At 63.2% G+C, this 56,956-nt stretch carries 53 protein-coding genes and 1 other RNA gene (2 of these 54 running past the window's edge); 10 read left to right on the forward strand and 44 right to left on the reverse strand.

The genetic code is table 11. The annotated features are described in order from the left end of the window. The 5 genes in view from NKH67_RS05050 to NKH67_RS05070 are tightly spaced (at most 56 nt apart) and all read right to left on the reverse strand, a layout consistent with a single transcriptional unit that may run on beyond the window. Positions 1-754 carry the 5' portion of a MurR/RpiR family transcriptional regulator gene (locus NKH67_RS05050; protein ID WP_023676730.1) on the reverse strand. Its footprint begins 122 nt before the window's first position, so only the first 754 of its 876 coding nucleotides appear in the window; its start codon is at positions 752-754; the stop codon falls past the left edge of the window. After that, a complete protein-coding gene (locus NKH67_RS05055; RefSeq protein WP_352456543.1) occupies positions 751-1,728 on the reverse strand; it encodes an ABC transporter permease in 978 nt (325 codons plus the stop codon). The genes NKH67_RS05050 and NKH67_RS05055 overlap by 4 nt, the downstream gene beginning before the upstream one ends. Positions 1,729-1,744: 16 nt before the next feature. Then, positions 1,745-3,271, reverse strand: coding sequence for a sugar ABC transporter ATP-binding protein (locus NKH67_RS05060; RefSeq protein ID WP_352501041.1), 1,527 nt, complete (start codon positions 3,269-3,271; stop codon positions 1,745-1,747). Between the two features lie 56 nt (positions 3,272-3,327). Beyond that, entirely contained in the window at positions 3,328-4,386 is a 1,059-nt protein-coding gene (locus NKH67_RS05065; protein WP_352501042.1) for a sugar ABC transporter substrate-binding protein, read from the reverse strand. 42 nt (positions 4,387-4,428) lie between these two features. Continuing rightward, entirely contained in the window at positions 4,429-5,418 is a 990-nt protein-coding gene (locus NKH67_RS05070; RefSeq protein WP_352501043.1) for a TIM barrel protein, read from the reverse strand. Between the two features lie 243 nt (positions 5,419-5,661). Between NKH67_RS05070 and NKH67_RS05075 the strand changes: the two genes are divergently transcribed. Next, positions 5,662-7,140: an esterase-like activity of phytase family protein gene (locus NKH67_RS05075; protein ID WP_352471582.1), complete on the forward strand. Its 1,479-nt coding sequence runs from the start codon at positions 5,662-5,664 to the stop codon at positions 7,138-7,140. A gap of 146 nt (positions 7,141-7,286) precedes the next feature. Here NKH67_RS05075 and NKH67_RS05080 read toward each other — a convergent pair whose 3' ends face one another. Further along, on the reverse strand, positions 7,287-8,072 hold the full coding sequence (locus NKH67_RS05080; RefSeq protein WP_352501044.1) for a L,D-transpeptidase: 786 nt from the start codon (positions 8,070-8,072) through the stop codon (positions 7,287-7,289). Positions 8,073-8,263: 191 nt separating this feature from the next. Between NKH67_RS05080 and NKH67_RS05085 the strand changes: the two genes are divergently transcribed. Then, complete coding sequence (locus NKH67_RS05085; protein ID WP_352501045.1) at positions 8,264-9,736, forward strand: MATE family efflux transporter; 1,473 nt, start codon at positions 8,264-8,266, stop codon at positions 9,734-9,736. A gap of 9 nt (positions 9,737-9,745) precedes the next feature. Here the strand turns inward: NKH67_RS05085 and NKH67_RS05090 are convergent, their stop codons facing one another. Further along, on the reverse strand, positions 9,746-10,702 hold the full coding sequence (locus NKH67_RS05090) for an MFS transporter (RefSeq protein ID WP_353030357.1): 957 nt from the start codon (positions 10,700-10,702) through the stop codon (positions 9,746-9,748). A 38-nt stretch (positions 10,703-10,740) separates the two neighbouring features. Further along, complete coding sequence (locus NKH67_RS05095; protein WP_353030359.1) at positions 10,741-10,953, reverse strand: hypothetical protein; 213 nt, start codon at positions 10,951-10,953, stop codon at positions 10,741-10,743. A gap of 156 nt (positions 10,954-11,109) precedes the next feature. Between NKH67_RS05095 and NKH67_RS05100 the strand changes: the two genes are divergently transcribed. After that, positions 11,110-11,685: a TMEM175 family protein gene (locus NKH67_RS05100; protein WP_023676740.1), complete on the forward strand. Its 576-nt coding sequence runs from the start codon at positions 11,110-11,112 to the stop codon at positions 11,683-11,685. Positions 11,686-11,692: 7 nt separating this feature from the next. Here the strand turns inward: NKH67_RS05100 and NKH67_RS05105 are convergent, their stop codons facing one another. Continuing rightward, positions 11,693-11,974 (reverse strand): hypothetical protein, encoded by a 282-nt coding sequence (locus NKH67_RS05105; RefSeq protein ID WP_023676741.1) that lies wholly within the window; start codon positions 11,972-11,974, stop codon positions 11,693-11,695. 130 nt (positions 11,975-12,104) lie between these two features. Here NKH67_RS05105 and NKH67_RS05110 point away from each other — a divergent pair, with 130 nt between their 5' ends. Beyond that, positions 12,105-12,977 carry an SDR family NAD(P)-dependent oxidoreductase gene (locus NKH67_RS05110; RefSeq protein WP_352471578.1) on the forward strand — a complete coding sequence of 291 codons (873 nt, stop codon included), beginning with the start codon at positions 12,105-12,107 and terminating at the stop codon, positions 12,975-12,977. 69 nt (positions 12,978-13,046) lie between these two features. On the opposite strand, the gene NKH67_RS05115 is transcribed toward NKH67_RS05110, so the two are convergent. The 3 genes from NKH67_RS05115 to NKH67_RS05125 form a co-directional block, all read right to left on the reverse strand. Further along, entirely contained in the window at positions 13,047-13,478 is a 432-nt protein-coding gene (locus tag NKH67_RS05115) for a low affinity iron permease family protein (protein ID WP_352501047.1), read from the reverse strand. A 170-nt stretch (positions 13,479-13,648) separates the two neighbouring features. Next, positions 13,649-14,290, reverse strand: a complete 642-nt coding sequence (locus NKH67_RS05120; protein WP_352501048.1) for a DapH/DapD/GlmU-related protein — start codon at positions 14,288-14,290, stop codon at positions 13,649-13,651. Positions 14,291-14,386: 96 nt separating this feature from the next. Beyond that, positions 14,387-14,875, reverse strand: coding sequence for a CreA family protein (locus NKH67_RS05125; protein ID WP_254818969.1), 489 nt, complete (start codon positions 14,873-14,875; stop codon positions 14,387-14,389). Positions 14,876-15,080: 205 nt separating this feature from the next. Between NKH67_RS05125 and NKH67_RS05130 the strand changes: the two genes are divergently transcribed. Continuing rightward, positions 15,081-15,659 (forward strand): SCO family protein, encoded by a 579-nt coding sequence (locus NKH67_RS05130; protein WP_352450110.1) that lies wholly within the window; start codon positions 15,081-15,083, stop codon positions 15,657-15,659. 11 nt (positions 15,660-15,670) lie between these two features. After that, entirely contained in the window at positions 15,671-16,543 is an 873-nt protein-coding gene (locus NKH67_RS05135; RefSeq protein ID WP_352501049.1) for a 50S ribosomal protein L11 methyltransferase, read from the forward strand. 39 nt (positions 16,544-16,582) lie between these two features. Here the strand turns inward: NKH67_RS05135 and NKH67_RS05140 are convergent, their stop codons facing one another. Further along, on the reverse strand, positions 16,583-16,762 hold the full coding sequence (locus NKH67_RS05140) for a hypothetical protein (RefSeq protein ID WP_352450114.1): 180 nt from the start codon (positions 16,760-16,762) through the stop codon (positions 16,583-16,585). Between the two features lie 200 nt (positions 16,763-16,962). Here NKH67_RS05140 and NKH67_RS05145 point away from each other — a divergent pair, with 200 nt between their 5' ends. Further along, positions 16,963-18,807, forward strand: coding sequence for an aminopeptidase P family protein (locus NKH67_RS05145; protein WP_352501050.1), 1,845 nt, complete (start codon positions 16,963-16,965; stop codon positions 18,805-18,807). Here the strand turns inward: NKH67_RS05145 and NKH67_RS05150 are convergent. The 24 genes from NKH67_RS05150 to mraZ form a co-directional block, all read right to left on the reverse strand. Next, positions 18,797-19,687: a LysR family transcriptional regulator gene (locus NKH67_RS05150; RefSeq protein ID WP_352501051.1), complete on the reverse strand. Its 891-nt coding sequence runs from the start codon at positions 19,685-19,687 to the stop codon at positions 18,797-18,799. The genes NKH67_RS05145 and NKH67_RS05150 overlap by 11 nt on opposite strands. A gap of 316 nt (positions 19,688-20,003) precedes the next feature. Next, entirely contained in the window at positions 20,004-20,300 is a 297-nt protein-coding gene (locus tag NKH67_RS05155; RefSeq protein ID WP_352501052.1) for an AzlD family protein, read from the reverse strand. After that, a complete protein-coding gene (locus NKH67_RS05160) occupies positions 20,297-21,025 on the reverse strand; it encodes an AzlC family ABC transporter permease (protein ID WP_352501053.1) in 729 nt (242 codons plus the stop codon). The genes NKH67_RS05155 and NKH67_RS05160 overlap by 4 nt, the downstream gene beginning before the upstream one ends. A gap of 122 nt (positions 21,026-21,147) precedes the next feature. After that, positions 21,148-21,840, reverse strand: a complete 693-nt coding sequence (locus NKH67_RS05165; RefSeq protein ID WP_352501054.1) for a DUF2461 domain-containing protein — start codon at positions 21,838-21,840, stop codon at positions 21,148-21,150. Next, a complete protein-coding gene (gene ligA / locus NKH67_RS05170; RefSeq protein ID WP_352501055.1) occupies positions 21,840-24,047 on the reverse strand; it encodes an NAD-dependent DNA ligase LigA in 2,208 nt (735 codons plus the stop codon). The genes NKH67_RS05165 and ligA overlap by 1 nt, the downstream gene beginning before the upstream one ends. A gap of 242 nt (positions 24,048-24,289) precedes the next feature. Continuing rightward, complete coding sequence (gene recN / locus NKH67_RS05175) at positions 24,290-25,963, reverse strand: DNA repair protein RecN (protein WP_352501056.1); 1,674 nt, start codon at positions 25,961-25,963, stop codon at positions 24,290-24,292. A 13-nt stretch (positions 25,964-25,976) separates the two neighbouring features. After that, on the reverse strand, positions 25,977-26,846 hold the full coding sequence (locus NKH67_RS05180) for an outer membrane protein assembly factor BamD (protein ID WP_352501057.1): 870 nt from the start codon (positions 26,844-26,846) through the stop codon (positions 25,977-25,979). A 204-nt stretch (positions 26,847-27,050) separates the two neighbouring features. After that, positions 27,051-27,998 (reverse strand): UDP-3-O-acyl-N-acetylglucosamine deacetylase, encoded by a 948-nt coding sequence (lpxC, locus tag NKH67_RS05185; protein ID WP_352501058.1) that lies wholly within the window; start codon positions 27,996-27,998, stop codon positions 27,051-27,053. A 275-nt stretch (positions 27,999-28,273) separates the two neighbouring features. Then, positions 28,274-29,944, reverse strand: coding sequence for a cell division protein FtsZ (gene ftsZ / locus NKH67_RS05190; protein WP_254818983.1), 1,671 nt, complete (start codon positions 29,942-29,944; stop codon positions 28,274-28,276). 68 nt (positions 29,945-30,012) lie between these two features. After that, positions 30,013-31,320, reverse strand: a complete 1,308-nt coding sequence (gene ftsA / locus NKH67_RS05195; protein ID WP_352471565.1) for a cell division protein FtsA — start codon at positions 31,318-31,320, stop codon at positions 30,013-30,015. Continuing rightward, on the reverse strand, positions 31,317-32,258 hold the full coding sequence (locus NKH67_RS05200) for a cell division protein FtsQ/DivIB (protein ID WP_352501059.1): 942 nt from the start codon (positions 32,256-32,258) through the stop codon (positions 31,317-31,319). The genes ftsA and NKH67_RS05200 overlap by 4 nt, the downstream gene beginning before the upstream one ends. After that, entirely contained in the window at positions 32,246-33,172 is a 927-nt protein-coding gene (locus NKH67_RS05205; RefSeq protein ID WP_352471563.1) for a D-alanine--D-alanine ligase, read from the reverse strand. Before NKH67_RS05205 ends, NKH67_RS05200 begins: the two co-directional genes overlap by 13 nt. A 314-nt stretch (positions 33,173-33,486) precedes the next feature. Further along, positions 33,487-34,452 carry a UDP-N-acetylmuramate dehydrogenase gene (gene murB, locus NKH67_RS05210; protein WP_352471562.1) on the reverse strand — a complete coding sequence of 322 codons (966 nt, stop codon included), beginning with the start codon at positions 34,450-34,452 and terminating at the stop codon, positions 33,487-33,489. Beyond that, the gene (murC, locus tag NKH67_RS05215; protein WP_352501060.1) at positions 34,449-35,855 is read right to left on the reverse strand and encodes a UDP-N-acetylmuramate--L-alanine ligase; all 1,407 of its coding nucleotides are present in this window, start codon (positions 35,853-35,855) and stop codon (positions 34,449-34,451) included. Before murC ends, murB begins: the two co-directional genes overlap by 4 nt. Next, positions 35,852-36,979, reverse strand: a complete 1,128-nt coding sequence (murG, locus tag NKH67_RS05220) for an undecaprenyldiphospho-muramoylpentapeptide beta-N-acetylglucosaminyltransferase (RefSeq protein ID WP_352501061.1) — start codon at positions 36,977-36,979, stop codon at positions 35,852-35,854. The genes murC and murG overlap by 4 nt, the downstream gene beginning before the upstream one ends. A 1-nt stretch (position 36,980) precedes the next feature. Further along, entirely contained in the window at positions 36,981-38,132 is a 1,152-nt protein-coding gene (gene ftsW, locus NKH67_RS05225; RefSeq protein WP_352456168.1) for a putative lipid II flippase FtsW, read from the reverse strand. Then, positions 38,132-39,532: a UDP-N-acetylmuramoyl-L-alanine--D-glutamate ligase gene (gene murD / locus NKH67_RS05230; RefSeq protein WP_023676766.1), complete on the reverse strand. Its 1,401-nt coding sequence runs from the start codon at positions 39,530-39,532 to the stop codon at positions 38,132-38,134. Before murD ends, ftsW begins: the two co-directional genes overlap by 1 nt. Positions 39,533-39,540: 8 nt before the next feature. Then, entirely contained in the window at positions 39,541-40,623 is a 1,083-nt protein-coding gene (gene mraY, locus NKH67_RS05235) for a phospho-N-acetylmuramoyl-pentapeptide-transferase (RefSeq protein ID WP_023676767.1), read from the reverse strand. Between the two features lie 24 nt (positions 40,624-40,647). Continuing rightward, on the reverse strand, positions 40,648-42,081 hold the full coding sequence (locus tag NKH67_RS05240) for a UDP-N-acetylmuramoylalanyl-D-glutamyl-2,6-diaminopimelate--D-alanyl-D-alanine ligase (RefSeq protein ID WP_352501062.1): 1,434 nt from the start codon (positions 42,079-42,081) through the stop codon (positions 40,648-40,650). After that, positions 42,078-43,532: a UDP-N-acetylmuramoyl-L-alanyl-D-glutamate--2,6-diaminopimelate ligase gene (locus NKH67_RS05245; protein ID WP_352614293.1), complete on the reverse strand. Its 1,455-nt coding sequence runs from the start codon at positions 43,530-43,532 to the stop codon at positions 42,078-42,080. The genes NKH67_RS05240 and NKH67_RS05245 overlap by 4 nt, the downstream gene beginning before the upstream one ends. Positions 43,533-43,586: 54 nt before the next feature. Next, entirely contained in the window at positions 43,587-45,314 is a 1,728-nt protein-coding gene (locus NKH67_RS05250; RefSeq protein ID WP_352471555.1) for a peptidoglycan D,D-transpeptidase FtsI family protein, read from the reverse strand. Between the two features lie 14 nt (positions 45,315-45,328). Beyond that, entirely contained in the window at positions 45,329-45,706 is a 378-nt protein-coding gene (gene ftsL, locus NKH67_RS05255; RefSeq protein ID WP_352501064.1) for a cell division protein FtsL, read from the reverse strand. A gap of 4 nt (positions 45,707-45,710) precedes the next feature. After that, positions 45,711-46,742 (reverse strand): 16S rRNA (cytosine(1402)-N(4))-methyltransferase RsmH, encoded by a 1,032-nt coding sequence (gene rsmH / locus NKH67_RS05260; RefSeq protein ID WP_352501065.1) that lies wholly within the window; start codon positions 46,740-46,742, stop codon positions 45,711-45,713. Continuing rightward, the gene (mraZ, locus tag NKH67_RS05265; RefSeq protein WP_352456172.1) at positions 46,739-47,197 is read right to left on the reverse strand and encodes a division/cell wall cluster transcriptional repressor MraZ; all 459 of its coding nucleotides are present in this window, start codon (positions 47,195-47,197) and stop codon (positions 46,739-46,741) included. The genes rsmH and mraZ overlap by 4 nt, the downstream gene beginning before the upstream one ends. Before the next feature lie 405 nt (positions 47,198-47,602). Here mraZ and NKH67_RS05270 point away from each other — a divergent pair, with 405 nt between their 5' ends. After that, a complete protein-coding gene (locus NKH67_RS05270) occupies positions 47,603-48,718 on the forward strand; it encodes a cystathionine gamma-lyase (protein WP_352501066.1) in 1,116 nt (371 codons plus the stop codon). 8 nt (positions 48,719-48,726) lie between these two features. On the opposite strand, the gene NKH67_RS05275 is transcribed toward NKH67_RS05270, so the two are convergent. The 7 genes from NKH67_RS05275 to NKH67_RS05305 all read right to left on the reverse strand — a co-directional run bounded on the left by NKH67_RS05275 (position 48,727) and on the right by NKH67_RS05305 (position 52,747). Continuing rightward, positions 48,727-49,020, reverse strand: a complete 294-nt coding sequence (locus NKH67_RS05275; RefSeq protein WP_352501067.1) for a type II toxin-antitoxin system RelE/ParE family toxin — start codon at positions 49,018-49,020, stop codon at positions 48,727-48,729. Beyond that, entirely contained in the window at positions 49,017-49,301 is a 285-nt protein-coding gene (locus tag NKH67_RS05280; protein WP_352501068.1) for a type II toxin-antitoxin system ParD family antitoxin, read from the reverse strand. The genes NKH67_RS05275 and NKH67_RS05280 overlap by 4 nt, the downstream gene beginning before the upstream one ends. Positions 49,302-49,454: 153 nt before the next feature. Next, positions 49,455-49,853, reverse strand: an RNA gene (gene rnpB, locus NKH67_RS05285) — RNase P RNA component class A. A 59-nt stretch (positions 49,854-49,912) separates the two neighbouring features. Next, a complete protein-coding gene (locus NKH67_RS05290) occupies positions 49,913-50,674 on the reverse strand; it encodes a lytic transglycosylase domain-containing protein (RefSeq protein ID WP_352501069.1) in 762 nt (253 codons plus the stop codon). Positions 50,675-50,859: 185 nt separating this feature from the next. Then, positions 50,860-51,627 carry an N-acetylmuramoyl-L-alanine amidase gene (locus NKH67_RS05295; RefSeq protein ID WP_352471548.1) on the reverse strand — a complete coding sequence of 256 codons (768 nt, stop codon included), beginning with the start codon at positions 51,625-51,627 and terminating at the stop codon, positions 50,860-50,862. After that, positions 51,624-52,343 carry a TerB family tellurite resistance protein gene (locus NKH67_RS05300; RefSeq protein ID WP_352471547.1) on the reverse strand — a complete coding sequence of 240 codons (720 nt, stop codon included), beginning with the start codon at positions 52,341-52,343 and terminating at the stop codon, positions 51,624-51,626. Before NKH67_RS05300 ends, NKH67_RS05295 begins: the two co-directional genes overlap by 4 nt. A gap of 197 nt (positions 52,344-52,540) precedes the next feature. Continuing rightward, positions 52,541-52,747 (reverse strand): hypothetical protein, encoded by a 207-nt coding sequence (locus tag NKH67_RS05305; RefSeq protein ID WP_023676780.1) that lies wholly within the window; start codon positions 52,745-52,747, stop codon positions 52,541-52,543. 182 nt (positions 52,748-52,929) lie between these two features. Here NKH67_RS05305 and NKH67_RS05310 point away from each other — a divergent pair, with 182 nt between their 5' ends. Further along, positions 52,930-56,829: a hydantoinase B/oxoprolinase family protein gene (locus tag NKH67_RS05310; RefSeq protein WP_352501070.1), complete on the forward strand. Its 3,900-nt coding sequence runs from the start codon at positions 52,930-52,932 to the stop codon at positions 56,827-56,829. Positions 56,830-56,911: 82 nt separating this feature from the next. Next, positions 56,912-56,956, forward strand: the 5' end (the start) of a protein-coding gene (locus tag NKH67_RS05315) for a BtaA family protein (protein WP_352501071.1). Its footprint extends 1,203 nt past the window's final position; the window shows 45 of its 1,248 coding nt (coding positions 1-45); its start codon is at positions 56,912-56,914; its stop codon lies beyond the right edge, outside the window.

A 56,956-nucleotide genomic window follows, 5' to 3' on the forward strand; every position in this document is an offset into this window, starting at 1 on the left:
GGGCAATGCGGGCCGCTGCGTTCTCACCCATCAACGGCGAGCCTTGCGCGGTCGAGCAAAGCACGATGTCGGCGACGGCTGCCAATGGCGAGTTGTCATAGTTGGTGATGGCCAGCGTACGCGCGCCGCTTTTGCGCGCAAGTTGGATGGCGTCGATGACGGCGCTCGTGTTGCCGGAATGCGAGAAGCCGACAGCAATGTCGTCGGCGCCGAGCAGCGAGGCCGACATCAGCATCATGTGCGAATCGTCGTAGACAGAGGTGCGGATGCCGATGCGCAGGAATTTGTGCGAGACGTCGCGTGCGATCTGCGCCGAACCGCCGACGCCGTAGAAATCGCGGTTCCTGGCGCGGTAAAGCAGATCGGCGGCACGGTCGAAATCGTCCATGTCGAGGATGGCGAGCGTCTCCTCCAGCGCCTGGATAGAGGTGCGGAACACCTTCTGCACGATCTCGGCCGAACTGTCGTCCACCGACAGCTCCTGATGCATCTCGGCGGTCGGCAGGCGGCTGTATTCATAGACCGCCGTGCGAAAGTCGCGATAGCCGGAAAAACCCAGTTTCTTGGCGATCTTGACCACCATCGCCTCTGAAACACCGGCCTCCTCGGCGATCTGCTTGAGCGGTATGGTCTCGTCGAAGCCGCGCCGTCCGAAGACGGTTTCAACCACCTTCGCCTCGAGCGGCGTCAGATGCGGCATCATCATGCGAATGCGCGGTCCTACTGCTTTCAGGTCCAGCCCGGTCAAGGTCATCCACGTCCCCTCGTCACGCGATCGATAAGCATCGCGGCGAGGATTATAAGGCCAGTTGCCAGGAGCTGATAGAAGGACTGCACGTTCATCAGCGTCAGGCCGTTGCGCATGCTGCCAAGGATGACGGCACCCAGGATGGTGCCGACGACGCTGCCCTTGCCGCCCATCAGCGAGGCGCCGCCGATCGCCGCCGCTGCTATGGCGTCGAGCTCCCAGAGATTGCCCAGAATGGGTTCGGCCGCACCCAGCCGGCCGATCAGGATCTGCGCTGCAAGCGCTGCCAGCAGGCCCGAGATCATATAGGCGGCGATCTTAGTGCGGGCGATCGGCACGCCGGCTATGTAGGCCGCCTCCTCATTGCCGCCGACGGCGAGCAGATATTCGCCAAACGGCGTCTTCTTGAGGATGATCCAGGCAATCAGCGCGACCACGGCCACGATGATGACCGCCAACGGCAATCCGAACAGCGAGCCGTTGAAGATAGCACGGAAGCCGGCAGGCAGGCCAAGCACCGGATTGCCGCCGGTATAGATCAGCGCCAGCGCCCGGTAGGTGCTGAGCGTTCCCAGCGTGACGATGAAGGGCTGCAGCCCGACATAGGCAACCAGCACGCCGTTGAGCAGTCCGCAGGCGAGGCCGATGGCGAAGCCGGCGGCGATGGCCAGCGGAAACGGCACACCGGCAACCAGCATCGAGGCCGAGATGACCGCCGAAAGGGCTGCCGTCGGCCCGACGGACAGGTCGATGCCGCCCGAGATGATGACCAGCGTCATGCCCAACGCCAGGCAGGCATTGATGCTCGATTGCTGCAGGATGTTGATCAGGTTGCGCTCGGCAAAGAAGCCGGGGACCAGCGCCCCGAAGACGGCGAGGATCACCACCAGGCCGATCAGCGTGCCGGCGTCGCGCACGGAAAACCGGTGCAGGAAATCTGCCCTTGGGCGCGCTGCTGTGTGTTGGGTTATATCGGTCATCCGCTGGTCCTGTCTGTTATGCACCGGCCCGATGGCCTTGCGCCTTGCCGGCCTCAATCTCCGTTTGGGGTATGGCGTACGCGGCGATCGCCTGTTCGCTGAGACTTGCGCGGCCCAGTTCGGCGGCGACCGTGCCGTCGCGCATGACCAGCACGCGGTCGGCGAGCCGGATCACCTCGGGGAGTTCGGACGACACGACGATTACCGAATGGCCTTCGGCGGCGAGTTCCTCGATCAGGTGGTAGATCTCCGCCTTGGCGCCGACATCGATGCCGCGCGTCGGCTCGTCGAACAGAAGGATCCGCGTTCCCGCCGCCAGCCAGCGGCCGATGATCGCTTTCTGCTGGTTGCCGCCGCTGAACAGGCGGATGGGCCGGTCGAGCAGGAACGGCCTGAGATTGACCCGCTTCATCTTCTCGGCCGCGACCCGTTTCAGCCTTTTGTGATCGATGACGCCGCGCGGCGCGAACACGCCCATCGAGGCCAGCGCCATGTTGCTGGAGATCGACCGCAACGGCACGATGCCTTCGCGCTTGCGCTCCTCCGGCACCAGGCCGATGCCGGCCGCGATGGCGTCGCGCGGACTGGAAAGCTTTACCGCCTTGCCGTCGATCTCTATTGCGCCTGATGAGGCCCGGTCGGCGCCGGCCAGCAGCCGCAGCAGTTCGGTGCGGCCGGACCCGACCAGGCCGGCAATGCCCAACACCTCGCCGTGATGCAGGTCGAACGAAACGTCACGGACCTTGGTTGCCGAGGCGAGGCCACGCACGCTCAGCCTGATCTCGGGGGAAGCATGCGAGCGGTGTTGTTCCTGGGCAAGCTCGCGGCCGACCATCATCGAAACGACGGCCTTTTCCGACACCTGCGCGAGATCGACGGTTTCGACCACAACGCCGTCGCGCATGACAGTGGCGCGCTCGCAGATGCCGAACACCTCGTCCAGCTTGTGCGAGACATAGACGACGGCGACACCGTCGCGTGCCAGACCGGCAATGACTTCCGCCAGCCGTTCGAACTCGCTCGGCGTGAGGCTCGACGTCGGCTCGTCCATCGCCACGATCCTGGCGCGGTCGAGCAGCGCCCGGGCGATCTCGACGATCTGCCGCTGCGCCACCTTCAGCGAGCCAAGCGGGGCTGCCGGATCGATGGTCGGGTCGATGGCGGCCAGCGCTTCCGCAGCGCGGCTTTCCTGCTCGCGCCGTGCGACGAAGACGCCGCCGCGCGTCAACGGATGGCCGAGGAACATGTTCTGGGCGACGCTGAGGCGTGGCACCTGCTGTAATTCCTGATGGATCATCGCCACGCCCGCGGCGCGTGCGGCGACCGGATTGTTCAGCGTCACCGGCTTGCCGTCGATCAGCACGCTTCCCGCCGTCGGTCGGTAGACGCCTGACAGTATGCGCAGCAGCGTCGATTTGCCGGCGCCGTTTTCACCGAGCAGGCCATGGATCTCGCCGGCGCCGACCGAAAACGACACGTCGCTCAGCGCCCGCACAGCCGGAAACTCTTTGGAAATGCCCTCGAATTGCAGCCGCGCTGACATTGCTTCGGTTCTCCAGGCAAGGTGCCGACCCAAGGCCGGCACCTGCCGGCCCTGCTCTACTGGCCCGCTGCCGCGTCCTCGAGCAGCGCCTTGCGCACGGCGTCGCCGGCGCCAGAGTAACGGTCGGCATTGTCCTTGGTGATCAGCGCCTGCGGCGTGGCGACGACGCGCGGCAGCTTCTGCCCGGCCACCAGCCGCAGCGCAGATTCCAGCGCCACCTCGCCGGTCAGCACCGGGAACGAATCGACGGTGCCGGTCAGCTCGCCGGCGCGGATCGAGGCATAGGCGTCGGAGATCCCGTCGGTGCCGAAGACCGCAACCTTGTCCTGCAGCCCGGCAGCCTTGACCGCCTCGACGATGCCCAGCGCCATGCCGTCATTGTTGGCATAGAAGCCGATCAGATCGGGGTGCTGTTGCAGGATGTTGGTGGCCGCGTCGTAGGAGGTCTGGCGATCCCAGTTACCGGGGACGCTGGCGACGACGTCGAACTTGCCGGCTTCGGTGATGGTGGTCTTGAAGCCGTCGGTGCGCTGGACGGCGGCGTAGACGCCGGCCTGGCCTTCGACGATGGCGACCTTGCCGCCATCCGGCCGGTTCTTGATGAACCATTTGGCGACGCGCACGCCGTTGTCGCGCTGGACATTGCCGACATAGTGCTCAGCCTGCGGGATGACCGCGTCGTTGACGTTGACCACCGGCACATTGGCTGCCTTGGCCTGTTCCATGATCGGCTGCAGGTTGGAGTCGGTCTGCGGCGAAACGAGCAGCACGTTGTAGCCTTGCGTGACCAGGCCTTCGGCGATGGTGAGCTGGCCGAGCTGGTCGCCCTCGCTCTGCGCCGCCTGGTAGACCACGGGCACGCCGGTGCGGTCGCCGAACGACTTGTAGCCCTCTCCCAGCGAGCGCCAGTATTCATTGGTCAGCGTCTTGGAGACCGCACCCGCCTTGGTGCCCTCGGGCAGCTTGGGGAAGGCCCCGAACTTGGCCTCGAGCTGCGACCAGTCGATGCGATCCTTCTCGGTGTCGGAATTGAGCGGCGCGAGGTCCGCGGAAAACGACGAGCCTATAGACAGCGCCATCAGGGCAGCGGTGGCGGTGGCAAGCAGAAATTTCATGGTCTTTCCTCCCTGGTTGAAAACGGTGATGGCGCCGGAGCTTCAGCTATCCGGCCCGAGCATGGCTTCCTGGATGATGGCCTGCGAGGCGATCGCGTCCTGACGTTCGACGGCGGCTGACAGGCGGTTGTCCCCGTCCAGCCGATCGACGACGCGCAGCATGCGCTTGACGGTCGCGATGTTGACTTCGCATTCGTGGATCGGGTCGAGCCCGGTCATATCGGGAAACGTGTCGAAGTAGATGGCGCCGGCGTAGCCGTCGCGGCGGATCTGCCTGAGCAGCTCGATCGTCTGAACCGTATGCACGGCACCGACCATCAAGCCGTCGTCGCGCTTGGCGTAGCCGTCGTTGAGATGCACGCCGAGCAGCTTGCTGTGTCGCGCCACGAGTGCTGCGGCAAAGGCCGGCTGCTCGTCGGCATAGAGCACATGGGCGAAATCGAGCGTCACGCCGAGATTTGGCAGGCCGATCTCGCGGATCGCCAGCAATGTAGTCGCCGCATCTGGCATCAGGCTGTAGGAGCGCGGCTCGTTGGGTTTGTATTCCAGGCTGATCTGGCAATCGGGGTCATGCGCCGCAACTTCACGAATTCCATCGATTTCGTGTTGCCAAACTGTTGCGTAGTCAGCCTGGAAGGCGTAGTCGAAGCCATCCTGCCCCAACCACAATGTCATCAGGCCGGCGCCCGCCTCGCGGGTGGCGTCGATGCCGGCCTTGGTCAGGTCGATGGCTTCGCGGCGAACGGAAGGCTCTGGATTGGTGAAGGCACCGAGCTTGAAAGCCGGATTGGAGTAGTAGCGCATGGCGAAACCATTGATGGAAAGCCCGAAGTCGCTGAGTTTGCGTGCTATTTCCGCAGGCTTTTCATCGACATGGTCGGGGAAGTTGAGGTCGAGATCGGTCAACTCCGCAACCTTCGCCGCACGTGCCGCCATTTGCAGCATGGACGGTTTGCCGACAAGATCGGGCCACTCGGACTGTGGCCGCGAGGCAAAGGAATTGAGGCGGGTGGCGAAACGATAGGCAGTCATTGGGGACCTTTCATTGTCATAACTTTACATAAGAACGATTATTTGTAAAGTTGTTAATTGCTCGCTCGGCGACGACGAATTCGCCCAGGCCAGTTGCGACCACGGGGACAAGCAAGCGCGGCACTGTCACGCAAGTATCATGTTCGCGTCCTAGATCGCTTCTCCGAAGGCTTTCGCGGCAATCCTCGATGCGACGCGGCGCTTTTTCAGATCCCGGCAGCTTTGTTTCAAAAGAGGATATCCATGAAAAACCTGCACCGAACCGCGTCCCTCGCCGTCGCGCTGGCGATGTTCACCGCCTTGACCCCGGCCTTGGCTGAAAACGCCGCGACCGTCGGCGGCGTCAGCTTCGTCAACAAGGGCCTGGTCGGTGTCGGCCGCATCCCGGCCAGCCAGAAGGACAAGTTCGGCGAGACGTTTGGCTCCGGCTCAGGCATGTCGATCGACGCTGCCGGCTGGACGCATGGCGCCGATGGCTACAAGGGCTCGTTATGGCTGTTGCCGGACCGCGGCTACAATGTAGTCGGTACCACCGATTACCGCCCACGCCTCAACACGATTGCCCTCGAGTTCGCCCCGATCGCGCCGGGTGCAGTGCCGGCCACCGGCCAGGAACAATCGGGCCTCAAGGCGACGCTTGCCGACACCATGCTTTTGACCGACGACAAGGGCGCCGACGCAACCGGCCTCGATCCGCTCAACGGCGTGCGTGCCGCGACCGACGACATGCCGATCCTGCCCGAAGGCAACGGCAAGCTCGCGCTCGATAACGAAGCGATCGCACGGCTGCCCGACGGCACGATGTTCATCTCGGACGAATACGGTCCGAACATCTACCGCTTCTCCGCCGATGGGCGTCTGATGTCGGCAACGCAGCCGCCGGCGGCGCTTGTCCCGATGCGTCACGGGACGCCAAACTTTGCTTCCAACAATCCGGGACTTGGCGCGGCAGACCCGGATCCGAAGGATCCCGAAACCGGCCGTCAGAACAACCAGGGCCTCGAAGGCATGGCGCTGACGCCGGACGGGAAGTTCCTGATTGCCGTGCTGCAGTCGGCCCCAAGGCAGGATGGCGGCGATTCCGCCTCGACGCGTCAGAACACGCGCGCGCTGGTCTACGATGCCTCGGATCCCGGCCAGCTCAAGCTCGCGCATGAATATGTCGTGCCGCTGCCGGTGTTCACCGATGCCAAGGGCAAAACCAAGATCGCCGCGCAGAGCGAAATCGTGGCGCTGTCGGACAAGACCTTCCTGATGCTGGCGCGCGACAGCGGCAATGGCCAGGGGCTGAAGGGCGACACCTCGCTCCACCGCGAGATCAGCGTCGTCGATCTGTCTGCGGCAACCGATGTCGCCGGCACAGAATTCGACAAGGACAAGCCGCTGGCGCCCAAGGGTGAGCTCGATCCATCGGTGACGCCGGCCAAGCTGACGCCGCTCATTGACATCAACGACAAGACCGAGCTCGGCCGCTTCGGGCTGCACAATGGCGCGCCCAACGACCGCAACAACCTTTCGGAGAAGTGGGAGGCGATGTCGGTGGTGAGCGTCCTCGATCCGACACTGCCCGACGACTATTTCCTGTTCGTCGCCAATGACAATGACTTCCTCACGCAGGACGGCTTCCAGGTAGGCGCGGCCTACAAGGCCGAGGATGGCGCCGATGTCGACACCATGTTCCTGGTCTATCAGGTCACGCTCCCAGGCCTCGCCAAGAAGTAGCGGCACCCATACAGGCGGACGCGCGGAACGCGTCCGCCTGAGCTGGCGCGATTGAGCGGTCGTGCCCTTCAGTTGCGGCTCGCCCGCGCAAGGACGGTGTCCTGGTGCGTTGCAAAACCTGCGACTGACGATCCAGTCGAAGGCACTTACCTCAACATCTCCGCGTCCTTTGGCACGCCGGCATCGATCGGCTCGGCCGTCCTGTTCGACACGGCGGCGATCTTCCCGGCGGCCGACAGGTTCGGGCGCACGAAGACCGGCGCGACGCCGTCGACGCGGCTGTAGAGGTCGATTATGTCCTGATTCATGAAGCGCACACAGCCGGAGGAAGCGTTCTTCCCAATGGAATCCCACTCCGGCGTGCCGTGCAGCCTATACATCGTGTCCTTGCCGTCACGGAAGAGATACAGCGCGCGGGCACCAAGCGGGCTCTGCGGGCCGGGCGGCATGCCGTCCTTGTATTTCGCCAGTTCCGGCCGGCGTTGGATCATTTCCGGCGGCGGCGTCCAGACCGGCCACTTCTTCCTCGCCTGTACCACGGCGCTGCCGGTCCATCCGAAACCGGCCTTGCCGAGGCTGACGCCATAGCGAATTGCCTTGCCGCCGTCGCGCACCAGATAGAGGAAGTGCTCGGAAGTATCGACGACGATCGTGCCGGGTTTTTCTCCAGTCGGGTCGGCCACGATTTGACGCACGAATTTCGGATCGACCTTGGCTACCGGGATTGCCGGCAGTTGATAGCCCTCGTCCATGCGCGCGGCATACATGCTTGCGGCATCGCCGAAAGCCGGATCGCTTGGTGCCGCGGGCACCGGCGCCGCCACGTCCGTCGTAGTGCACGACGAAAGAGCCACGGAGGCCGCGCCCAGAGCGGATGCACCAAGAAAGGCGCGCCGGTTCAGGCGCTCAAAAAACAACGGAATATCGGACATGAGCCCCCCGGCCTACCCATGAGATCCAGGAAAATGCGGCCCCACGCGTGCGGGATCAATATACGATTCCGGAAGGTTGAGAAATGCTTAGATCAAGGCACGCCAGGCGGAATTTACAGCGCCGCATCGACCTCTCCCGTTAAATCGGCAATCATTGCGGACTCAGACAAGCCTTCGCCGAGTTGCCTGCCATGGACGACAACATGCCCCCGCGCCGGCAGACCGGCGACCTCACCAGTGGGCCTATCCCGCGCACCCTGTTGCTGTTTGCCCTGCCGGTGCTCGGCTCCAATGTGCTGCAGTCGCTCAACGGCTCGATAAATGCCGTGTGGGTCGGCCGTTTCCTCGGTGAAGCGGCGCTGACCGCCACGTCCAATGCCAACCTCGTGCTGTTTCTCATCCTCGGCACCGTCTTCGGCATCGGCATGGCGGCGACCATCCTGGTCGCACAATCCGTCGGCGCTCGTGACCTGCCCGAAGCCCGGCGCATCGTCGGAACCAGCGCCACCTTCTTCTTCCTCGTCTCGGTGGTGTTCGCGGTCTGCGGCTGGATCTGGGTCGATGCGATCCTCGATGCGCTCGGCACGCCGGCCGACGCGTTGCCGCTGGCGCGCTCCTATCTGCGCATCATCTTCCTCGCCGTGCCGATGATGAACCTGCTGTCCTTCGTCATGACGGTGCTGCGCGGCGCCGGCGATTCGCGCACGCCTTTCCTTTTTATGGCGCTGGCCGTCATGCTCGACGTCGTTTTGAACCCGTTGCTCATCCTCGGCATCGGCCCGTTCCCCGAACTCGGCATCGCCGGCTCGGCCACCTCGACGCTGATCGGCCAGACGGTAAGCGTGGTTGCCATCCTGATCGTGCTTTATGCGCGCAAGCACCCGCTGCGGCTGGCCGGCGCTAATCTCGCTCTGCTGCGGCCGGACCCGGCGCTGCTGCGCATCGTCGTCTTCAAGGGCGTGCCGATGGGCCTGCAGATGATCGTCGTTTCGGCCGCGGCGCTGACGGTGATGGGCATGGTCAACTCGTACGGCTCGCAGGTCGCGGCTGCCTACGGCATAGCCGCACAGCTCTGGACCTATATCCAGATGCCGGCGCTCGCCATCGGCGCCGCGGTGTCGTCCATGGCGGCGCAAAATGTCGGCGCCAGGCGCTGGGACCGGATTGGACGCATCGCCACCTCCGGCGTCGGCTTCAACCTTGTGCTCACCGGGATGCTCGTCGCGCTGCTGTTCGTATTCGATCGCGCGGTGCTCAGCCTCTTCCTTGGCAGCGACAGTGCAGCAATCGACATCGCCACTCACATCAACAAGATCGCGTCGTGGTCCTTCATCCTGTTCGGCATCACCATCGTGCTCTTCGCCACCGTGCGTGCCACCGGCGCGGTGATGCCGCCGCTGATCATCCTGGTGATCTCGGTGCTGCTGGTGCGCACCAGCTTCGCCTATTTCTTCCGAAGCGTGATCGGCGAGGAAGCTCTGTGGTGGAGCTTTCCGGCTGGCTCTATAACCTCGCTCGTGCTGGCCGCGGCCTATTATCGCTTCGGCCGCTGGCGCAGCCTGCACATGATCGAGAGCCGGCCGGCTGCCGGCGAACCGCCGGATACCGGCCTCGGCGTACCGCGCCAGCGCGCGCACCTTTCGCCCGAGACACCGAACGGCTGAAAGGTCGGCTCAGCGCGCGTATTTCGCGCCAAACCCGAGAGCGACCAGGGAAAAGACGACAATCATGCCGGCAAAGGCCACGCTTGCCGCGGTCGCACCTGCCACCGTCGACAGAACGCCGATGCCGATGACCGGCAGCGCGTTGCCGCAAAAACAGCAGATGAAGAAGGCCGAGACGACTTCGGCGCGCCGGTCCGCCGGCGCGATCTCGTTCACCACTTGCAAGCCGCCGCGATAGCCGAGCGCTGCCGCCACGCCGCACAAGGCGGTGCCGGCAATCATTATGGTCATCGAGGCGAAGACCTGCGCCGCAACAATCATCGCGACGGTTGGGATCATCAGCGCAAGCGCCGCGAACATCGCGGCTCGGCTCGAAAGACGTGCCGTCGCTACAATGGTGGCGGCCGTCACGATCGCCAATTCAAAGAACAGAGCGCCGGCTTCGGCATGGTTGGTTACCTGCAGTTGCTGCGCCAAAATGCTCGGTGCGAGTGCTGCATAAAAGCCGACCAGCGCCATTGCGCCAAAGCCGGTCACCGCCGGCGCAACGAAACTTGCGCGGATGTCATCGGGTACGGAAAGCCGCGGCCGCATCGAAACGTCAGCCAGTTTCCCCGGCCGCGAAACGGTTTCCCGCGTGCGCCAGACGAGCAGGGTTACAGTCGCGAGCATCGCCAGGTAGACGACGAATGTCAGCCTGAGCGGCCAAGGCGCGTATTCGGCGAGCAACCCGGCCCCCAGCGCACCGAGGCCGAGGCCGAGAAAATTGGTGCTGGTGGCAATCGTCGCCGCCTGTGACTTGTCGTCGGTCGGGAGCAATTCGGCGAGCCAGGCGGTGCCGGTGCCCGCGCCGACGCCGATTCCCAGTCCGCTCAGAATTCGGGCGATGTCGAGCCAGGCGACATTTTCGGCGAACAGGAAAACCACCGCGCTGACCACGGCCACCGCCATCCCGGCCAATGCCATTGGACGGCGCCCGATGACATCGGACACACGCCCCAACATCAGAGCGCCGCCAGATTGCCGATGACATAGACGGCGTAGACCAGCGTCAAAGTGATCTGTGAGAAGCCGAAGACCTGCTTGTAGATGATGTAAAGCGGCGTCAGCGCCGTGCTGCCGGCGAAAAGAGCCGCGATCATAGCGGCCACGGTGGCCGCTGCAGCGCGGCCGCCGAGTTCGTAATCGCGCGTCATGACTTGAGCGTGAGCGGTCATTTTTTCGACCTTTTGCTGTTCGGGATCTGACATCCTAACGCCTTTTTCGCGTCAGCCGTTCCCCCTCCCCGGCTTGCTCCTGACAAGTTTGGCAGCTTTGCCGATGGCGCTGAGCGAGATCCTCTTTTAACTTCAGCGGATTGTCAGGGGAGATTCATGGGCAAGGGACGAGTCGAGGCATTCACCGATGGCGTGGTCGCCATCATCATCACCATCATGGTGCTGGAATTGAAGGTGCCGCATGGCGAGGATTTTTCCGCGCTGGCACCACTCTGGCCGATCTTCCTCAGCTATGTGCTGTCCTTCATCAATGTCGGCATCTACTGGAACAATTTGCACAACATGTTCCATACCGTGCAGCGGGTCGACGGCCGCGTGCTGTGGGCGAACCTCAACCTGCTGTTCTGGCTATCGCTGATGCCGGCGACGACAGCCTTCATGGGTGAGAACCATTTCGCGCCGGTGCCGGTTGCTGTCTATGGCGTCGACCTAGCGCTCTGCGCCATCGGCTTCAACATCCTCACCATGGCCCTGCATCGACTGCACGGCAACGAGACTCTCTTCGCCAGGGCGTTGGGCAATGACCTCAAGGGAAAGATCTCGCTGGTCCTCTATCTTTCCGCCATCGCGCTGACCTTCGTCAATCACTGGATCGGTGTCTCGATCTATGTCCTGGTGGCGATGATCTGGTTCGTGCCGGACAGACGCTTCGAGCGGCTGATCGAGAAATAGGCCCCGTCTAGCCTCGCATTGCTTTCAGCTTTTCCGCTACCGAAGCGGCAAGGTCGGCGTAGCGCTCCTCCAGCCGCTCGGCCGCCTTGATCACTGAAAAATCATGGCCGAATTTTTCCAGCGCCATACGCAGCTTTTCGACGAATTCGGCCTGTTTTTCGAGCGCCGAAAACAGCGTCATAACTTGCGCTTCGCTGATGTCGGGATTGGCGAGCATCTGCGGTACCTCGCGGCTCATCTGGTCGCCGGTGGCGGTCTGTTCTTTCAGGATCTCGATCCAGTCGGTCAATCGTCAGGTCTCCTTTTTCGATATCAGCATGCGCAGCGCCCGCCGATGCGGTCAACCCGAAGATGCCGGGACCGGCTTGCGCGAGCCTTTTTCCGCGCTAAGTTCGCCGCGGCCAGAACAGGAGAAAATCATGACCACCGACGCCGAGATCCAGACCGCCCTGCCTGCACTTGCCTCCGGCAATGTCGCCGTCATTACCGGCGCGGCCAGCGGCATCGGCCTTGCCGCCGCCAAACGGCTGGCGGCGATGGGCATGAAGATCGTGCTGGCCGATATCGGCGGCGAACGCCTTGATGAGGCTGCCCGCGCCGTCGCTGCTATCGGCGGGCAGAGCGCCGTACTTGCCGTCGCCACCGATGTCTCGAGGGCCGAAGACCTCGACCGGCTGGCCGAACGGACATCCGGCACTTTCGGCGACGTCTCGCTGCTGATGAACAATGCCGGCGTCGGCAACAACCCCGGCAAGCCCTGGGAGAACCGTGACGCCTGGAAGCGACTGCTGGACATCAATTTCTGGGGCGTCGTCCATGGCGTCGAGGCCTTCGCGCCGCGCATGCTGGCGGCGGGAAAGCCCGGCCTGATCGTCAACACCGGCTCCAAGCAAGGCATTACCACGCCGCCTGGCAACCTCGCCTACAACGTCTCCAAGGCTGGCGTGAAGACCTATACCGAGGGCCTTGCACACGCGCTGCGCAACGAGCCCGGCGCCAATGTCGCGGCGCATTTGCTCATTCCCGGGTTCACTTTTACCGGCCTGACCGAAGGTGCGACCGAAAAGCCGGCCGGCGCCTGGACCGGCGAGCAGGTCATCGACTTCATGCTGGCCTCGCTGCTGCGTGGCGATTTCTATATCCTGTGTCCCGATAACGAGGCGACCCGGCCCATGGACGAAAAGCGCATGGCCTGGGCAATCGGCGACATCATTGAGAACCGTCCTGCTCTGTCGCGCTGGCATCCGGACTACAAGGATGCTTTCGCGGCATTCATGACACGCAGCGCATGATCCCGAACCGAAGATCACCAGAGCAAAGAATCGGATCCGATCTTCGCAGGTATGCGCCGGACCTTTATATCACGCCGCTGCGTGCTTCTTCGTGTTCCGCTTCTTCGCCATGGCTTTCTCGGCTGCCAACTCGGCAAGCTTCTGATCATGCCGCTTCGCTGCCTGTTCGCATTTCTTGCGGATCTCTTCGACCTCGGTCTCAGTCAGGTGTTCGATACCGATGAAGGTGTTCTGGGCTGTGCTGACCCGGATCAATTCGTCGAGCTTCGCCTGGATCGCGGCGCCATCGCGGTTCTGGGTGTTCTGGATGAGAAACACCATCAGGAAGGTGACGACCGTCGTGCCGGTGTTGATGACGAGCTGCCAGGTGTCCGAAAAGCCGAACATCGGCCCGCTTGCCGCCCAGACGACGATGATCAGGAAACAGGCGGCAAACGTCGGCGGCAGGCCGGCAAAATGGGCGACGTTGTTGGCGATCCTGGTGAAAAGCTTCTCAATCATTCAAACTCCCTCAACAGCCGGGCGACGAACCCGGACGGAAGCCGAGTTCATTGTGTCTGCAGAAACAGTTGGCAGCCGCTCCTGGTTCCCTCGTGGCGGAAGATCGCGGGTACATTGTTGGAGGAGCAGATCGCGCAGGCCGTCGGACCGCTTGCAGATACGCCCCGAAGTCAGGGGGCGGCGTTTTCCCAGCGGTCGAGGAAAGCCTCGATGGGCAAGGCCTGCATGTCGGGGACTGCCCTGGCCAGTTTCTCGACCGGCCAGTCCCACCAGGCAAGACGTTCGATCCGGGCCGCAGTTCCCGCGCTGAAGCGCTGCCGCAATGGCGTGGCCGGAACGCCGGCGACGATTGCATAGGCCGGCACGTCGCGCGTCACCACCGAGTTGGCACCGACGATCGCGCCATTGCCGATCGCCACGCCCGGCATGATCACGGCGCCATGGCCGATCCAGACATCGTGGCCGATGCTGACGGCTCTCGCCCGCCGCCGGTCGCGGAATGCCTGATCGACACCCAGCCAGCGGAAGTACTCGTTGGGCCGATAGCTGATTTTGTGCTGCGTCAGCCGCTCGACCGGATGCTCCAGCGCATTGATGCGGCTGTTGGCGGCGATCGAGCAGAATTTGCCGATCGTCGTATAGATCGCCTCGGCGTGGCGCTCGAAGTAGGAAAACTCGCCGACCATCACCTCGCGCAGGATGACGCGCTCGCCGATCGACGCATAACGTCCAAGCTTGCACGCCTTCAGCTCCGCCGTCGGATGGATGCGCGGCTCGGGATCTTTCAGGACAAGGTGTTCAGGACGGTCCATGCGGGCGCTTTACGCCCGCGCGCATAGTCTCGCAAGCCGAGTGCAGCGCCGCGCATCAGTTTGGACGCGCCAAGGACACTGTAGCACCTTAAGTCTCTATTTCGGCTTGCCGCTGGTCCACACCACGTTCTGGCCGTAGAGCGGCACGGTGGTGACCGACATTTTTGCCGAGCCATCCTGCACCTGGCGCGAATGCGACAGGTAGATCAGCGTCTCGTTGGCCTTGTCGTAGATGCGGTTCACCACCTGCTTTTTCCAGATCAGGCTGATGCCTTGCTTGAACACCTCCTCGCCGGCCTCGCTCATGTCGATGTCGCCAATGGTGATCGGCCCGGTCTGGCGGCAGGAGATCGAGGAATCGGACGGGTCCTCGAACCAGTTGCCTTTCTGCAGGCGGTCGATCATGCCACGGTCGAAATACGAGACGTGGCAGGTCACGCCCTCGACCTTCGGATCCTTGATCGCCTCGACGATGATATCGTTGCCGAGCCAATCGACGCCGACCTTGCCGACTTCCTCGGCGGCGGCCGCGCCGGCGCCAATGACCAGGCATGCGGCTAACGCGCCGCCAATCAGTTTTCGCAAAGAGGCCTCCTGCGGTTCGAATTTTGCCGACCTCAGGTGGGACGAACGGCAGCGCTTTGCAAGCAGATCGCCTCCCACAGGATTGCCGGTTGCGGCAACGCGACATCTTTGCGTCGGCGCGACCGAACCGCTAAGAGTGTTCGCCAAGCCAGGGCCTTCACGGCGCCAACCCGGCGCCCGATGGAAATAACGACGGACTTCATTGATGATGCGTTCAATTCTGGTCGGTATTCTCGTCCTGATGGCCGCTGGCATCGGCTGGCTCACCTTCGACTGGTACCGCGGACATTATGGCGGCGAGCCGTTCGGAGCACCGTTCACGCTGGTCGACCAGAAGGGCGCGCCGGTCACCGAAGCCGCGTTTCGCGGCCACCCCAGCGTCGTCTTCTTCGGCTTCACGCATTGTCCGGAAGTCTGCCCGACCACGCTTTTCGAGTTGGCCGGCTGGCTGAAGACGATGGGCGACGACGGCAAGAACCTGCGTGCCTATTTCGTTACGGTCGACCCGGAGCGCGATACGCCGGAAATCATGAACACCTATGTCAGCAATTTCTCCGATCGCATCCTCGGCATATCAGGCGATCCGGATAAGGTCCACGCCATGGCCAAGTCCTTCGGCATCTACTGGAAGAAAGTCGACACGAACGACGGCGACTACACGATGGACCACACCGCTTCGGTGCTGCTGCTCAATGCCAAGGGCGATTTCGCCGGCACTATTGCCTATGGCGAAAGCCCGGACGCCGCCATCGCCAAGCTCAAACGGCTGGCGGCGGAAGGTTGACACATCCGGTAATGACGCAGACGCGTTTGTATTTCACCGCGGGCAAGATCGAGGCTGATCGCATCTTCGCGGCGCTCGGTGCGGCGTTCGACGATGAGGGCCTGCCGATTGCGGTGCTCGAGGTCGACGAGGACCGCGACATCCACGAAGTATCGCTCTATGCCGGCGACGACGTCCATGCGGTCGAGGCGCGGCTCAGGGATGTACTTGCCGGACTGTCGCTGTCGAAGCCTATAGCGCGCGAAACGCTGCCCGACATCGACTGGGTGGCGCGCTCGCTGGAGGGATTGAAGCCGGTGCGGGCCGGGCGCTTCTTCGTCCATGGCGCGCATGACCGCAGGAAGCGCCACAGCGGCGAAATCGCCATAGAGATCGAGGCCGGCCTTGCTTTCGGCACCGGTCATCACGGCACCACCGCCGGCTGCCTCGAAATGCTGGAGCAGGTCGTACGGCGCGAGCATCCGCGCAACGCGCTCGACCTTGGCACCGGCAGCGCGGTGCTCGCGATCGCAGCGGCCAGGCTCGCGCATATACCGGTGCTGGCGACCGACATCGACCCGGTCGCCGTCAAGGTGGCCGCCGCCAATGCGCGGCTGAACCACGTCAAGGGGCTCGTCGAAACAGTGACGGCGCCCGGATTCCACCACCCGATCTTTGCCGCGCGCGCGCCCTTCGACTTGATCGTCGCCAACATATTGGCGCGGCCGCTGATGCGCCTGGCGCCGCAAATGGCGGAGCATATCGCGCTCGGTGGCTCGATTGTTTTGTCGGGCATCCTCGAGCGCCAGCGCGATGCGGTAATCGCGGCCTATGTCGGCCAGAAATTCCGGCACGTCCGCACCTTGCACCGCGAGGGCTGGGTGACGATTCACCTCAAGCGCTGAGGCGCGACGCCTTCAACGCAAGCCGGAATCCGCTCGGACTTAGCGCGAGTTCGCCGCTTTCTTTAGCTGTTCGCGATCGTAGCCGTGAGCTTTCAGCGTTTCGTCGTCAAAGCCAAGCAGAACGCCGCTTACATACCGGCTCGCTTCGCGCTGGCGAGCTTCGATCAGCGCTTTCACAGCGTTTTTGAAAAATCCGCGTCTAGGTGAAATCGTGGACATGACGGTCTCCTTTGCAGGGCAACAGGACTTTTCCTCCACATTAAGAAGGTAAGCTCCGCTGACGCTTTTTGAAATCGCCGATTCTGCATGGCCTCCATGCGCAAAGAGACACGCAGCAACCGGGAATGATCGGTCCGAAAATCGATTCCGATTTTCGAAGTCATGCGCTACGGTCGCGCCAGCATTCGAGGAGAGCCTACATGTTCCAGACCTTCGATTCCGCCGGCGATCCGGCTGTTGGCAAGCCGCGCGTAGCAATGCTGCGCCAATGGTTGGCGGCGAACGGGCTGGATGGCTTCATCGTGCCCCGTGCCGACGAGCACCAGGGCGAATATGTCGCCGACCGCTCGGCGCGGCTGAAATGGCTGACCGGCTTCAGCGGCTCGGCCGGCGTCGCCATTGTGCTTGGCGAGCGCGCCGTCATGTTTGTCGACGGGCGCTACACGCTGCAGGTGCGCCAGGAGGTTGATCTCGACATCTTTTCGATCGAGAGCCTTGTCGACAACCCGCCGGCCCACTGGATCAAGGACAATCTCGGCAAGGGCGTGCGGTTGGGCTTCGATCCGTGGCTCCATACGATCAGTGACGTCAAGGCGCTGAAGGCCTCGGCCGAGAAATCCGGCGCGATACTGGTGCCGCTCGAACAAAATCCGATCGACGCGATCTGGCAGGACCAGCCCGGGCCGCCACTGGCGCCGGTCGAGATCCACCCGATCGGCTTTGCCGGCGAACTGGCCAAGGACAAGCTGGTGCGGCTGGCGGCGGCCATCGAGAAGGACGGCGCCACCCATGCCGTACTGACCGACCCCTCCTCCATTGCCTGGGCCTTCGACATTCGTGGCGGCGACGTACCGCACACACCGCTGGCGCTCGGCTTTGCCGTGCTCGCCGCCGACGGCTCGCATCTGCTTTTCATGGACCAGCGCAAGTTTTCGCGCACCGTCGCGGCCTACCTGACGCAGCTCGCCGAATTGCACGAACCAGGTGAATTCGAATCGGCAATCGTCACCCGGGCCAAGGGCGGCGCAAAAATCGCGCTGGACCCGGTTCTCGCGGCGGACAAGCTCAGAATGCTGGTCGAGGATAATGGCGGCACCGTCATTGCCACGGCCGATCCGGCCCGCATTCCACGCGCAACAAAGAACAAAGCTGAGATCGCCGGCGCACGCGCCGCACATCGCCGCGACGGCGCCGCGGTCGCCAAGCTGCTGTGCTGGCTCGACCGCCAGAAGCCCGGCACGCTCGACGAAATCGCCGTTGTCACCAGGCTTGAGGAGACGCGCCGTCAGACCGGCGAAGAAACGCAGATGCCGCTGCGCGACGTATCGTTCGATACCATCTCCGGCGCTGGTCCTAACGGCGCTATCATGCACTACCGCGTCTCCCGCGCCACCAATCGCAAGCTGGGGGATGGCGAGCTGTTCCTGCTCGATTCCGGCGGGCAGTACCAGGACGGCACCACCGACATTACCCGCACGGTTCCGATTGGCGCGCCAACCGAGGAGATGCGCGAGCGCTTCACGCTGGTGCTGAAAGGCATGATCGGCATCTCCATGCTGCGCTTCCCCCAGGGCACGCGCGGCTCCGAAATCGATGCAGTGGCGCGCCTGGCGCTATGGAGACACGGCTGCGATTTCGCCCATGGCACCGGGCACGGTGTCGGCTCCTATCTTGCCGTGCATGAGGGCCCGCAGCGTATCGCCAAGACCGGTACCGAGAAGCTGCTGGCCGGCATGATCGTCTCCAACGAGCCTGGCTATTACAAGGAAGGTTCCTACGGCATCCGCATCGAGAACTTGATTCTGGTGACACCGGCCGAGGCAATCGAGGGCGGCGACATCGCCATGCACGGCTTCGAGACACTGACGCTGGCGCCGATCGACAAGCGGCTGGTCCGATCGGACCTTTTAACCCGCGACGAGTTGCATTGGCTTGACGAATACCATGCGCGCGTACTGGCCGAGATCGGACCGATGCTCGACGGCGAAACGCTGGCCTGGCTGGAAAAGGCAACCGCGCCGCTGCCGCACGACTTCAAGCAATAGCCGCGGCGGCAACGCCGGTTGACAGGCTTTGCTCCGCAAGCAGTCCCTGCAAAGCGGTGACGTTGGGAGAACCGGCTCCCTTGCGCCAGAACAACACTGTGACGGCATTGTCTTCGTCAGCGGGCAGTTCGTGCAGCTTTAGCCAGCGGCTTTCCGGAAAACCCGAAAGCACGCTTTTCGGCATCAGCGCTATGCCCATGCCAGCCACCACGCAACCAAGGATGGCATGGTATGAACCAAGCTCGATGGTTTTCTCGGCCATGAACCCTCTACGCGCGTACCATTGTTCCAGCCGCTTGCGGTGCGGGCAGCCGTGCTCGAAGGCTATCATGGTTTTGGGCATGTCCAGGTGGTCTTCGACCGAAACGCGCGATGCCGCCGAGACAATGACCAGCTGCTCGTGGAATGCCGGCAGCTTTTCGAACGGAACGTCGGCGATCGGCTCGGCGGCGAAGGCTGCATCGAGTTCGCCGGCAAGCATGGCGGTCGCGAGAACCTGCGGATTGCCGGTGCGCAACTGGATTTCCACTTCGGGATAACGTGCGTGATAATCGGCGAGCAGACAAGGAAGCCGTGCCGCGGCCGTGCTCTCCATGGCACCTAGGCGAAGCGTGCCGCGCGGGCGTGGATCGAGCATCGCTATTCGCGCCTCCTCCGCAAGCGCCAGCAGCCGATCCGCATAGCCGACCAATTTGTGACCGGCCGGCGATACGTGCAGGCGCTTGCCCTCCCGGATAAACAGCTGCACGCCGAGATCCTCCTCGAGCTGCCGGATGCGTGTGGTCACGTTCGACTGCACGCGAAACAGTTTTTCCGCCGCCTTGGTGATTCCGCCCTCGCGCACCACCGTGCGGAAGATGCGCAGATCGGCCAAATCCATACATCTCTCCTGGAGAACATAACGATCTTAATTATTCATTTTAACTGATTATGCCTTTCCCGTAAATCGCCGGTGTAGCTGCCGCTCAACACGGCAAACCAGGGGAGATGGAAATGTCGCGTAAGCCCTTCGGCATCCAGCCGACCGATCTAAGCGCATTGACGCCGAAGCAGCGCGAAGCGCTCTATACCGACGCCGTGCGTCGCGCCCACCAGGAGAGATCGGAGGCGGTCCGGCGGAGCCTGTCGCGGGTCGGCGCGGCAATAGTCGCTGCGGTAAAGCGCATGTGTGCTCTCGCCGCCAAGGCAAAAGTCGATCAGCCGACGAGCTGCCGGGCGAGGATCAGCACGGCAGCACCCGCCAGGAACATCGCCATCAGGCCGCCACGCAGCGAGACCAGGCCGGCGACGATCAAGGCTGCCCATTCCGCCGGCCCGGCACTCACGGCCGCCGGCGCCACCAGCGTCGTCAGCACCGCCGCCGGAACGGCGCTGAGCCCGGCTTCGACGCGCGGATGGATATGATCGAAGCGGGAGATCACCAGATGACCGCCGATGCGGGTCAGATAGGTCGCGATCGAAGCGGCGATGATGATCCACAAGGTCGTGCTCATGGCCGTGCCCCCACGCCGCTGTGGCGGGGCGGCAGGATGACGGCGAGCAGCACGCCCGCCAGCGCACCTATGGAGACATGCCAGGGCGAGCCGACCGTTTTGTATGCAATAATGGAGGCGGCAGCGCTGGCGACGACCACCGGCAGCCACAGCGGCCGCTTGCGGAAGCTCATGACCAGGCCGAGAAAATAGATCGGCAGCAGGAAATCGATGCCCAACGCATGGGTGTCGGGAATAAGCTTGCCGAACATCGCGCCGAGCGCGCTTTCGATGACCCAGAACACATAGACCGGCAGCCCAAGGCCCATATACCAGGTGAACCCGACGGTCTCGCCGGCCTCCGCCTTGCGCTCGGCCACCGCGAACTGCGGATCGGTCAATACAAAATAGCCTATCGCCTGCTGCACCAGCGGCCAATGCGCAATGCGCCGGCCGATACCGGCCGAATAGAGCACATGGCGAAAATTCACGGCGAAGATCGACAGCACGATCAGCCACGGCGCGACATGCTGGCCGAACAGCTCGATGCCGACCATCTGGCTGGCGCCGCCGAACACCGTTGCGCTCATCAGGAACGCTTCGAGCACGGAAAACCCGTTGTCGACTGCGAGCGCCCCGAACAGCAACGCGAACGGCGCCGACGCCACCACGACGGGCATGCTGAGCCGCACGCCGTCCCAGAAATCGCTTTTCGCTCCGTTTTCGGAGATTGCTTCCGCCGACATCGATCGCTCCTTGGGAACGGCCGTATGTAGAGAGAGCGGCCCGGCTTGTCACACCAATTTGCTTGAGGCAAACGATCAGCGGAAATGATGGCTGAAGCGTCGCGGCAAGCTCGCTTCCGAGCCTAGCGCGGCGAAGCCTTGCCTTCGATCGCCCTGCCCCAGTCAAGCAGCGGTTTTGCCTGCATGACGAAGTCGACGAGTTCGTCGACCAATCCAGCTCCGTAGATATCCGCCGGCTCGATTGCGTGCCGGACGGCAAAATGCCGGTTGCGGATCGCGGCAGCGAGATCGGGCTCGGCGATATGCTCGAAGCCGCGCGGCGTGCGCTTCATGCAGCCGTCCGGGTCGAGCTCGAGGCCGTTCTTCTTCAGCGCCGCAACGAGGCTACGGAATTCAGCGGGCCGCTTCGCGATCGCGTTGCGCAGCGCCAGCAATAGCTCCGGTCCGGGCTGCCACCAGGCAATGGCGGCAAAGCAGCGCTCCAGCCCGATATGGACGTAAAACACGCCCTGTTCCATCTTGGTGCCGTCGGGCGAAAGGATCGCCGACAAATGCCGGTTATAAGGCCGTTTGTCCTTGGCAAAACGCACGTCGCGATTAATCCGGAACAGCGATTTCTTGCGGTCGCCGCGCAGGCCGAGCCCCAATGCCATGAAGCGCTCGGAGAGCGTCTCGACCAGATCGCCGAAGGGATCGCGCAGGTCGCGTTCGAAAAGGTCGCGGTTTTCCAAAAACCACTCCCGGCTCTGATGAAAATCCAGCGCCTTGAGGAAGGGAATGGCCTTTTGCCCAAAACCGTTGAACGCAGCCGCCATCACCCGCCCTTGCCGATCCGCTGCAGCCAGGTGTCCTCGTCGATCACCTCGATGCCGAATTTGGTCGCATCCTTCAGCTTGGAACCGGCGCCTGGCCCTGCCACCAGGAGATCGGTCTTCGCAGAAACCGAGCCGGCGACCTTCGCGCCGAGACGTTCGGCCATCGCCTTGGCCTCCGGGCGCGTCATCTTTTCCAGCGTGCCTGTAAACACGATTGTCTTGCCGGCGACCGCACTATCGGCTGATACGTTCACAATGTACGGCTTCGGGCGGATCTGTGTGAGCAGCGCTTCAAGCACGGCGTCGTTGCGTTCATTGCCGAAGAAATCGCGAAGCGCGCCTATCACGGTATCGCCGATGCCGTTGATTGAAGGAAAAACGGTGTGTGGATCGGCTGCTGCTGCTGTCTCCTTGCCAATGCGGATCAACTCCTCGATCGTCGAGAAGGTTCGGGCGAGCACAGCGGCCGTCGTTTCACCGATATGGCGGATGCCCAGCGCAAAGATGAAGCGATCGAGTTCGGGTTCGCGGCGGGCGTCGATGGCAGCGAAGAGCTTGTCGAGGCCGTCATAGTTGCGTTCCTCGACGCTGCGTACATTCTTGCGCGTTTTGCCCGATGCGGCCTCACGCTGCCTGGCCTGCTCCTCCCGTCGCTCCGCCAGCGCCTTGGTGACGGCGGGACGGCGGTCCCGGAGGGTGAAGATATCGGCGGCAGTCTTGACCAACCCGGCATTGAAGAACAGGTCTATGTTTTCAGCGCCCAGGCCTTCGATATCCATGGCGCCGCGCGACACAAAGTGGCGTAATCCTTCCACGGCCTGCGCGGGGCAGATCAGCTCGCCGGTGCACCGTCGGCGGGAATCCTCCTTGCCGGTCTTCTCGTTGATCTCGCGCGTTGCGGGTGAGCCGCAGATCGGACATTTGTGCGGGAATTCGTAGGGCACGGCATCTGGCGGACGCTTGTCGACGACGACGCTGACGATCTGCGGAATGACGTCCCCTGCCCGCTGGATGACCACCGTGTCGCCGATACGGATGTCGTTGCCGTCGCGGATCGGCTGGCCGTTGCTGTCCAGACCCTTGATGTAGTCTTCGTTGTGAAGCGTGACATTTTCGACCACGACGCCGCCGACCGTGACGGGCGCAAGCCGGGCAACGGGCGCCAGCGTACCGGTACGGCCGACCTGAATGTCGATCCTGAGCACGGTCGTCATCGCCTGTTCGGCCGGAAATTTATGAGCGATCGCCCAGCGTGGTTCGCCGGTGACGAAGCCCCATCTGCGCTGCAACTCCAATTGGTCGACCTTGTAGACGACGCCGTCGATGTCGTAGCCGAGCGATGAGCGCTGGGCCTCGATAAGGTGATAATGCGCGATCAGTTCGTCGACCGACTTTGCCCGGACCATCAGCGGACTGACCTTGAACCCCCACTCCGCGAATTTTTGCACGGAATCGTATTGGGTCGGAGCTGGATCCTTTGAAGTATAGCCCCAGGCGTAGGCAAAGAATTTGAGGTTGCGGCTGGCGGTAACGGACGGGTCCTTCTGGCGCAGCGATCCGGCCGCCGTGTTACGCGGATTGACGTAATCCTGGCCGCCTATCGCCGCCGAACGCTGCTTCAGCGCCTCGAATTCCGCGTAGGTCATATAGACCTCACCGCGTATTTCGATGACCTCGGGCCAGTCCGATCCCTTCAAGGTCTTGGGAATATCGGCGATGGTCTTGAGATTGGCGGTGATGTCCTCGCCGACGACGCCGTCGCCGCGCGTTGCCCCCTGCACGAACACACCGCCTTCATACCGCAGGGAAGCCGATAGCCCGTCGATCTTCGGCTCAGCCGTGAAGGCGATGTTCAGCTCCTTGTCGCGATCAAAGAATCGCCGGCCGCGTTCTATGAAGTCCGCGACGTCCTGGTCGGTGTAGGCCTTGGCGAGGCTAAGCATCGGCACCGCGTGGCGCACCTTTGCAAAACCTTCCGCCGGCGGCGCGCCGACCCTGCGTGAGGGCGAATCCTCGCGCACAAGATGCGGGAACTGCTGCTCGATGGCGAGGTTGCGCCGGGTCAGCGCGTCATATTCCGCATCCGTGATTATCGGCGCGTCCTCGCCGTGGTAGCGCCGGTCGTGCTCGGCGATCTCCTGCGCCAACCGCTTCAACTCGCTTGCCGCCTCGCTTTCGCTGAGCGAATCGACTGGTTTTTCGTCCATGCACTGCTCCCTCCACGGTGGCGCGACACAATAGAACAGGATTCTCTCATGAGGGAGAGACCAGACACGGAAAATCATGCCTGAACAGCAGGATGGCGCCATACCCTGACTCAGGTCACGAGCGCCGGAAACGAACTCGCCTGGAGCAATTCCAGGAAAAGTGTGAAACGGTTTTCCGTCCGGAACTGCGCAGAAACAAAGAGGTAGAGCGGTTCGGCGTTTTGGTGAAACGATGAACCGCTCTACGCTGCCGCGGTGTTCTCCCGCAGCAGCCGCTCGGCCGCCGCGCGCGCCTCGTCGGTGATGGTGGCGCCGGCGAGCATGCGTGCGATCTCTTCCTGCCGTGCCGCCCGGTCCATCTCGGCGATGCCGGTCGAGACCCGGTCGGCACCGCCCGATTTGGAGATCAGGAAATGCGTCGCCGCGCGCGCTGCCACTTGCGGTGCATGCGTGACCGAAAGCACCTGCACGCGTTTTGCCAGCCGCGCCAGCCGCTGGCCGATGGCGTCGGCAACCGCGCCGCCGACGCCGGTGTCGATTTCATCAAAGACCAAGGTCGGCGCCGACCCGCGATCAGCCAGCGCGACCTTCAACGCCAGCAGGAAGCGCGAAAGCTCGCCGCCGGAAGCGACCTTCATCATTGGTCCTGGCCTGGTGCCGGGATTGGTCCGCACCCAGAACTCGACCTGGTCGATGCCTTCTTCCATGCGGCTCTCGGCATCGCTTGCGATCTCGACGATGAACTCGGCGCGTTCGAGCTTCAGCGCCGGCAGTTCGGCCATCACCGCCTTGCTCAGCCCGACAGCCGCCGCATGGCGAAGCGACGACAGCTGGGCCGCCGTAGTGTCATAGGCCTGGCGCGCCGCCGCAGCCTGTTTCTCCAGCGCCTGCAGGCGCTCCTCGCCGGCGTCGAGATCGGCAAGGTCGGCAGCCATGGTGTCACGCAATTGCGCCAGGTCATCGACGGCGACGCTGTGCTTGCGCGAGGCGGCACGCAGCGAAAACAGCCGCTCCTCAGCCTTCTCCAGCCGCTGCGGATCATATTCGGTGGCGCGAAGTGCTGCTTCGACGCCCGACTGCGCCGCGTCGAGCGACAGCATCGCCTCGTCGAGCGACTTGACGACATCCTCGAGCAGCCCGGGCGCTTCGGTGACCTTGCGCTGCAGCCGCCTGAGCAGGCTGGCCAGTTGCGGCAAGGGCGAGGACGGACCCGAGAGCACATCCTGCGCATCGTGGATTTCCGAGGCGATCTTTTCGGCACGCATCATCAAGGCGCGCAATTCGGCCAGCTCGGTCTCTTCGCCAGGTTGCGGATCGAGCCTGGTCAATTCGGCGACCGCTGCACGCAGATAATCGGCCTCACGGGCAGCTGCCTCGACTTTGGCCCGGTGCCGTGAAAATTCCTGCTCGCAGGTACGCCAATGCCGCCACGCCTCGCCGGTTGCCCGAGCAGCGCCGAGATGGCCGCCGAAACTGTCGAGCAACTCGCGATGGGCGCCGGGATCGACCAAAGCGCGCTCGTCATGCTGGCCGTGGATCTCGACCAGCGCACGGCCGATGTCGCGCATCAGCGTCACGCTGGACGGCTGCTCGTTGACGAACACGCGCGTGCGGCCGTCAGCCGTCTGGACGCGGCGCAGGATGATTTCGCCGTCGTCCTCGATGGCATTCTCGGCAAGCAACATGCGAGCCGCGTGGTTGCGCGGCACGTCGAACACGGCGATGATCTGGCCTTGTGCCGCGCCATGCCGCACCAGCGAAGCGTCGCCGCGGGCGCCAAGCGCCAGCGACAAGGCGTCGAGCAGGATAGATTTTCCGGCGCCGGTTTCGCCGGTAAGGACCGAAAGGCCGGACGAGAAGTCGATGTCCAGCTTCTCGATCAGAACGATATCGCGGATCGACAGTCTGGAGAGCATGGTGACGCGCCGCTCAGGCGCCGGTGATCAGCTTCCCGGCCTTGGAGATCCACGATCCGGCATTCTCGCGCGGCTCGAGCCCACCACTCTGCAGGAGCTTGTAGGAGTCCTTGTACCACTGGCTGTCGGGATAGTTGGTGCCGAGCACGGCCGCAGCGGTCTGGGCTTCCGACGTCAGCCCCATCGCATAGTAGCTCTCGGTCAGACGCGCCAGCGCTTCCTCGACATGACGTGTGTTGGAATAGTTCTCCACGACGTTGCGGAACCGTTTAACGGCCGCGATGTATTCGCGGCGCTCGAGATAGTAGCGGCCGATCTGCATCTCCTTGCCGGCGAGCTGATCGTTGGCGAAGCGGATCTTCTCCTTGGCATCGTCGACATATTCGGAAGTCGGCCAGCGCGTTACCAGATCCTGCATCGTCTGCGCGGTAAGACGCGCTTCCTTCTGGTCCTGGGTGACGTCCTTGATCTGGCGGTAGTAGCTCAGCCCGATAATATATTGGGCATAGGCCGCATCGTCGGTCGACGGGTAGAGGGTCAGGTAGCGCTTGGCCGAACCGATCGCCTCATCGTAATTGCCCTGACGGTAGTCGGCAAAGGCACCCATCACCATCGATTTGCGGGCGAATTCGGAATATGGATGCTGGCGGTCGACGGCATCGAACTTGCGGCTTGCCTCCTGCAGTCGCCCGGCATTCAGATTGGCGAGACCCTGATTGTAGAGCACGTCGGCCGGCTCGGTCTGATCGACATAGGTCGACAGATCGACGTCCTTCTCGGACGACATGCAGGCCGACAGAAACAGCGATGGAACGACCACCGAAAGCGCCAGGAAAACAGCCCGCCGCGGCGCCTTCGATTGACCAACTCGCTTGAAAAACATGTTTGGATTCCGCCCTTTCGGCGTCATTTCAGTCGACGGCAGCAGCCATAAACCATAATTGCCTTGCCCGGCAACGCTATCCCCGGCCAATCGCACATTTTTGTGGCGCTTTGGCGCTACCTGGAAAGCTGTGTAATTTGGCAGGCCGGTGATGCATCCATGCAACACAGCTTGACCGCAACGGGAGCCGCAAGACCTTAAGAATCAGATCATCCAGGGCGCATAGAGGGGTGCGTTGACGGCGCTCATCTCCGCGGTACGCCCGCGCTCGCGGCGCGTCGTTTCAACGATCTCGAAAGCCGAACGGTCGGACAAGAGACGGCGCAGCGCAGCTGCGTTCAGCCTGTGGCCGCCACGATAGGAGCGGAAGCAGCCGATGAACCGGGCACCGGCGAGCGCCAGGTCGCCCATCGCATCCATCGTCTTGTGGCGCGCGAACTCGTTGGGATAGCGCAGGCCTCCCATATTGATCACGCGGTTGTCGTCGCCGATCACCAGGGAGTTTTCCAACGAGGAGCCGAGCGCATAGCCGGCCGCCCACAGCCGCTCGACGTCCTTCATGAAACCGAAAGTGCGGGCCCGCGCGACGTCACGCCGGAAAATTTCGGCGTTCATGTCGGATGCAAAAAGCTGGCGCCCGATCGCCGGGCTTTCGAAATCGATCTCGATCTCGAAGCGCGTGCCGTCATAGGGCCGGAACTCCGCCCAGCAGGCGCCGTTCTCGATGCGAACCGGCTTGACCACCCTGATGTAGCGACGCTTGACCGGCAGCGTTTCGACGCCTGCCTGGTCAATGGCCTCGATGAACATCACTGCGCTACCGTCGAGGATAGGCACCTCATGGCCGTCGATTTCGATGACGAGATTGTCGATCCCAAGCCCGAAAAGCGTCGCCATCAGATGCTCGACCGTGGCAATGTGCTCGCCCTGCGGATCGCCGAGCATGGTGCAGAGGTCGGTGGCACCGACCTCGGAAACGAGCGCGCGAAATTCGTGGCTTCCGCTTGCATTCGAAAGCTGGAAGACGACACCCGTATCGGCGTCCGCCGGCAGGAAATGGACGGTGACCGGATTGCCACTGTGAACGCCGATGCCGGTCAGCGTCGCACGCGATTTAAGTGTCGTCTGATAGTCGTGCAAAACAATCCCCATAGCCCATGCTGCCTAGGTCCGCTTCTGCCCTGAGGGCGCGGCTCTTGATTGATCGGCAGGCAGGGCCACTTCCCCGAGACTCCCAGCAAACCGACTTTGGTCGGTGGCGAAGATAATGGTCCCGCGGGGAGACTCCAAATCACGGTTTCTTACTCTTTGTAACTGCGGTCCAGCGCGGGATTGCCCCATAAGTCCTTGTTTTACAATCACTTTAAGGTTAACAGGCGAACAGTTTCCTGCTCGCCTGTTAATAACTGTTACGAACCGTTAACAGATCAATTGGCCTGTCGGCGCAGGAAGGCGGGAATCTCCAACTGATCGTCTTCCTGGACAGCCCGGCTCTGCGGCGTCAGTCGGCCCTGCTCGTCCAGCTGGCCGCGGCGCGGCGCGTAAAGCTGCGGATCCTGGCTGGCAAGGCGGCGCACTTCCGCCGGCGCCTGGCGCAGTTTCGGTTCGCGCGGCTGCGCCGGCTGCAGCCTTGCAGGCTCCTCTTCGCGGCGGGTCAAGCCGTTGGTCAGGCGCTTGAGCAAGCCCATCGGGCCGCTGTTTTCGTGGTCGGCCGGGCGCGCCTTGGCCTCCACTTCGGCCTTCACCTGCGGCGGGAAATCCTCGACCCGCGGCATGCGCTGGGGTGCCGCGGCAACCGGCTGCGGCATTTCACGATGCGGAGCGGGCTGCATCGCTTGCTGAACCGCTGGCTGCATCATTGGCTGCGGTTGAGCGGGAGGCGCCTGGAAAATCTTGCTCTGCGGACGGAAGTCTTCCGCATGCGCGACCGGTGCCGGGCGGGCCTGCGCCATCGCTGCCGCATTCGCTTCGGCGAGCTGAATGGCCTCGGCGACCGGGTCGGCAGCACGTGGTTCATAGATTGGTTGCTGGACAGGCGCCGGGCGCATTTCCGTGACCTGGGCCGCCGGGCGGCTGACCGGCTTCGGCGGAGCCGCGCGGATGGCGATCGGCGCGGCAGCGATTTCGGCCGCCGATTTGTCGATGCCGGTGGCGACCACCGACACGCGGATGACGCCTTCGAGTTCCTCGTCGAAGGTGGCGCCCAGAATGATGTTGGCGTCCTGGTCGACCTCTTCGCGAATGCGGGTTGCCGCCTCATCGACTTCGAACAGGGTCAGGTCACGGCCGCCGGTGATCGAGATCAGCAGGCCCTTGGCGCCCTTCATCGAGGTCTCGTCGAGCAGCGGGTTGGCGATGGCGGCTTCCGCCGCGGCCATTGCGCGGCCCTCGCCCGAAGCCTCGCCGGTTCCCATCATCGCCTTGCCCATTTCGCGCATGACCGAGCGGACGTCGGCGAAGTCGAGATTGATCAGGCCTTCCTTGACCATCAGGTCGGTAATGCAGGCAACGCCCGAATAGAGCACCTGGTCGGCCATCGCGAAGGCATCGGCGAAGGTGGTCTTGTCATTGGCCAGCCGGAACAGGTTCTGGTTGGGAATGACGATCAGGGTATCGACGCATTTCTGCAGTTCCTCGATACCCATGTCGGCCGTCTTCATGCGGCGCTGGCCTTCGAAGTGGAACGGCTTGGTGACGACGCCGACGGTGAGGATACCCTTTTCGCGGGCAGCGCGGGCAACGACGGGAGCCGCCCCGGTGCCGGTGCCGCCGCCCATGCCGGCAGTGACGAAGCACATATGCGTGTTGGAGAGATGATCGATGATCTCGTCGATGCATTCCTCCGCCGCCGCGCGCCCGACTTCAGGCTGCGATCCGGCGCCGAGACCTTCGGTGACATGCGCGCCGAGCTGGATCAGCCGCTCGGCCTTCGACATCGTCAGTGCCTGCGCGTCGGTGTTGGCCACCACGAACTCGACGCCGCGCAAGCCGGCGGTGATCATGTTGTTGACGGCATTGCCGCCGCCGCCGCCGACACCGAACACGGTGATGCGCGGCTTGAGCTCGGTGATGTCCGGCTTCTGCAGATTGATGGTCATTGTCTCCGTCCTTTGCCTTTCCCGCCGCTTCGCCGCCGCGGCCGCCTATGGGGCTGTCCCCGTCAAAATTAAAAACTGTCTCTCAACCACTGACTCATTCGATGCAGTTTTCCGCCTGTTCCGGTCATCCGAAGACCGGAAATTCCCTTCGCCGGCCGGCTCTCGAAGCTCGCCATCTGTGGATAGATCAGAAGTCCGACCGGGGTCGAGAAAGCCGGCCCCTTGGCCGCCTCGGGCAAGCCTGCCACGCCAAGCGGGCGTCCGATGCGCACATTGCGGCCGAGAATGCGGCGTGCTGCTTCTGGCAGGCCGGCAAGCTGGCTGGCACCGCCGGTCAGCACCACACGCTTGCCGACGGCGTTGCCGTAGCCGGATTTGTTCAGCCGGTCGCGCAACAATTCCAGCGTCTCGTCGATGCGGGCGCGGATGATGCGCGTCATCACCGAGCGCGGTATCTGCAACGGCACCTCGCCGTCCTCGCCGATCGGATGGATGGAAACCAGGTCGCGGTCGTCGGCACTGCCAGGCAGCGCCGAGCCATGCATCACTTTCAGCCTTTCGGCGGCATCGAGCGAGGTCGACAGGCCCTTGGCCATATCCAGCGTGACGTGGTTGCCGCCGATCGCGATGGCATCGCCATGGACGAACTTGCCTTCCGAAAACACCGAGATCGTCGTCGTGCCGCCGCCCATGTCGATGCAGGCTGCGCCCATTTCGAGCTCGTCGTCGACCAGCGCAGCAAGCCCGCTGGCATAGGGCGTCGCCACCATGCGTTCAACCGACAGATGCGAGCGGTTGATGCAGAGCTCCAGATTGCGCAAGGGCGCTGCGTCGCCTGTCAGCACGTGCATGTCGACGCCAAGCTGGTCGCCAACCATGCCGCGCGGATCGCGCACACCGCGCTCGGCATCCAGCGAAAAGGCTACGGGAAGCGAATGGATCACCTCGCGCTCGGCCCGCAACGCCTGCTTGGCGCCGGCGGCAAGCACGCGCTTGATGTCGGCCTCGTCGGCCTCATGGCCGCCGAGATTGATGGTGGCCGAAAAAGCCTCGCTCTTCAGCCGGCCGGCAGTCATGTTGACGATCAGCGAATCGACCGTCAGTCCCGCCATGCGTTCGGCGGCGTCGACGGCAAGACGGATGGCGTGCTCGGCACGGTCGAGATCGATGACGACGCCGGATTTCACGCCTTGCGATTTCTGGTGGCCGATGCCGATCACCTGGACGCGATGCGAGCGTCCGCGCAGCAGCTTGCCATCCTCGCGCGGCTTGAGTTTGGCCACCACGCAGCAGACCTTGCTGGACCCGACATCCAGCACCGTCAGGATGCCGGACCGGCGCGACGAGGCATCGCTATTGCCGCCAAGCCAGCTCATATCTTCGTCTCCGGCTTGGGCTTCAGCATCTTGGGCTTTTCGTCGAGCGCGGCTTGGCGCTGTGTCGCCGCTTCCGGCGTCAACTGGACGACCAGACGATCGGAAAGGCGCATGTCGACGGCGGCGATGTCGCGCGTCAAAAGCCCGTTCTCGTGATCCATCCTGACCAGGTCGGCAATCGCCTGATCCTCACCGTCTTCGGGAAGCTTGATCGTGATGCCGTTTTCAAGCTTGAGATCCCAGCGCCGTTCGCCGATGCGGATGTAGCCCTTGATCCGCGCGGCGAGCTCCGGATAATTCTTGATCTTGGCCAGGAAATCCGGCGCTGTGGCCGGCGCGCCGGTGCCGATGATCAGCGGGAGCAATATCTGCTTGCCGCCGGAGAACGGCGCAATGACGGTGCCGGATTTCTCGATGACCGAAAGCGCGCTGCCTTGCTGCCACAACGCGAACGGCTCGCGCTCCTCGACGCGCACTTCCAGCGTATGCGGGTAGACCTTGCGCACTGCCGCGGCTTCGACCCAGGGTAGCGTGGTGATGCGTTCGCGCGCCGCTTCGGCATCGAAGCCGATCAGCGAGGTCCAGCCGTCGAGTTCCAGCCTGTCGAGAATATCGATCTCGGACGTTTCGCGGTTGCCGACGACCTTGACCTGGTCGACGGCAAAGCCGGTGCGGGCGGTGACACTCTGGACGATGGCGTCGGAATATCCGCCGAGATAGGCGCCATAGGCACTGCTCGAAACAAGCAGTGCCGCCGACAGCATGGCAGCGCAATAGGGCGGCGCTTCGAAGTCGCCTTCGCCGAGGCGCGCCAGCACACGCACCGGCCGGCGGAGCAGGCGCGGCAGCACGAAATGGTCGAACGACAACGGCATGCCGAACAGCGCCGGCCCGGCCGCGCCCTTCCCCTTGCCCTGTCCCCACTTCAACGCAGACACGAAGCGTCCTCCACCATCCAACTCAACAAATCGCCGAACGAGTGTCCCGCTTGCGCGGCGATTTCCGGCACCAAAGACGTCGGCGTCATGCCCGGCTGGGTGTTGACCTCGAGCCAGACAATTTCGCCGTTTTCGGAGTGACGATCGTCATAACGGAAGTCCGACCGGGAAACGCCCCGACAGCCGATAGCTTGGTGAGCCTTGAGCGTCAGTGTCTGTATTTTTTGGTAAATATTCGGTGAAAGTTTTGCCGGGCATTCGTGTTTTGATCCGCCCGCGACGTATTTTGAATCATAGTCGTAGAAGGAATGGCCGGTCGGGATGATCTCGCAGACACCGAGCGCCACATCGCCCATCACCGCGCAGGTCAATTCCCGCCCGTGCACATAACGCTCGACCATCACCGTATCGCCATATCTCCACTCGGACGAGCCGATGATCTGCGGCGGATGCGACTGGCCTTCATGGACGATGACGACACCGAAGCTCGACCCTTCGTTGACCGGCTTGACGACATAGGGCGGCTTCATCGGGTGCTTGTTCTGGATGGCGAAGCGATTGGCCACCTTCGATTCCGCCACCGGAATGCCTCCCGCCTTGGCGACCTTCTTGGCCTGTTCCTTGTTCATCGCGAGCGCCGAGGCAAGCACGCCGGAATGGGTGTACGGAATGGCGAGGTACTCGAGGATGCCCTGGATGGTGCCGTCCTCGCCGAAGGGGCCGTGCAGTGCGTTGAAGACGACGTCGGGCTTGAGCGCGCTGAGCACCGAGCCGATATCGCGCGAGACGTCGACGCGGGTGACCTGGTAGCCCTCTCCCTCGAGCGCATCGGCGCAGGCCTTACCCGACGACAGGGACACGGGCCGCTCGGACGAGAATCCCCCCAGAAGGACGGCCACATGCTTGCTTGTCATTCCCCGTCATTTCCTCTCACAGCAGGCCTGCACCATCGTGCATGCCCCGAAAAGCATCGCGCGCACTCAAATGCGCCCGAGCAACTTCGCTCCCGTGTTTCCGCAACATTGAGTCCGAGTCTCCCGGCAGGTTGCCCCCCAGACGGAAACGCGAGTAACGCGTCGAAACGACTCAAATCAGGAAACGCTTCAGGGCAGAGAATCAGAGAGTTGATTCGCTGGCAAGTGCTTACGATTCCGATGGATTCACTTTCCGCAAAAACGGCAGCAAAATGTGAATTCATGAGTCCAAAAGGCAACGGCGGTCAGCTTGCCTAAAGCAACTGTCCGAGAAATTCCTGGACGGCATGGCCCGGCCGAAAATTACCGATGCGCTTGATCTCCCACTGCAGCCGGATGCCTGATCTTTCGAGCACGCGCGCACGCACCGTCTCACCGAGATATTCAAGCTCGTAGCCCGTGGCGGTTCCGGTGTTGATCATGAAGTTGCAATGCATCGGCGACATCTGCGCCCCGCCGACCATCAGGCCGCGGCAGCCGGCCTTGTCGATCTCCTTCCAGGCCGAGGTGCCCTCAGGATTCTTGAAGGTAGAGCCACCGGTCTTTTCGCGGATCGGCTGCACGGTCTCGCGATGGTTCTGGACAGCATCCATCGCGGCCTTGATCGCCGCCTTGTCCTCGGGAATGCCTTCGAGCAGCGCCGACGTGAAGATCAGCCCGGACGGCGCCGCTGAATGGCGATAGGCATAGCCCATATCGGCATTGCTCAGCGTATGAACATTGCCCTTGCGGTCGAGTGCCCGCACCTCGACCACGCGCTCGCGCGTCTCAACGCCATTGGCGCCGGCGTTCATCCTCAGCGCTCCGCCAATGGCGCCGGGAATGCCGTGGTAGAAATGAAAGCCACCGATGCCGGCCTCGTAGGCAACGGCCGCAAGGCGCTTGTCGGGTGTCGCGGCGCCCGCCTTGATCGTGGTCGGCGCAATCACTTCGGTCTCGGCAAAACCCTTGGCCGAAAGCCGGATGACAAAGCCCGCAATGCCGCCGTCACGGACAAGCAGGTTCGAGCCGACGCCGACGATGGTCAGCGGAATTTCCTCCGGCACCGCCTTCAGGAACGTGGCAAGATCGTCCTCGTCGGCCGGCTGGAACAATGCGTCCGCCAGCCCGCCGGCTCGAAACCAGGTGATCTTGTCCATCTCGGCATTGGGCATGATGCGGCCGCGCAGTCCGGCAAGCCGGTCGCCGAGCTTCTCGATCAACGCCTGGCCGCGCATCATGAGATGGTCCCGCCGAGTTCCCTGGGCAGCGCATAGGCCCATTGCGTGATGTTGCCGGCGCCGAGGAAGACGACGAAATCGCCCGGCTTCGCCACCTCGCGCACAATCGGCGCAATCGCCGCCGGACCTTCGATGTAGCGTGCGTCGCGATGGCCGCCGGAGCGGATGCGCGACACCAGTGCGTCGGACGTAACGCCGTCGATCGGCTCCTCGCCGGCCGCATAGACGGGCGCCACCATTACCGTATCGGCATCGTTGAAGCAGACGGAAAACTCGTCGAACAGATCGCGCAGCCGGGTGAAGCGATGCGGTTGGGTAACGGCGATGATGCGACCCTTGGTAGCGCTGCGCGCAGCCTTTAGTACCGCCGTGATCTCGACCGGATGATGGCCGTAATCGTCGAACACATCGACACCGTTCCACGAACCGGTATGGGTGAAACGGCGCTTGACGCCGGCGAAGGACGACAGGCCCTTCTTGATTGCCTCAGCCGAAAGGCCGAGCTCATGCGCGACGGCAATCGCCGCCGTCGCATTGGAAACATTGTGGCGCCCGGGCATAGGCAGCCGCAGGCCTGATATCGTTATCTGGCCGTGCGTCTTGCGGTCGCGGATCACCACGTCGAATTCCGAGGTCGGGCCGTCCATGCGGTGATTGGTGAAGCGCACGTCGGCCTGCGCATTTTCGCCATAGGTGATGACGCGCCGGTCCTCGATGCGGGCGACCAGCGCCTGCACCTCGGGATGGTCGGTGCACATCACACCAAAGCCGTAGAACGGCACATTCTCGACGAACTGACGAAACGCTTCGCGCACTTTGTCGAAGGAGCCGTAATGGTCGAGGTGCTCGGGGTCGATATTGGTGACGACGGCAATCTCGGCCGGCAGCTTGAGGAAGGTGCCGTCGCTCTCGTCGGCCTCGACCACCATCCATTCGCCGTCTCCCATGCGGGCATTGGTGCCATAGGCATTGATGATGCCGCCATTGATTACCGTCGGGTCGAGCCCGCCGGCTTCGAGTAGCGTCGCCACCATCGAAGTCGTCGTCGTCTTGCCATGCGTGCCGCCGATCGCCACCGCTTGGCGGAAACGCATCAGCTCTGCCAGCATCTCCGCGCGGCGGACAATGGGAAGCAATTTTTCCCGCGCGGCCTTCAGTTCCGGATTGGATTTCTTGATTGCGGTGGAGACGACGACCACTTCGGCCTCGCCGAGGTTCTCGGCCTGATGGCCGACGAAGCATTCGATGCCCTTGTCACGCAGCCGCTGCACATTGGCGCTTTCGGCCTGGTCGGACCCTTGCACCTTGTAGCCGAGATTGTGCAGCACCTCGGCGATGCCGCTCATGCCGATGCCGCCAATGCCGATGAAATGCACGAGGCCGATCGTCTGCGGCATCTTCATGAGTGCGTCTCCTTCCTGAATTCCGAAACGGTTTTCCTGGACGCAATAGCCTCTGTCAGATCGGCGAGCAACCGCGCGGCATCCGGTTTTCCGGACGATTTCGCCGCCGCGGCCATTGTCGCCGCCTTGCCTGGATCATCCATCAGCCCGCCGACAAGCACGGCGATCCGCTCCGCCGAAAGCGTGGATTGCGGATGCACCTCGGCGCCGCCCGCTGCCGCAAGGGCCGCCGCATTCGCCGCCTGGTCGTGGTCGAGCGCGTGCGGATAAGGCACCAGCAGCGCCGGCCGGCCGATCACCGCGATTTCCGATACGGTCGATGCGCCGGAGCGCGACATCACCAGATGCGCCGCCGCCAGCCGCGCCGCCATGTCGGTGAAGAAGGGCGACACCTCGGCCTCGATGTCAAGCGTGGCATAGGCCGCTTTCACCCGCGGCACATCGTCGGCGCGCGCCTGCTGGGTGATCGCCAGCCGCCTGCGCTGTGCATCGGAAAGCCGGGCGATCGCCGCCGGCACCGCATCGGAAAAGAACTGCGCGCCTTGGCTGCCGCCAAACACCAGAAATCGGAACGGCTCTTCACCGGCCGATGCGGCATAAGGCGTCTTCGCCGCTTCCAGCACTTGCGGCCTGACCGGATTGCCGGTGGTCACCGTCTTGACGCCTGTAGCACTTGTGTCTTCCGGCAGGAAACCACCGGCAATAGCGTCGACGCGGCCGGCGAGCGCCCGGTTGGCGCGGCCCATCACCGCGTTCTGCTCGTGGATCAGCGTCGGCACCTTGCGCCGGGTCGCCGCGTAAAGCGGCGGCAGCGTCGGATAGCCGCCGAAGCCGACCACGATGGCAGGCTTGATGCTGGCGATGACGGTGGATGCCTGCCGCACCCCGCGCCAGATTTTCCAAAACGCGGCGAGCACGGCAAAAGGATTTTTCGACCCCATCGTCGCCGACTGGATCGAATGAATGGCGGCTGCCGGGAACTGCCCGGCAAAACGCTCGGCGCGCTCGTCCGTCGCCAGATGCATCGTCCAGCCGCGCCTGGTCAGTTCGTGCGCCAATGCCTCGGCCGGGAACAGATGTCCGCCCGTGCCGCCTGCCGCCAGCAGGATGACCCCCTTCGCCATCTCACTCCGCCGGCATCGCACGCGGCGACGGCATGAAGCCCAGCTGCTTGCGCTTTTCCGGGCGCTTGCGCGTCAGCGCCAGCACCATGCCCATCGAGATGGCGATCGCGATCTGCGAGGAACCGCCGTAGGAGATGAACGGCAGCGTCATGCCCTTGGCCGGCATCAGCTGCAGATTGACGGCCATGTTGATGACCGACTGCAGGCCGAAGACCGTGACCAGGCCGCCCACCGCGTAGCGGGTGAAATCGTCCTGCTCCCTGAGCGCCGTGTTGAGACCGCGCAGCACGATGAAGCCGAAGATGGACATGATGAAGAAACACATGATCAGCCCGAATTCCTCGCCGGCGACGGAGAAGACGAAGTCGGCGTGGCTGTCGGGGATGACCCGCTTGACGGTACCCTCGCCCGGCCCGACGCCGAACCAGCCGCCATTGATCAGCGCCTCGCGGCCCATGTCGACCTGGAACGTGTCGCCCTCGCCGGTCATGAAGCGGTCGATGCGGCCGGCAACGTGCGGGAACACCGCATAGGCAGCGAACACGCCGCCGACGCCGGCAGCACCCAGCGCGACGATCCACAGCCACGGCAATCCGGCCATGAAGAACATCACCCCCCAGGTGCCGAGCACCAGCATGGTCTGCCCAAGGTCAGGCTGCGCCACCAGCAGCGAGATGACCAGCGCAAGCAGCAACATGGCGAACAAATTGCCCGGAATGTCCGGCTGGCGCTTGTGCTCGGCGAACAGCCAGGCGCAGATGATGACGAAGGCCGGTTTCAGGAACTCGGACGGCTGGATCGAGAGGCCGGCAAGCGACACCCAACGCCGCGCGCCCTTCACCTCGACGCCGATATAGAGCACGGCCACCATCAAAAACAGCATGATGCACAGCATGACCAGCGCCATGCGCCGGATCTGCCTGGATTCAAGGAACGAGACGGCCAGCATCACCCCAAGTGCCGGAATGGTGAAGATAATCTGGCGCGTCGCGAAGTGGAAACTGTCTAGCCCGATGCGCTCGGCCACCGCCGGGCTTGCGGCGAAAGACAAAACGATGCCGAGCCCCATCAGCGACAGGAACGCCGCCAGGAACCACCGATCGATCGTCCACCACCAGGTCGCCACAGGGCTTTTGTCGAGACGGCTTTGCATTATCGTGTCCCTCCGATGGGCTTCACGCCATCAATGGCGGTTGCGGCTTGCCTGAACGCCTCGCCGCGGACTTCGAAATTCTTGAACTGGTCGAAACTGGCGCATGCCGGCGACAGCAGCACCACTGCCTCGCCGCTACTATCCCTGGCCGCATCGCGGGCGGCGTGTTCGACTGCCGCCGCCAACGTGCCTGATATCTCGTAGCGCACCGCTTCGCCCAGCGTCGCCGAAAAGGCCGGTGCGGCTTCGCCGATCAGATAGGCCTTGGCGATGCGCGGGAAGAAGCCGCGTAACGGCTCGATGCCGCCCTCTTTCGGCAGGCCGCCGGCAATCCAGTAGATACGCGCAAAGCTCGACAGCGCCGGTGCAGCGGCATCGGCATTGGTCGCCTTGGAATCGTTGACGAACAGCACATGCCCTTTGCGGCCGACCTGCTCCATGCGGTGCGCCAGCCCAGGGAAACTCTCCAGTCCGGATTGGATCTCGCCGAGCTCGAGCCCGACCTTGAGGCAGGCGGCGGCGGCGGCCAGCGCGTTCTGCGCATTGTGCTGGCCGCGCAACGAGCCGATGCCTTCGAGGAAGGCGACACGGCTGTAGCGGCCGTGCACGGCTTCCATTAAGTTGGTGCCGTCAGCGAAATAGCCGTCGGTCAGCGGCAGCCGCTTGGAGATGCGGATGACCTGCCGGCCGGCCCGCTCCAGCCGATCGGCGATCTGGGCGCACCAGGAATCGTCGACACCGATGATTGCCGTCTCGCTGCCGGCCACCAGCCGCTCCTTGATCGAGGCGTAGTGTTGCATCGTGCCATGGCGGTCGAGATGGTCCGGCGTCAGGTTGAGCAGCACACCGGCCGTCGGATTGATCGAAGGGGCAAGATCGATCTGGTAGGAAGAGCACTCAACCACATAGTGCCGTTCAGGCTGCGGCGGATCGAGCGTCATCACCGCGCGGCCGATATTGCCGCCCATCTGCGTGTCGCGCCCAGCCGATTTTAGGATGTGCGCCGTCAGTGCCGTGGTCGTCGACTTGCCGTTGGTGCCGGTAATGGCAATGAAAGGTGCTGCCGGTGCCAGCAGCATCCGCTCGCGGCAGAAAAGCTCGATGTCGCCGATGATCTCCACGCCTGAGCCCCGCGCCAGCTCGACGGTCCAGTGCGGCTTGGGATGCGTCAGCGGCACGCCGGGCGACAGCACGAAGGCGGAAAACCTCGCCCAGTCCGCACCGCGCAGGTCCGCTGTCGTGATGCCGACCGCGCCGGCCTTGGCGACGCTATCGGGATTGTCGTCCCAGGCCAGCACATCCGCGCCGCCCTCGATCAGCGCGCGCGCCGTGGCAATCCCCGAGCCACCGAGCCCGAAGAGCGAAACGCGCTTGCCTGAAAAGGATGCGGCGGGGATCAAGCGGCCTCCTATCTGAGCTTCAGGGTCGACAGGCCGACCAGCGCCAGGATGACGGCGATGATCCAGAAGCGGATCACCACCTGGCTTTCGGTCCAGCCGAGCTTTTCGAAATGATGGTGGATCGGCGCCATCAGGAAGACGCGCTTGCCGGTCATCTTGAAGTAGCCGACCTGGATGATGACCGAGAATATCTCGACGACGAACAGGCCGCCGACGATGACCAGCACGATCTCGTGCTTGGTCGCCACCGCGACCGTGCCGATCAGCCCACCCAGCGCCAGCGAGCCGGTGTCGCCCATGAAGATCGCCGCCGGCGGCGCATTGAACCAGAGGAAACCGAGACCGGCGCCGATCACCGCTCCAAGGACCACCGCAAGTTCACCGGTGCCGGGCACGAAATGGATCTGCAGATATTCGGCGAACACCGCGTTGCCGGAGAGATAGGCGATGACGCCGAAGGATGCGGCTGCGATCATGATCGGCACGATCGCCAGCCCGTCGAGACCGTCGGTCAGATTCACCGCATTGCCGGCGCCGACGATGACGAAGCACGAGAACGGGATGAAGAACCAGCCGAGATTGACGAGAAACTCCTTGGCGAAAGGGAATGTCAACGATGACGAGAACGGCGCCTGGCCGTTATGCATGATCACCCAGGCGGCGATGCCGGCGATGACGAATTCGAGCCCCAGCCGCGCCTTGCCGGAAAAGCCGAGATGCGATTGCTTGGTTACTTTGAGATAATCGTCGTAAAAGCCGATCGAGCCGAATCCCAGCGTCACCAGCAGGACCACCCAGACGTAGATGCTCGACAGGTTCGCCCACAGCAGCGACGAACCGACGATGCCGGACAGGATCATCAGTCCGCCCATTGTCGGCGTTCCCGCCTTCTTGAAATGCGTCTGCGGCCCGTCGGCACGGATCGGCTGGCCCTTGCCTTGCCGCAGCCGCAGCGAATTGATGATGGTCGGTCCGAAGATGAACACGATCAGCGCCGCTGTGATCAGCGCTCCGCCGGTGCGGAATGTTATGTAGCGGAAGACGTTGAAGACCGAGATCTTGTCCGCAAATTCGACGAGCAGTGTTAGCATGCGCTTGCGTCCCCCGGACCGATCCTAGGTCTGTCTGCTGGTTGTGGCTTCCGCCGGAAACTTGCCGAGCAACGCCTCGACCAGCTTTGAAAAGCCTATGCCCTTCGACGATTTGATCATGACCACGTCGCCGGGCTTCAATTCCGATAGAAGAACCGGTTTCAGATCTTCCGCACCGGCGCGGTACTCCGTCCTGATCTCGCCGGGCAAAACGTCGGCCAGCGCCCGCATCTCCGGGCCGCCGAGAAAGACCGTGCGCGTGTCGGTGCCGACGATCAGACCGGCAAGCGCGGCATGCAATTTCGCCGAATGGCTGCCGAGCTCGAGCATGTCGCCGAGCACGGCAATGCGCCTGCCCTCGCCCGACACCGGCGTCGTGTTGAGCAGTGCCATTGCAGCGCTCATCGACGCCGGATTGGCGTTGTAGCTCTCGTCGATCAGCGTGATCGGCCCGTTGGGGTGACGCAACACATAGCGCTTGCCGCGTCCGCGTTCGGGCGAAAGATCGGCCAGCGCCTGCGCAACCCTGGTGAGGTCGGCGCCGACCAGATGCGCGGCACCAAGCACCGCGAGCACGTTCTGCACCATATGGCGGCCCGGCGCGCCGATCCTGGCGACAATCTCGTGCCCGCCAATCTTGGCGGTGATGACCGAGTGATCGGCATTGAGCTCGCATTTGATCAGTTTGAAGGTCGCCCGGGCATTCTCGCCGAACCCGTAGACATGCTCGACGCCGGCCTCTTTGGCCATCTTCTCCAGCAGCTTCCAGCGCGCATCGTCGCGGTTGAGAAGGGCGGCGCCACCGGGCTCCAGTCCCTCGAAAACCTCTGCCTTGGCCTTGGCGATCTCGTCCAGGTTGCGGAAGAAGCCGAGGTGAGCCGCCGCGATCAACGTGACGATGGCGACATGCGGCCGGACCATCTTGACCAGAGGCCGGATCTCGTCGGGATGGTTCATGCCGATCTCGAAGACAGCATAGTCGCAATCCTGCGGCATGCGCGCCAGCGTCAGCGGCACGCCCCAGTGATTGTTGAACGACTGGGCCGACGCATGCACCGTACCGACCGCGGAGAGAGCGTGGCGTAGCGCTTCCTTGGTGGTGGTCTTGCCCGCCGACCCGGTCACGGCAATCACCCTGGCCTTTGAGCGTGCGCGCGCGGCAACGCCGAGCTTTTCCAGAGCGACAAGCACGTCCTCCACGACGATCATCGGTGCCGTCAGCCGCCCCAGCGACGGCAGCTTGCCCTCGGCGACGACCAGCACGCCGGCGCCCGCCTTGATGGCGGCGGTGACGAAATCATGGCCGTCCATGGCCTCGCCCTTGATGGCGAAGAAAGCGTCTCCCGGCTGCAGGCTGCGGCTGTCGATGGAAATGCCGGCGATGGCTTCAGGCATCGGACCGAGCGGCCGGCCATCCATGGCGGCAACCAGCGCCTCGGAGGTCCACAGATAGCTCACGCCGCTTGCTCCCGCAGCGCCGAGCGAACTTCCTCATGATCGGAAAAATGCAGCGTCTCGGTGCCGATGGTCTGGCCTTCCTCATGGCCCTTGCCGGCCACGATCAGCGTGTCGCCAGCGTGAAGCATCCCGACCGCCTCGTGGATGGCCTTGCGCCGGTCGCCGATCTCGATGGCGCCAGGTGCGGCTTCCAGGATCGCGGCGCGGATCGTCTCGGGTACTTCCGAGCGGGGATTGTCGTCGGTGACGATGACCACGTCGGCCAATCTTGTGGCGATCTCGCCCATGATCGGCCGCTTGCCTCGGTCCCGGTCGCCGCCGCAACCGAATACGACGATGACGCGGCCGGTGGTAAAGGGGCGCACCGAAGCCAGCACGTTTTCCAGCGCATCCGGCTTGTGCGCGTAGTCGACATAGACCGGCGCGCCGTTGGCGGCCGTCCCGACAAGGTCGAGCCGTCCCGGCGCGCCCTTCAATTTCTCCAGCGCCATCAACGCTTTGGCAACAGATGTTCCAGTCGAAATGGCGAGTCCGGCCGACACCAGCGCATTTGCAATCTGGAAGTCGCCGGCCAGCGGCAAGTCGACTTCGTGGAGAACGCCGTCCGCTTCGACCTCGGCGCGCTGGCGGTGGCGCTCGTGCTCGACACGCTTCAGCCGCAGGAAATCGCCGTGGCGGCCGACCGTCAGCACGTTCAGTCCCGCTGCCCGCGCCGCCTTGATCGTCGGCTCCGACCACGGGTCGTCGGCAAAGATGACCGCCGGCGCGCCCTTCGGCAGCAGCGCGTCGAACAGACGCAATTTGGCGCGATGATACTCCTCGACCGTCGGATGATAGTCCATATGGTCGCGGCCGAGATTGGTGAAGCCGCCGGCCGCGAGCTTGACGCCGTCGAGCCGGCGCTGGTCGAGGCCATGGCTGGACGCTTCCATCGAGGCGTGGGTGACGCCGGCCTCCGCCAGCTCCTTGAGCAGCCTGTGCAGTGCGACCGGATCCGGCGTGGTCAGCGAGCCATATTCGTTGCGGCCCGGCGCCACCACGCCGGTCGTGCCGATCGAGGCGGCGGCAAAACCCGCCTGCTCCCATATCTGCCGGGTGAATGCGGCGACCGAGGTCTTGCCGCTGGTTCCGGTCACCGCGACCATGGTTTGCGGTTGCATGCCGAAAAAACGTGCAGCACTCAGCGCCAGTGCAAGGCGCGGATCGTCTACGACAAGAACCGGGACTGGCAGCCCGGCGACCGCACTGCCTTTGCCGACCACGATCGCTGCAGCGCCGCGGCTTGCGGCATCGGCTGCGTAGGCTGCGCCATCCGCCTTGGAGCCGGTGAGCGCGAAAAAGACGACGCCCCGTGTTACCTGGCGGGAATCCGACGAAATCCCTGTAACCTCCATGTCGAAGGAAGCTGTCCCCTCGACAGGCAGGATACCGGCTAGATTTTTCAGCTTCATCGAACCCCGTTCATCGCAACAAAATAGCGCGCAGTTGCCGGCGCGCCCCAAGAATCACTGATAGGAAACCAGCGTTGCACCATTTTCATGGCTGAAATCTGGCTTCACGCCAAGCATGGAAGCCGCACGTCGGATGATGTTTGCAGCCATGATGCCCGCGTTCGAGGCGGCCGTACCACCCATGCCGGGCTTTTCCGGCTTCGGTTCGTCGGCGATCGTAAGCACTATGTATTGCGGATCGTCCATCGGAAAAGCCGCAACGAAGGCATTGAAATTCTTTTCCTTCGAGTAACGGCCGTTGACAACCTTCTCCGCCGTTCCCGTCTTGCCGCCCACCCGGTATCCTGGCACCCGTGCATTGCGGCCGGATCCCTTTTCGGCATTGAGGGCATAGAGATAGCGCATGCCCTCGACCGTCTTGTCGCTGACCACTTTCTTGGCCACCGCCATCGCCTGCTCCTGCGTGCGCGGCAGGAAGGTCGGGTCCATCAGATAGCCGCCATTCATCAGCGCGGCGCAGCCGACCGCTGTCTGCAGCGGCGTCGTCGACACACCGTGGCCGAAGGCGATGGTGATCGAATTGACCTGCTTCCAGACCTTGGGCTCGGTCGGCCGAGCCACTTCCGGCAGTTCGGTCTGCATCTTCTCGAGGATTCCCAGGCGATGCAGGAATTCGCGGTGTCCGTCGATGCCAACCGCTTCGGCTTCCTTGGCAGAGCCGATATTGGAGGAGTAGATGAACACTTCCGGCACCGACAGTACCCGGCCCTTGCCATGGAAATCATGGATGGTTTGATGGCCGATCCTGATCGGGCGCGACGCGTCGAAGCGGCTTTGCAGCGTTATCTTGCCGGAATCGAGCGCCATAGCGGTGGTGAAGCTCTTGAAGGTCGACCCCATTTCATAGAGGCCGGCCGACATACGGTTGAGCCTGTCCTTGTCCTGCGCGTTATAGGGGTTGTTCGGATCGAAATCCGGAACCGACGCCATCGCCAGCACCTCGCCGGTCTTGACGTTGAGCACGACGGCGCCCGCCGCGATCGCGTGGTACTTTTCCATACCGGTGGCGACCTCATCGCGCACGATATGCTGGACGCGCAGGTCGATCGAGAGCTGCACCGGCTTCAAATCCTTGGCCACCGCCAGACCCGACGCCTGAAGGTCGCTCAAGCCTTGTTCGTCGATGTATTTCTCCATGCCGGAGATGCCCTGATTGTCGATGTTGGTGAGGCCGACAATGTAGGACGAGGTTTCGCCGGCCGGATAGAACCGGCGCTTTTCGGTGCGAAAGCCGAATCCGGGGATGCCGAGTTGCATGATGTCGGCCTGCTGCTTCGGCGTCAGTTGCCGCTGCAGCCAGACGAACCCGGCGCCGCTCTTCAGCTTGTTGTATGTCTGCTCGTAGTCGATCTCGGGAAGCACCGTCGACAGCTTTTCGATCGCCTCGTCGGCATCGACGATGCGGCGCGGTTCGGCAAACAGCGACGCGGTCTTGATGTCGGTCGCCAGCACTTCGCCGTTACGGTCGACGATGTCGGGTCGCGATGCCGTCACCCGGCTCTGCGGGCCGCCCGACAGGTCGGGATTCTGGAAACCCAGATAGACCAGCCGCCCGGCAATGGTCGAATAGATGCCGAAGAACACTGCCATCGTCATGACGATGCGGGTCCTGCCCTTGCCACCGGTCGCCTTGCGGGCACCTTCGACCACGATTGATCCGCCTGCACCGGGCTTCGAACCGCGCTTCAGCAGCCTGCCAATCTTTGGAAATCTGGCAGCCATTGGAAATCCGGTGATCATTGGACGACGCCTCCGGTCACCACGGGATCCTTGCCGCCGATATCGGCCATGCCGCCCAGCCGCTGCGATGAAAGGTCCTCGATATTGACGGGTTTCGCCGGCAGATCGTCCAGCCCGACGATCTGCCGCGCATTGACCGGCTCGAGTCCGAGTTGCGATTTGTAGATTTCGGTGAGCTTCTGCAGGCGCGACGGCTGGGTAAGCAGGCTCCAGTCCGCCTTGAGCAGGTCGATCGTGTCCTCCTCATAACGGATCTGCGCCTGGATCTTGTGCACTGCCGCCAGTTGCTCCTCGGCCTCGCGCTTGGTCTTGTAGGTCAGGGCGGCCGCCGAAACCATCACGGCGATCAGGACTATGTCGCTGGTACGAAACACGTGCTCACCTCTCTCCCGGTCGATCGGCGCCGGGAAGCTTTGGGCCAGGCAGTTTTGGCAGGCCGAAAATCGAAAAATCGCCGGCGCGCGCCGGCGCCTCTGTACGGATCGCAGCGCGCAGCCTTGCCGAGCGCGCCCGCGGATTTGCCGTTATCTCGGCATCGCCAGGCGTTACGCCGCCGCCCTTCTTGGTGAAGGTGGCGGTGCGCGCCTGCGCCTCGGGCAGGTGCCGCGATCCGGTCGCTGAATCGGCTCTGTCGGCGATGAAGCGCTTGACGATGCGGTCCTCCAGGGAATGGAAGGTCACCACGACAAGCCGCCCGCCCGGTTTCAGCACGCGCTCTGCGGCAAACAGTGCCTTGGCCAGTTCACCGAGTTCGTCATTGACGAAGATGCGCAGCGCCTGGAAAACGCGGGTGGCCGGATGGATCTTGTCCTTTGGCGCGCGACCGATATGCGTCTCGATGGCATCGGCAAGATCGAGCGTGCGCTGGAAGGGGCGTTTTTCGCGACGGCTCTCGATCATGCGGGCGATGCGCCCGGCATGGCGTTCCTCGCCGAGAAAACCGAAGATGCGGGCAAGATCGCCCACCTTGAAGGTGTTCACGACGTCGGCGGCGCTCAGGCCCGCCTGCGCCATGCGCATGTCGAGCGGCCCATCGGCCCGGAACGAAAAGCCGCGCTCCGGCTGGTCGATCTGCATGGAGGAGATGCCGATGTCGAGCACGACGCCATCGGCACTTTCAACCTGTTCGTCGAGCGTCGAGAACGGTGCCTGGACAAGCCTGAGCTTGCCGCCGGACTGCTGTTCAAGGGCCCGCCCCGCCGCGATCGCATCCGGATCGCGGTCGATGGCGACGACCGAGGCTCCGCTTGCCAGAATGGCCTTCGTGTAGCCGCCGGCACCGAACGTGCCGTCGACGATCACCTCGCCTTTTGTCGGCGCCAGCGCCTCCAGAACTTCGGCAAGGAGGACCGGAATGTGACGGGCTGGTCCGCCAACGGCATGAACTTCATCGCCGTCGCCCGCCATCATTCCGGCCGCTCCTCGGGCTTCGTCCCCTGCCGAAGCTGCAAAAGCCGGGCGCGTGCTTCCGTCCCATAGGCGCTGAGCCGTCCCGGCTCCCAGATCTGAAAGAAATTGCCGCGGCCAACGAAGGCCACTTCCGCTGAAATGCCGGTATGCTCGCGAATGAAATCGCTCATCGTGATACGGCCGTCCTGGTCGAGCTTCAGAAACGTTCCATCGCCATGGCAGAAGAACGACATGTCGTCCGCCGTCTGCAGGAACGGGTCTTCCTGGGCGATGCGCTGCTCGTAGCGATCGAGCAGGTCGAGCCCACCGACATCCATCGCCGGGCGATCCAGGCAGCGTAGCGCATAAAGTTCCGAATAGCCGCGTTTCTGCACAACGGCACGGAAATGCGCCGGCACGGACACCCGTCCCTTCGCATCGATCCTGTTCACCGCGTTCGACAGAAACCGGTCCATTACGCGTTACGGCCGCTTGCGCCGCCGCACCCCTCTGCATCTTCCTGTCCGCGCCGCCCCAGCCCGGTCGGCGTCCAAAACCCACTTCGTTATAACGGGCGAACGCAGGCAAACGCGCAGCCGCCGCGGCTGCCCGATTGGCGTACGCTTCACCCTGACACGAAACGAAGGCTTGAGTATCGGAATGGGATATCATGGGGTGTTATGGGCGTCAACGGGAACAGTCTTCAAAACGCGCCTGCCACGACTGGGGAGAGCAGCTTTGACGGCACTCCCGTCTTTATCGTCTATTAAGCCTAACGAAGCGTTTAGAGCCGTGTGGCCCAACCGGAGCCGGCTTGCTGCGGATCGCTGCCGCGCATAGCCTCGGCATGTCCTTTTCCGGTCAGTAACGAGGTTGAAACCATGTCCGAAACAGCCAAGTCACGCGCCGCGGCACTTCCCCATCTGCGCCGCGGCGGGCTGGCCAAGGGCGACCCGATCCCCTTGCCCCTGACCATGGCCGCCATCTTTCATGCGCCCGGCGACGCCACCGGCTATGATCAATATGGCCGCTTCAGCAATCCAACCTGGGATGCGGTCGAGCACATGCTGGCGCATCTGGAAGACGCCCCATGCGTCGCCTTTCCCTCGGGGATGGCTGCCATCTCGGCAGTATTTTTCGGCCTGCTCAAAGCCGGCGACCGTATCCTGCTGCCGTCCGACGGTTATCACACGACGAGAGCGCTGGCAGAGCGCTTCCTGAAGTCCTTCGGCGTCGCTTATGATGTCCGGCCAACATCGAGCTTCCTCGACGGCGGCTTCGATGGGTATCGGCTTGCGTTCGTCGAAACGCCCGCCAACCCGGGACTGGACATATGCGACATCGCAGCCGTCGCCGAAGCCGTGCACAAAGCGGGTGCGGGGCTTGTGGTCGACAACACGACGATGACGCCTTTCGGCCAGCGCCCGCTCGATCTCGGCGCAGACATCGTCATTGCCGCCGACACCAAGGCACCAAACGGCCATTCCGATGTGCTGTTCGGCCATGTCGCCAGCCGCGACGCGGACATTATCTCGAGGGTGACCGACTGGCGCGAGACGTCGGGCGCTATCCCCGGGCCGTTCGAGGCATGGCTGGTGCATCGCGGCCTCGAAACGCTGGACGTGCGCTTCGACCGCATGTGCGCTTCCGCCGAAATGATAGCGCGACGGCTGAAAAACCATCGCGCGATCAGCGGCTTGCGCTTTCCGGGACTGGAGAGTGACCCATCGCACAATCTTGCCCGCGCCCAGATGGAGCGCTTCGGATTTCTCATCTCGTTCGTGCTCGCCTCGGAGGACAAGGCCGAGGATTTCATCAACAACTGCGCCTTGATGCAGGCAGCGACGTCGTTCGGCGGCGTACACACCTCGGCCGAACGGCGATCAAAAAGGGGAGATGCCGTTCCGCCCGGCTTCGTTCGCCTGTCGGTCGGCTGCGAGCCGGTGGAAGAGCTTTGGCAGGCGATCGAGGCGTCGCTAGACGCAATCGGTGGCTGAATCGGCAATCACGAATTCAGATCGTCGGCATCAATCTTGCGCCGGCCGTGCAGCACGCGAACGATTTCGATCGCCTCTTCACTGACGCGGTACAGGGTGAGGTATTCGCCGACGATCAGGTGACGGATTCCGGTTGCGATGTCTTCGCGCGGCGCACCTGAGAAGGGGTGCAGGGTCAGCAAATCCCACCGCCTTTGCAAGAGATCCACGAGCCGAACCGCCGCATTTGGATTCTGTTCGGCAATGTAGTCGCCGATGGCTTCGAGGTCGATCAATGCCTGAGGAAGCAGGCGGTATTTCACTCCTCAAGGCCTTTGGTTCCGGCCATTTTCAGATATTTGGCGCGCAGCCGTTCCATGATTGGCGGCCCGTCCAGCCCCGGCCCGCTGTCGATCCCTTCCTGCACCAGCTTGCGCAATTCCTCGACCGTGTAGCCGAGCAGGTCGCGCCGGTCCTTCCATTGCCGCAGCGCGTCGCGGATCACCTCGCTCGCCGAGGCATATTCGCCGGCGGCGACCACGTCGTCGACCACCGCCGCCAATTCCGGCGACAGCGTGATGCTGCGTTTATCGACCTGTCCCATGACGCGCTCCTGAATACCGTCATCCAAATGGTACGATTTAATCGCACCATTTTCAAGGAATGCCGCGCTTAATTGCGGGTCGAAAACTGAACCAACGGCTGCGCCCGAAGACGCAACCTGCTGATATCAGGAGATTTCCTTTTATCGGGGAAAACTGCCAGCTGGCCTGTAAGCCGGGTTCTGTATGGCCCTCGCCGCTTACACGGCGAGAACGTGGCGGCCATTCATCTTGGGCGCATGTTGCCATACGCCTCACGCAACCTACCCGGACGGTGAGCCGGAAACAGCCCTCGAGGGTTTCCCCTCGCACCGCCCCTATTCGGTCTTGCTCCCGGTGGGGTTTACCGTGCCGCTCCTGTTGCCAGTCGCGCGGTGGGCTCTTACCCCACCCTTTCACCCTTGCCACGATTGGATCGTGGCGGTTTGCTTTCTGTGGCACTTTCCCTGGGGTCGCCCCCGCCGGCCATTAACCGGCACCGTGTCTCCATGGAGCCCGGACTTTCCTCACCCGCAGCCTTTCGGCTTCGCGGGTGCGGCCGCCCGGCCAGCTGGCAAGGCGTATAAAGGGGTTCAGGCCCGAAAACGCAAACGAAAAAGCAAGTTGTCGCTTGTCAGGCGGGCGCTCCAAGTGCAGCCAGCTGGACCTTGACCTTGCCGCAATAGGCTGCGGACACCGGGTTCATCCGTGTGGCGGCATGGCCGGCATTGTATTTCAGGATCGTGCCGCAGGTCGTGCCGCCGCCGAGATCCCGCGCCATGGCGAGGTACTTCATGCCGTATTTGATGTTGGTATCTGGATCATAGAGGCCCTGAACCGAACCGCTATAGCCCATCATCCGCGCCGTCGCCGGCTTGATCTGCATCAGGCCGATCTCGCCGGCGCTGCCGACCTGGTTCGGTTGGTAGTTGCTTTCGATCTTGATGACGGCGTTGGCGAGCGACACCGGGACGCCATAGCTGGCGGCATAACGCGCAATGATCGCCGAATACTGTCCGCTGGCGCCGACTACCACCGCCTGAGGCGCTGGCCTGCTCTTCGGAGCGACTGACGCCGTTGCCATGTGGTCGATGCTTTTGCGGTTACGCTTCACATAGTGTTTTGAGATTGTCTTTCTTGCAGCGGTTGGCTTTTTCGCAGGGGCCGGCTTTTTCGTCCTTACCGCGGTTGCTTGTTCCACTTTTGCGGTGGCGGTCTTCTCTACTTTTACACCACGTTTTACACCACGGGTGGCTTTCGGCACGGCGGTTTTGCCGGCTGCGGCACTGAAGCCCTGATCGGCCCGCTGGCTCAGCGGTGCGCTGTTTGCCGCACTGAAGGCAAAAGTCATTACGCCGGCAGCAATGGCTGCCGTTAAAACGGTCAATTTCTGCATGTGATCCTGTTCTGTTTGATCTGCACAAAGAACTTCGCGCAGATACCCTCAATCAACATCGGAACATTTGGGGGGATAGACGTCCGACAATCTGTACGGATCGCCTTTGACGACGGAATTGGCGCCAAAGAAGGCGACGCAAGTCACTTTGAGTAACAGATTGTAATTTTTAAGCTGGCAAAAGATTATTTGAGAGAGGCTATCCTTACGGAAGCGAGCAGCCTTTCCAGCGTGCGGATCGTCGATCCATCAGCCATGCCATCGACCAGGCGCTGCCGGAAATGCCGCTGAAATGCCTCTACCACGATTTCGGTCTGCCGATCGAAGGCGCCGGTGATCTCGACGCCATAACCATAGAGCGCCAGCATCGACTGCAGCGCCTCTACCTCGGCGCCGGTATCGCCTGGCTTCAGCACGGCGCCGCGCCGGATCGGTGCTGCCGGCACAACATGGCCGATACCGACGGCAAACAAGGCCTTCCATGGAAATTTCTCGCCTGGATCGACCTTGCGCCCCGGTGCCACGTCGGAATGGGCAAGCACCCGCTGCGCCGGAATGGAATGGCGCTCGATGATGCCGGCGCACAGGCCGATCACCGCACCGATCTGCGGTTTTGCAAAGTTGCGATAGCCGAGCGTATGCCCCGGATTGACGATCTCGATGCCGATCGAACAGGAGTTGATGTCGCTCTGTCCGAACCACGAGCTCTTGCCGGCATGCCAGGCGCGGTCGCTTTCCCTTACCATCTGAACAATGCGGCCGTCCTCATGGACCAGGTAGTGCGACGAGACCTCGCTTGCCGGATCGCACAACCATGCCTCGGCACCGGCGCCGGTAGCCATGCCGGTGTAGTGCAGCACGATCATATCGGGTCCGAGCGTCCCGCGCCGTGGTCCGAAATTCGGCGATACCCTGACCTCGGCGCTCGGCTCATCGGGCGGAAAGCCGCTCATGCGTGCCGCAGGCCTCGCTCGATCATTTCATAGGCCGCGTTGATCGCCGCCAGCCTGGTCGTCGCGATCTTGATGAATTCCTGCGGCAGGCCGCGTGCGATCAGCCGGTCCGGATGATTGTCGGAGACCAGCTTGCGGTAGCGCCTGCGGACCTCCTCGAACGGCTTCCCGCGCTCGATGCCGAGCACAACATAGGGATCGGCGGCACCCAGATCGACATGCCGGGCCAGGATGCTCTGGTAATGCGCCTCATCGATGCGGAATATCTCGGCGATGCGATGCAGGAATTCGCCCTCGCGCTCATGCACCAGCCCGTCGGCCTTGGCGATGTGGAACAGCCCGTCGAGTATATCCTCGAGCATCAGGCAGTTCGAATGGCCCGAACCGCAAAGCTGCGCCATCCGCTCGGCATAGGTCTCGAAACCGGCAATGTCGCGTTTGGCCAAATCGTAGAGCCGCGCCACATTGCGCCTCTGTTCCTTCGGCACCTCGAATATTTCCTGGAAGGCGCGCACCTCGTCTTGCGTGACGATGCCGTCTGCCTTGGCCATCTTGGCCGACAGGGCGATCATCGCCACCGAGAAGGCGACGCGCCGGCGCAGATCGGCATCGCCGGAGAAAACCGTGCGCACGGCCTCGACCACTTCGGCGACGCCTGACGACGCTGAAGATGAAACGCGTGTGACGAAGTCGCCAAGGCGGTCCCAAATCGACATGGGGGCTTCATAGGACCAACCACCCATCGCTATCAAGCCAAGACAGTGCCGCAGGGGCTGGCCCAATCGATTTGGCGCAATGCCTGAGGCGGCTGGCGCCAGCGCTCACGTCGTCGCACTCGACCGCCAGGCGCTGGTATCGTAAGCAGCAGAAAGGCCGGCCTGTGAGGCCAGCCTTTCCTTGGTTGTCACATTGACTACTGAGCCGGAGCAGCCGGCGCAGGCGCCGGAGCCGGAGCCGGCTCGGCAGGCTTGTTGGCGTCAGGAGCAGCCGGCTTCATCGTCTGGTCGGATGCCGGCGGGTTGGTGCTCTGCGTCGTGGTGTTGTCGGTGCCGCTGTTGCTGCAGGCGGCAAGGCCAAGCAACGCAAGCGCCGACACCGACGCAAGAATGAGTTTCTTCATGATATCTCTCCTCTAATCACGCCTCCGTTACCGGCGGCGGTCGAGGACACAATGCGTAAGCTGCGCATGAGTTTCGTAACGTTGCATTTCTGCCTGTAACATATTCCAATCATTTGACGATTGCCGGTTAGGGCCTCGCAAGCTAACAGATCGAACAGGGAAAAATCCCGGGAGCCGCCGCAGTGACTGCAAAATGGGATTTCTGGATCGACCGTGGCGGCACCTTCACCGATGTCATCGGCCGTGACCCGCAAGGCGGGCTGCATCCAAGGAAACTCCTTTCGGAAAATCCCGAAGCCTATGCCGACGCTGCCATCCAGGGCATTCGCGATTTGCTCGGCGTCCAACCCGGCGCTCCAATCCCCTCCGCTCTGATCGGCGATGTCAAGATGGGCACCACGGTTGCCACCAATGCGCTTCTCGAGCGCAAGGGCGACCGTGTGCTGCTGCTCATCACCAAAGGCTTCCGCGATGCGCTGAGGATTGCCTATCAGGCCAGGCCCGATATCTTTGCCAAGCAGATCATCCTTCCCGAACAGCTCTATGAGCGTGTCGTCGAGATCGACGAAAGGGTTCGCGCCGACGGCAGTGTCGAGCGCCTGCTCGACATTGCTTCGGTACGCCCGGCTATTGAGCAAGCCAAGGCGGATGGCATCGATGCGGTCGCGATCGTCTTCATGCATGCCTGGAAACATCCCGAGCACGAAAAGGCGGTCGCCAAAGTCTGTCGAAAGCTCGGATTCTCGCAGGTCTCGGTCAGTCACGAGGTCTCGCCGCTGATCAAGCTGGTCGGCCGTGGCGACACCACGGTGGTCGACGCCTATCTGTCGCCGATCCTGGCTAGGTATGTGCAAAGGGTTGCCGGTGAGCTGGGCGTGGCTCCAATCTCCCCCCTCGTGGGGGAGATGTCGGCGAAGCCGACAGAGGGGGGCGCTGTCCCGCCAGCATCTCAGCATCTTAGTGACGCCAATCATGACACAAAGCACCCTACGGCGCCCCCCTCTGCCCTGCCGGGCATCTCCCCCACAAGGGGGGAGATCGGCCAATCTCCTCGCCTCATGTTCATGATGTCGTCGGGCGGCCTCACCGCCGCCGACATGTTCCAGGGCAAGGACGCGCTGTTGTCCGGCCCGGCCGGCGGCGTCGTCGGCATGGTTGAGACGGCAAAACTCGCCGGTTTCGGCAAAGTCATAGGCTTCGACATGGGCGGCACCTCCACCGATGTCGCCCATTACGATGGCGACTACGAGCGCGCCTTCGACACCGAGGTCGCCGGCGTGCGCATCCGCGCGCCGATGATGCGCATCCACACCGTCGCTGCAGGTGGCGGCTCGATCCTGCATTACGAGGCCGGCCGCTTTCGCGCCGGGCCGGATTCGGCCGGCGCCAACCCCGGCCCGGCCGCCTATAGGCGCGGCGGCCCGCTGGCCGTCACTGACGCCAATGTCATGCTGGGCAAACTGCAGCCCGAGTTCTTCCCGGCTATTTTTGGACCGGGCCAGGACGAACCGCTCGACGTCCAGACGGTTCGCGAAAAATTCACCGCACTTGCCGCCGAGATCGGCGACGGCCGCTTACCGGAAACCGTCGCCGAAGGGTTCATCACCATCGCCGTCGAAAACATGGCCAACGCCATCAAGAAGATTTCGGTGCAGCGCGGCTACGATGTCACCGAATACCTCCTGAACTGCTTCGGCGGCGCCGGCGGCCAGCACGCTTGCCTGGTCGCCGATGCGCTCGGCATGGAGGCGGTGCTGATCCATCCCTTCTCAGGGCTGCTCTCGGCATACGGCATCGGCCTATCCTCTGTATTTGCGTCACGCCAGCAGGCGCTGCTGAAGCCGCTGGCGGACAATTCCGGGCCAGCGATCGATGAACTCATCGCAACGCTGCGCAAAGCCGTCATCGACGAACTCGCCGCGCAAGGCATCAGCGAAGACGCGGTCGTCTCGAGACCGGTGCTGCAGATCCGCTACGACGCCACCGATACCGCGCTGCCTGTGAACTTCGGGCACGGCTCGATTGCGCAGGCCAAGGCGGACTTCGAACTGGCGCACAAGGCGCAGTTCGGTTTCGTCTACGACGACAAGCCGATGATCGTTGAGTCGATCGGCGTCGAAGGTACCGATACCGGCGGCACCGGCCGCGACGAAAGCGATTCAGTTGTTGAAGACATGGCCGCAAGTTCTTCCGGGAACCGGAAAATCTTTGTCGACGGCGTCTGGCGCGACGCCGGCATTTTCCCCCGCGAAACGCTGAAGCCTGGTAACAAGATCGCCGGCCCCGCTTTGATCATCGAGCCAAACCAGACCATTGTCGTCGAGCCGGGCTGGCAGGCCGAGATCACCGCCAAGGATCACGTGTTGATGCGGCGCGTCGAGAAGAAGCGCCGACACGCCGCACTCGGCACCGAAGCCGATCCGGTGATGCTGGAGGTCTTCAACAACCTGTTCATGTCGATCGCCGAGCAGATGGGCGTGACGCTGCAGAACACCGCCTATTCGGTCAATATCAAGGAGCGCCTCGACTTCTCCTGTGCCGTCTTCGACCGGAATGGCGCGCTGGTCGCCAACGCGCCGCATATGCCGGTGCATCTCGGCTCGATGGACCGCTCGGTGGAAACCATCATCCGGTTGAACTCCGGCGACATCCATCCCGGCGACGTCTTTGCGCTGAACGCACCTTACAATGGCGGCACCCATCTGCCTGATATCACAGTGGTGACGCCGGTGTTTTCCCTCCCCCTTAGGGGGAGGGTGGCCGCGAAGCGGCCGGGTGGGGTCCTCGCAGAAGGCACCACAAGTGCGTCGAGCACTGCCGCAACGACCCCCTCCGGCGGGTTCGCCGCCACCTCCCCCTCGACGGGGGAGGAGATCCTCTTCTACGTCGCCTCGCGTGGCCATCATGCCGACATCGGCGGCACCGCGCCCGGCTCGATGACGCCGCTTGCCACAACCGTCGACGAGGAAGGCGTGCTGTTTGACAATTTCCGCATCGTCGATCGCGGCCGGTTCCGCGAGAAGGACCTGGAGACGCTGCTCACCGACCACCCCTACCCGGCGCGCAATCCGCACCAGAACATCGCCGACCTCAAGGCGCAGATCGCCGCGAACGAAAAGGGCGTCGCCGAGCTGCGCAAGATGGTCGCCCATTTCGGCCTCGATGTGGTCGAAGCCTATATGGGCCATGTCCAGGACAATGCCGCCGAAAGCGTGCGCCGCGTTCTGGAGCGGCTGCCCGACAGTTCCGAATACGAATACCCGACCGACACCGGCCAAATGATCAAGGTGAAGATATCGGTCGACCGGCGGAAGCGCGAAGCGACCGTCGACTTCACCGGAACGTCGCCGGTGATGAAGAACAATTTCAATGCGCCAGAGCCGGTCGCCCGAGCCGCTGTGCTTTATGCCTTCCGCGTCATGGTCGAAGACAACATCCCGATGAATGCCGGATGTCTGCGGCCGATCAACATCATCATTCCCGACGGCTCGATGCTGAAACCCGCCTATCCCGCGGCAGTCGTCGCCGGTAATGTCGAGACCTCGCAACACGTCACCAACGCGCTATTCGGCGCCATGGGCGCGATGGCCAATGCGCAGGGCACGATGAACAATCTCACCTTCGGCAACAAGCAGTACCAGTATTACGAGACGATCTGCTCGGGCTCGCCGGCCGGCCGGATGAACGACGGCCGCGGTTTTGCCGGCACCTCCGGCGTCCACACCCATATGACCAATTCGCGCCTGACCGATCCGGAAGTGCTGGAACTGCGTTTCCCGGTATTGCTGGAGGATTTTCATATCCGCGAAGGCTCCGGCGGCGAAGGCAAATGGAATGCCGGCGACGGCACCAGGCGCACCATCCGCTTCCTCGAAAAAATGGAATGCGCGATCCTGTCCTCGCATCGCAACCGCCCGCCGCGGGGACTGGACGGAGGCGGCGATGGCGAGGCCGGTTCGACCAAGGTCCGCCGCAAGACCGGCGCGATCGAGACGCTGAAAGCGTGCGATCAGACCATCCTCGACGCTGGCGAGGCGGTCATCGTGACGACGCCGACCCCAGGTGGATTTGGCAAGGCCTGAACTCGCGTCAACAGGCTGTCACCGGCCTGTCATCACCCTGCGCTACCCGCTTGCGGCAACGCAAACGGGGAATCGCCTTGCCATGACGGACATTTCTGGGGACCTGGTTTTTCGCCGCGGCAAGGAA

It is taken from the genome of Mesorhizobium sp. M0968, from assembly GCF_040319065.1.
Taxonomy (GTDB): domain Bacteria; phylum Pseudomonadota; class Alphaproteobacteria; order Rhizobiales; family Rhizobiaceae; genus Mesorhizobium.

What these genes read in the sequence shown, in the direction of transcription:
- NKH67_RS05055 (WP_352456543.1), bottom strand. Translation starts at nt 1,728, where the DNA reads ATGACCGATATAACCCAACACACAGCAGCGCGCCCAAGGGCAGATTTC.
- NKH67_RS05180 (WP_352501057.1), bottom strand. Translation starts at nt 26,846, where the DNA reads ATGTTTTTCAAGCGAGTTGGTCAATCGAAGGCGCCGCGGCGGGCTGTT.
- NKH67_RS05110 (WP_352471578.1), top strand. Translation starts at nt 12,105, where the DNA reads ATGACCACCGACGCCGAGATCCAGACCGCCCTGCCTGCACTTGCCTCC.
- NKH67_RS05090 (WP_353030357.1), bottom strand. Translation starts at nt 10,702, where the DNA reads ATGGCATTGGCCGGGATGGCGGTGGCCGTGGTCAGCGCGGTGGTTTTC.
- mraY (WP_023676767.1), bottom strand. Translation starts at nt 40,623, where the DNA reads ATGCTAACACTGCTCGTCGAATTTGCGGACAAGATCTCGGTCTTCAAC.
- murB (WP_352471562.1), bottom strand. Translation starts at nt 34,452, where the DNA reads ATGATGCGCGGCCAGGCGTTGATCGAGAAGCTCGGCGACCGGCTTGCC.
- NKH67_RS05205 (WP_352471563.1), bottom strand. Translation starts at nt 33,172, where the DNA reads ATGACAAGCAAGCATGTGGCCGTCCTTCTGGGGGGATTCTCGTCCGAG.
- NKH67_RS05150 (WP_352501051.1), bottom strand. Translation starts at nt 19,687, where the DNA reads ATGGATTTGGCCGATCTGCGCATCTTCCGCACGGTGGTGCGCGAGGGC.
- NKH67_RS05155 (WP_352501052.1), bottom strand. Translation starts at nt 20,300, where the DNA reads ATGAGCACGACCTTGTGGATCATCATCGCCGCTTCGATCGCGACCTAT.
- NKH67_RS05250 (WP_352471555.1), bottom strand. Translation starts at nt 45,314, where the DNA reads ATGGCTGCCAGATTTCCAAAGATTGGCAGGCTGCTGAAGCGCGGTTCG.
- NKH67_RS05100 (WP_023676740.1), top strand. Translation starts at nt 11,110, where the DNA reads ATGGGCAAGGGACGAGTCGAGGCATTCACCGATGGCGTGGTCGCCATC.
- NKH67_RS05060 (WP_352501041.1), bottom strand. Translation starts at nt 3,271, where the DNA reads ATGTCAGCGCGGCTGCAATTCGAGGGCATTTCCAAAGAGTTTCCGGCT.
- NKH67_RS05140 (WP_352450114.1), bottom strand. Translation starts at nt 16,762, where the DNA reads ATGTCCACGATTTCACCTAGACGCGGATTTTTCAAAAACGCTGTGAAA.
- NKH67_RS05245 (WP_352614293.1), bottom strand. Translation starts at nt 43,532, where the DNA reads ATGAAGCTGAAAAATCTAGCCGGTATCCTGCCTGTCGAGGGGACAGCT.
- NKH67_RS05160 (WP_352501053.1), bottom strand. Translation starts at nt 21,025, where the DNA reads ATGTCGGCGGAAGCAATCTCCGAAAACGGAGCGAAAAGCGATTTCTGG.
- NKH67_RS05305 (WP_023676780.1), bottom strand. Translation starts at nt 52,747, where the DNA reads ATGAAGAAACTCATTCTTGCGTCGGTGTCGGCGCTTGCGTTGCTTGGC.
- NKH67_RS05130 (WP_352450110.1), top strand. Translation starts at nt 15,081, where the DNA reads ATGATGCGTTCAATTCTGGTCGGTATTCTCGTCCTGATGGCCGCTGGC.
- ftsA (WP_352471565.1), bottom strand. Translation starts at nt 31,320, where the DNA reads ATGAGCTGGCTTGGCGGCAATAGCGATGCCTCGTCGCGCCGGTCCGGC.
- lpxC (WP_352501058.1), bottom strand. Translation starts at nt 27,998, where the DNA reads ATGGGGATTGTTTTGCACGACTATCAGACGACACTTAAATCGCGTGCG.
- NKH67_RS05270 (WP_352501066.1), top strand. Translation starts at nt 47,603, where the DNA reads ATGTCCGAAACAGCCAAGTCACGCGCCGCGGCACTTCCCCATCTGCGC.
- mraZ (WP_352456172.1), bottom strand. Translation starts at nt 47,197, where the DNA reads ATGGACCGGTTTCTGTCGAACGCGGTGAACAGGATCGATGCGAAGGGA.
- NKH67_RS05075 (WP_352471582.1), top strand. Translation starts at nt 5,662, where the DNA reads ATGAAAAACCTGCACCGAACCGCGTCCCTCGCCGTCGCGCTGGCGATG.
- NKH67_RS05300 (WP_352471547.1), bottom strand. Translation starts at nt 52,343, where the DNA reads ATGTCGATTTGGGACCGCCTTGGCGACTTCGTCACACGCGTTTCATCT.
- NKH67_RS05280 (WP_352501068.1), bottom strand. Translation starts at nt 49,301, where the DNA reads ATGGGACAGGTCGATAAACGCAGCATCACGCTGTCGCCGGAATTGGCG.
- NKH67_RS05295 (WP_352471548.1), bottom strand. Translation starts at nt 51,627, where the DNA reads ATGAGCGGCTTTCCGCCCGATGAGCCGAGCGCCGAGGTCAGGGTATCG.
- NKH67_RS05085 (WP_352501045.1), top strand. Translation starts at nt 8,264, where the DNA reads ATGGACGACAACATGCCCCCGCGCCGGCAGACCGGCGACCTCACCAGT.
- NKH67_RS05070 (WP_352501043.1), bottom strand. Translation starts at nt 5,418, where the DNA reads ATGACTGCCTATCGTTTCGCCACCCGCCTCAATTCCTTTGCCTCGCGG.
- NKH67_RS05290 (WP_352501069.1), bottom strand. Translation starts at nt 50,674, where the DNA reads ATGCAGAAATTGACCGTTTTAACGGCAGCCATTGCTGCCGGCGTAATG.
- murG (WP_352501061.1), bottom strand. Translation starts at nt 36,979, where the DNA reads ATGGCGAAGGGGGTCATCCTGCTGGCGGCAGGCGGCACGGGCGGACAT.
- NKH67_RS05165 (WP_352501054.1), bottom strand. Translation starts at nt 21,840, where the DNA reads ATGGCGGCTGCGTTCAACGGTTTTGGGCAAAAGGCCATTCCCTTCCTC.
- NKH67_RS05145 (WP_352501050.1), top strand. Translation starts at nt 16,963, where the DNA reads ATGTTCCAGACCTTCGATTCCGCCGGCGATCCGGCTGTTGGCAAGCCG.
- NKH67_RS05095 (WP_353030359.1), bottom strand. Translation starts at nt 10,953, where the DNA reads ATGACCGCTCACGCTCAAGTCATGACGCGCGATTACGAACTCGGCGGC.
- ftsZ (WP_254818983.1), bottom strand. Translation starts at nt 29,944, where the DNA reads ATGACCATCAATCTGCAGAAGCCGGACATCACCGAGCTCAAGCCGCGC.
- recN (WP_352501056.1), bottom strand. Translation starts at nt 25,963, where the DNA reads ATGCTCTCCAGACTGTCGATCCGCGATATCGTTCTGATCGAGAAGCTG.
- rsmH (WP_352501065.1), bottom strand. Translation starts at nt 46,742, where the DNA reads ATGATGGCGGGCGACGGCGATGAAGTTCATGCCGTTGGCGGACCAGCC.
- NKH67_RS05065 (WP_352501042.1), bottom strand. Translation starts at nt 4,386, where the DNA reads ATGAAATTTCTGCTTGCCACCGCCACCGCTGCCCTGATGGCGCTGTCT.
- NKH67_RS05080 (WP_352501044.1), bottom strand. Translation starts at nt 8,072, where the DNA reads ATGTCCGATATTCCGTTGTTTTTTGAGCGCCTGAACCGGCGCGCCTTT.
- murC (WP_352501060.1), bottom strand. Translation starts at nt 35,855, where the DNA reads ATGAAGATGCCGCAGACGATCGGCCTCGTGCATTTCATCGGCATTGGC.
- ftsW (WP_352456168.1), bottom strand. Translation starts at nt 38,132, where the DNA reads ATGCAAAGCCGTCTCGACAAAAGCCCTGTGGCGACCTGGTGGTGGACG.
- NKH67_RS05120 (WP_352501048.1), bottom strand. Translation starts at nt 14,290, where the DNA reads ATGGACCGTCCTGAACACCTTGTCCTGAAAGATCCCGAGCCGCGCATC.
- NKH67_RS05135 (WP_352501049.1), top strand. Translation starts at nt 15,671, where the DNA reads ATGACGCAGACGCGTTTGTATTTCACCGCGGGCAAGATCGAGGCTGAT.
- ligA (WP_352501055.1), bottom strand. Translation starts at nt 24,047, where the DNA reads ATGGACGAAAAACCAGTCGATTCGCTCAGCGAAAGCGAGGCGGCAAGC.
- NKH67_RS05115 (WP_352501047.1), bottom strand. Translation starts at nt 13,478, where the DNA reads ATGATTGAGAAGCTTTTCACCAGGATCGCCAACAACGTCGCCCATTTT.